The following is a 44,761-nucleotide window of genomic DNA, read 5'->3' as shown; positions in this document are numbered from 1 at the left end:
GGGGTCCTCCATTCGTGGGCCGACGCGAAGGGCGGCCAGACGATCGAGAACACCGGCCCGCTCACCCGTAAGCGGATGGAGACCTTCGATTCCGAGGAACCCTTATTCCTGTGGTGGAACACCACGGGAATGCTTTTCCGCACGCATTGCGCGCCCGAGCATAAAGGAAAGAGCAATGGGCAGGGTGAGCACGCCGACGTGATGGTGGCCCATGACGAGTACGTCGGCACGATGCTCGACAAACTCGACGAGCTCGGGATCGCCGACAACACAATCGTCATGTACTCGACCGACAATGCGGTGCACTTCAACAGTTGGATGGATGCGGGTGTCACGCCGTTCCGCTCGGAAAGAACACCAACTGGGAGGGTAGCTGGCGCGTTCCGTGCTTCGTGCGTTGGCCAAGCCAAATCCCGGCAGGGGCTGTGCTCAACGGAATCGTTTCGCACCAGGATCTCCTGCCCACGCTGCTGGCAGCGGCCGGGGAGCCCGAGATCACCGAGAAACGCTCGAGGGCCAAGCGGCGGCAGGGAAGGAATTAACGGTCCACATCGACGGTGAGAACATGCTGCCCTACTTCACTGGGGAGGTGGCTGATTCTCCGCGCGACTACTTCTTCTACCTCAGTGATGACGGCGACATACTCGCCATCCGGATGGGTGATTACAAGACCGTCCTGATGGGGCAGCGAGCGACTCGTCTGATGGAGCAGCGAGCGACTCGTCTGATGGCATGGGCCAAGCCCTTCGTGAAGCTGCGTGTGCCGAGGATCTTCAGCCTGCGTCAGGATCCCTTTGAGCGGGCAGACGAGAACTCGAACACCTACTGGGACCGGGTACTCGACCACGCCTGAGTGGTCTACCAGATGCAGGCCGCGGTGGCCGCACAAATCCCGGCGTTCGCACAGTTCCCGCCGCGCCAGAAGCCGGCCGGGTTCAATTTGGATGCAGTTATGCGCCAGCTGGAAGACACTACCAACGGGGCGCTGCACTAGTCGTGGCGCAGGGGAAGTCGCCGCTGCCGGATGACATGGTGCTCGTGTCCGGTGGACCTTTCCGCATGGGCTCGGACGATCATTATGCAGAGGAGATGCCCGCGCACCGGGTGACGGTCAGCGATGCGTGGGTCGACCGTCACCAGGTCACGAACGCCGATTTCGTGGCGTTCGTGGCGGCCACCGGATACACGACTGTGGCCGAACGGGAACTGGACCCGGCTGACGACCCGGAGGCACCGATCGAGAATCTCGCGCCGGGCTCATTGGTGTTCACCGGCACGCGCGGTCCCGTCGACCTACGCGACCTCATGCAGTGGTGGACCTGGACTCCCGGGGCGAGTTGGCGCACGCCTCGTGGCCCCGGTTCAAGGATCGAGGGCCTGCTCGATCATCCGGTCGTGCACGTCGCTTACGAGGATGCCGCATCCTTCGCCACCCGGGTGGGCAAAGATCTGGCGACGGAGGCGGAGTGGGAGCACGCCGCCCGCGGCGCTCTGGACGGCTCGACGTTCACGTGGGGGAACGACCCTGAGGGTGCCGGTGAAAAGCGCGCGAACTACTGGCACGGGCAGTTCCCGTGGCGAGCGGAGCCGGGATACGGCTCAGCCATGCCCGTCGGCTCGTTCCCCGCGAACGGTTACGGACACATCGGCTTCCGCTGCGTCCGCCGCCCCTGATCCGTGCTGGAGCCGGGTGCCCTCTCTCGAACCGGTCGACAACCGGACTACCGTTCGACGTCGACCCACTCGTGGCCGAGGGACTCCAGCTCTCCGCTTCCCGCCGTTACGCGGGCGACGATTGCGGAGAGCCGCGCGGCATCGTCATCGGCGATGTGCAGCACCGCGTCGTGCCCATACTCCGTTCTCAGGATGAGCACTCCGCGATCGCGCAACTCGGCCTCGATGCGACCGGCATCCGCGTGGGACAGGGCGAGCGTGAACAGTTCTCGGCGTTCGCGTTCCACGACCAGCCCGAGGGACTGGGCCTCATCGATCGTGGTCAGCACGGCCTCCGAGTAGGCGCGTACGAGGCCGCCGGCACCGAGAAGTGTGCCGCCGAAATACCGGGTGACGACGGCCACGCAGTCGACGAAACCGCGTCCGGACAGCGCTTCGAGCATGGGCCGACCCGCTGTTCCTGAGGGTTCTCCGTCGTCATTCGAACGCCGTACCTGACCCGGAGCGCCGGTCGGCCCGAGAACGAAGGCCGAGCAATGGTGGCGAGCACTCCAATGCTCCTTGCGGGCATCGTCGATCGCGGCACGCGCGGCATCCTCGGTCTCGGTTCTGACCAGGCGGCAGAGGAATCTGGATCGCTTCACGTCGATTTCGGCGTCGACGCGGCTGCCGACGCCGCCGTGCAGAGTGAGATCGGGCATACTCCCAGTCTCTCGCGCCTCCGCCGGGGGCTGGAGCACGCGGACACCCGGCCGACCGGCCGACCGGCCGACCGGCCGCGCCAGGGTTCAGTCTTCCAGAGCCTCGCCCTGTTTTTCGGGGAGCCCCAGAGCGCCGAGCGCCGCGACCACGAAGAACGCTGCGAAGACCGTGAAAAGAAGTGCGGTCCCGCCCAGCTCGCGCAGCACTGGTACGGACAGCGGAGCCACGATTGCGGCGATCCGGCCGATGCCGGCCGCCCAGCCGGCCCCGGTGGCACGGATGCGGGTGGGGTACAACTCGGGGGTCACCGCGTAGAGCGCCCCCCACGCACCGAGGTTGAAGAAAGAGAGCAGCATGCCGGCGCCGATCACCTGGGTGGCATCACCGGCGACGCCGAACAACGCCGCCGAGAGTGCCGAGCCGGAGAGGAAAACGGCCAGGGTCCGACGCCGTCCCCACCGCTCGATCAGGTACGCCGAGGCGGCATAGCCCGGCAGTTGCGCCACGGTGATGATCAGCGTGTACGCGAAGGAGCGAACGAGCGAGTACCCGGACGCGACCAGGATCGTCGGAAGCCAGATGAAGGCGCCGTAATAGGAGAAGTTCACGCAGAACCAGACCAGCCACAGTGCGCCGGTTCGGCGACGCAGGCTGCGCGACCACAGTGCGGTGACGCGGCTCCGGGAACCGGGAAGGGCCGACCTCTGATCCGTCCCCGCGGGCAGCGCAGAATACTCGGGTCCAACGGTGATTCCGGCGGACTTTTCGAAACGTCTGACGGTCGCTTCCGCCTCGAGGAGGCGGCCACGCGACTCGAGAAAACGTACCGACTCCGGCAGGCGAACGCGGACGATCACCGCGTAGACGGCTGGAGCCGCCCCGACAGCCAGGGCCCAGCGCCATCCGTCGTCCGAGGACGGTACGACAAGGTACCCGATGACCGCGGAAATGGTCCAGCCGATGGCCCAGAACGATTCGAGGATGACGATGATGCGGCCACGTATTCGTGGCGGCGCGAACTCACTCACGAGTGTCGAGGCGACCGGAAGCTCACCACCGAGACCGAGCCCCACGACCAATCGCCACGCGATGAGGACGGCCACGGTCTCGGACAGTGCCGATGCCCCTGTCGCGAGTCCGTAGACGAGGAGGGTGAGGGCGAAGACCTGGCGCCGGCCGATGCGGTCGGCCAGCAATCCACCCAGAACCGCCCCAATGGCCATGCCGACGAATCCGGCGGACGCGATCCAGGACAGTTCCATGTCGGTGACGGACCATTGCACCGCCAATTGTGCGAGGACGAAAGAAATGAGTCCGACGTCCATCGCATCCAGCGCCCAGCCCACCCCGGAACCCACGAGCACACTGCGGTGCTCCCGGGTGAAAGGGAGCGCATCCAGTCGCTCGGATCGACTGGAACTTGCAGGTACGACAGCCATCAGGGTCCCAATTCAGCGATGCGGCGATGCGGCGAACCGAGGGTGAAGTATCCGCCGGACAATTGAACCCTATTGCACGACGGGGCCTGCTCGGCGTGTGTTCGTCATCGAGCGGCGGTGCCGGATGAGAGACTGGCCACACACATACACAGTCGGCCAAGCGGCAGCACCCGCACTAGCCCAAGGAGTTCAACGATGAACACACCCGTCACAGCATCCGTCTCAGCACCGATCACCGGCCTGTCCGCCCGCGCCGAGCGAGCAGATCTCGATGTCGCCGCCTCGTTCGCCGCGTTCGTCGAGAACGAAGCACTCCAGGGCACCGGCATCGCCGCGGACGCCTTCTGGCAGGGGCTGAGCACGCTGATTCGCGACCTCACGCCCCGGAACATTGAGCTGCTCGCCATCAGGGATGACCTGCAGGCCCAGGTCGATGCCTTTCACCAGGCTCACCCCGGCCAGCCGGACCCGGGCGAGTACCGCGCTTTCCTGACCGGGATCGGGTACCTCGCGCCGGAGCCGGGAGACTTCACCATCACCACCTCGAACGTCGATTCGGAGATCGCGTCGCAGGCGGGCCCGCAGCTTGTCGTACCGCTGCTGAACGCGCGGTTCGCCGTCAACGCGGCGAACGCCCGCTGGGGTTCGCTCTACGACGCGCTCTACGGCACCGACGCGATAGCGGATGATGGCGGCGCGGCCCGCGGAAGCTCCTACAACTCTGTCCGGGGCGCACGGGTAATCGCGCGCGGACGGGCTCTCCTCGACCAGGCAATTCCCCTCGAGCGGGGCTCGCACGCTGATGCCGTCGCGTACCGCGTCGAGAACGGTGCGCTGGTCGTGGTTCTGGGGGACGGGTCATCCGCCGCCTTGGCCGACCCGTCTGCGCTGGTCGGCTATCTCGGCGAGCCGTCGGAACCGTCGTCGGTGCTCGTCCGTCACCACGGACTGCATCTCGACGTGATCATCGACCGGGCCGCACTCATCGGGGCCACGGACAGTGCGGGCATCCAGGACATCGTGCTCGAGTCCGCGGTCACCACGATCATGGACCTCGAAGACTCGGTTGCCGCGGTCGACGCCGAGGACAAGGTGCTCGGCTACCGCAACTGGCGTGAGCTCATGCGCGGCACGCTGAGTGAGACCGTCAGGAAGGGCACCGGCGTCTTCACGCGCACCATGAACGCCGACCGCGTCTACGCGGCTCCCGACGGCGGCGAGGTGACGCTGCCCGGCCGGAGCCTGCTGCTGGTGCGCAACGTCGGGCACCTGATGCAGACCGAAACCGTGCGGGATGCGTCCGGCGTCGAGGTCTTCGAAGGTATTCTCGACGCGGTGCTGACCGTGCTCGGTTCCTTCCCCGACCTCGTCGGCGAGACCCGCGGCGGCAACTCCCGCACCGGCTCGGTGTACATCGTCAAGCCGAAGATGCACGGCCCCGAGGAGGTGGCGTTCACCGTCGACCTGTTCGCGCGGGTGGAGCAGCTCCTCGGTCTGCCCCCGCTCACCGTGAAGATGGGGATCATGGACGAAGAACGGCGAACGACGCTGAATCTGCGGGCCTGTATCGCCGTTGCCGCGGAGCGCATCGTGTTCATCAACACGGGATTCCTCGATCGCACGGGGGATGAGATCCACACCTCCATGCACGCCGGGCCAATCGCCACCAAGAGCGAGATCCGTTCCATGCCGTTCATGGCTGCCTACGAGAACGCGAACGTCGACGCCGGTCTCGCGGCTGGTTTTCCCGGGCGGGCTCAGATCGGCAAGGGCATGTGGGCGATGCCCGATCTCATGCACGACATGCTCGAGCAGAAGATCGCGCATCCCCGCGCCGGCGCAACCACCGCCTGGGTCCCGTCTCCCACGGCGGCGACGCTGCACGCGACCCACTATCACGAGGTCGACGTGGCCGCCCGTCAACGAGAACTGGCCGGGCGGACCCGCCAGGCGCTGGACCCGATTCTTGTCCTCCCACTCGCCGAGCGGGACCTCAGCGACGAGGAGCGCCGGATCGAGCTGGACGACAACGTTCAGTCGATCCTCGGCTATGTCGTTCGATGGGTCGACCAGGGGGTCGGCTGTTCCAAGGTTCCGGACATTCACGGCGTCGGCCTGATGGAGGACCGTGCGACCCTGCGGATTTCCAGTCAGCTCCTCGCGAACTGGCTCACCCACGGCGTCATCAGCAAGACGGATGTCGACGACAGCCTCGGGCGACTGGCGGCGGTCGTCGATGCGCAGAATTCCGGTGACCCGACGTACGAAGCGCTGATCGGATCGACCGGACCCGGGCTGGCTTTCCTGGCCGCGCGTCGACTCATCCTCGACGGAGCATCCTCGCCCAACGGATACACCGAGCCGATCCTCCACCAGGTCCGAAGGGCGAAGAAGCTTCAGTCTTCGGTGAATCGCTGAGGAGCTGACCAGCGCTGGGAACTCATATCACCGATACCTCATCTCCTTCCCGAGCGAAGCTATGGTCCTCACCGAGGGAGAGTTCCCGATCGTTGTCGCTGAATCCCACGGTGGCCTGCCGTTGCTCGCAGGAACTCCGCGAGTTCGGGGACGACCCGGACAATTAACGTGCGATCGTCCAACACACATGCGCCACCGCCGCCGAGCTGAACTCGATTGAGAGCCGCCGCATAACCGGACCTCAACCGACGCAGATTCGGCGCCAATTCGCCGAGGCCGCCGTGTGGCCACCGAATGGCCGGGTGCTTGGCGAACGGGTGATCGATGTTAGCTGAGAGCCCAGAGCGGAAGGGTTCCGACGAAGAGGCCAAGCGTCATGAGCGCGATCGCCGATGGAGGTGACGCTGGGACGTCTCCGGTTCCGACTTTGTTGGTGATGCGGGCCAGGAGCGCACGGGTTCGTTGGCGAGAGAGCAGGCCGATGACAAGGAGCACCAGACAGGGTAGGCAGTAGATGACCGTGTACCCGGCCAGCACCAGGAGTGCTTCACGTGTGCTGGCTTGCGAGTCGAGGAGCCTTTCGATGGCGATGAAGTAAGGGAACGCGTTGGGCAGATCGGCGGCGGTGAGCAGTGCACCGAAAGGGAATGCGGTCCACGGGGTGAACCAGGCGGGCAGTTCGATGGGTTTGCGGGGTCGGGTTCGGAAGCGTCGAACGCCAGTGACAACCAGCGCAGCTCCCGCTGCCCCGAAGGCGACGTAGCGCAGCGCGAGCACAATGCCGCCGACGGCGCCTGCGGCTGCGTTAGCACCGAGAAACAGTGCTGCACCTGCCAGGAATACGGTTGTGGCCGCGCCGAAGATGGTCACCAGCGCCGTTGATCCGGGCCGACTGGGTGCAGCGAGCAGGATCAGTGTGACGGCGACGATGGTCGCTGGATTGAAGGCGTCGAGGGCCGCAAGGCCGGCAATGGCGCCCAGTAGCGCTCCACTCATTGTCTTGACGCACCACCGGGTTTAGGGATCAGGGCGTCGATGAGTGCGTCGAGTTGTGCGGGGGTGGGAGCAGGCTCGATGCCGGTGATCACGTTGGCTGCGAGTCCGTCACCGACGAGGCGGATCACCCGCGCGCGTGCGATGTCGCCCGTTTCCTTCTGAATCATGGCCTCCCACCGAGAGCCGGCTTCCTGCGCGGCGGCAGCGACGTCATCACCCGGCGACTCGACCGCCCGGTGCGCGACCGCTAAGGCTCGGAACAGAGCTACGTCATCACCCGTCGGCACGGAAAGCCTGAGCCAGGCTTCCGCCGCCCGGCCCTCCATCGAGGCTGCAAGCATCGCCACGTCGAGCTCCTCCAACGCGCCGATGGCCAAGCCCTGAACAAGAGCCGCGCGCGAAGGAAAATGGTGGATCAGTCCGCCCTTAGACACCCCCGCAGCGCTCGCGGTGCTGTTCAAGGACGGCACGACACCGCGCTCGAGAGTGAGGTTTCGGGCTGCGTTGAGAATAAGTGACCGACGATCCATGGGACCATCCTACATAAAAACCGACCGGTCGGTCTGACGAAATGGCGGCCGCGGATGGGGTTGATGGGAGCACGGGTTGCGCGGCGGGGCGGTCTGCTGTCGCTGGCGATAGCGAGGCGGATCACGCGGTAGCGGTGGGGACGGTATGGCTCCAGGAGCTGAATCATCCGGTCGTCGTCGCCGCGCACCATCCCCAGGGCAGTGAGAGCGGTTTCGTGGTCCGGCAACGGTGCGTGGTGTGCGCGGTGGGTGAAACGCGCCGCCGCGATGAGGTTCTCGGCTCGCTGGCGTTCGATGCCGAACTGATGCAGCCGGTCATCGGTCAGCCGGGCGATGACGGCGGGTGGGGGTGGAACCGGCGGGTCGGTCGTGGGGGCGAATCCGGGGGAGACCCGAACAGTGGGGTCGCGGGCCAGCATGAGGAAGGGTCCGAGGCATGTTGCGAGGTTGACGTCTCCCGTGGGCAAGGTTAGCTCGGTCATCGCCGTGTCTCGGGCAGGTTTTGAAAGACAACGGCGAAGACCAGCGATGTCTTCCGGACTTCCTCGTGCGGGTGACTCCCACGCAGTCGAGCCTTGGGAAATGCGCTGTGTCCGCCGAGACGGTCCTGGGCGGAGGCCACGGGGTCCTGCGGCAGGATGGTGCCGTCGGAGCGGTACGGAGCGGTACGGAGCGGTACGGGGCGGTGAGGAACTTCAGGATACGGGCACGTATCAGCTCGTACTGGTCCAGTTCCATGGTCCAGCCGTCCAGGCAGCCGGGGCGGGCGCGGAGTAGGGGTCGGAGTTCATGGGACTCACCGCGTCCAGGAACGCTGCCGGTCGACCAGCCAGAGTCGCTCTGATTCGTCGACTGCAACTCCGATCGAGGCCACCCGCGCTGCCGGGTATACCGCCGGGAGCGCGCCGGCGTCGATACCGACGCCTTCGAGTTGGTGGACCGCGGGGAGTGATGAAGTGGAAGGGGGCCACACCGTTGGCGTCCCCCTCTTCGTTGTCGGTCTCGTTAGTGTCCTCCGCCGAGGTTTCCGGCGAGACGGGCGTGGATATTGGTGCTGGCTTCGTTCATGCCCACGATGACGGCGCGCTTGCCCTGGCGCTCGTACTTGTTCGTGATCGCGTCGAGCGCGGCGACGGTAGAGGCGTCCCAGATGTGGGAAGCGGACATATCGATGATGACGCGGTCGGGGTCTTCTGCGTACTCGAATTGGGTGGTGAGGTCGTTGCTCGAGGCGAAGAAGAGTGCCCCGGTGACGGTGTAGTACGCGGTCGGCACGGTTTCATCGATGGAGACGGTTCGTTCCACGTCGACGAGGTGGGCGACCCGGCGGGCGAAGGCGACCATGGCCACGAGGACACCCACGACCACGCCGATGGCCAGGTTGTGGGTGAGCACGACGACGGCGACTGTGGCGAGCATGACCGTGGTTTCGCTCTTGGGCATCCGTTTGAGCGTGGTCGGGCGGATGCTGTGCCAGTCAAAGGTCAGGACCGAGACGATGATCATCACGGCCACCAGAGCGGCCATGGGGATGATGGCGACGACATCGCCGAGAACGACGACCAGGATCAGGAGGAAAACGCCGGCGAGGAACGTGGAGATGCGAGTGCGGGCACCCGACGCCTTCACGTTGATCATGGTCTGGCCGATCATGGCGCAACCGCCCATGCCACCGAAGAAGCCGGAGAGCATGTTGGACACGCCTTGCCCCCACGTTTCGCGGGTCTTGTGGGAGTGGGTGTCGGTGACCTCGTCGACGAGTTTGGCCGTCATCAGGGACTCGAGGATGCCGACCATGGCCATGGCCAGCGCGTAGGGGGCGATGATCGTGAGCGTCTCCCAGTTGAGGGGGACGTTCGGGATGAAGAGTTCGGGCAGGCTCTTGGGCAGTTCGCCCTGGTCACCGACGGTGGGTACGTTGATGGCGATGGTGACGGTTGCGATGGTCAGCACCACGATGGCGACCAACGGGGCGGGGATGATCTTGGTGAACCGGGGCATGACGACCATGATTATGATTCCGATGGCCACCAGCGGGTACACCATGAACGGAACGCCGAGCAGTTGCGGCATCTGTGCGATGAAGATGAGGATGGCCAGGGCGTTCACGAAGCCGACCATGACGCTGCGGGGGATGAAACGCATGAGCTTGGCCACACCCAGCACGCCCAGGATCACCTGCAGGAGCCCGGCCAGGATGACCGTGGCGATGAAATAATCCATGCCGTACTCGCGTGCCACCGGGGCGATCACCAGGGCGATGGCTCCCGTCGCGGCGGTGATCATCGCGGGGCGGCCGCCGAGGAACGCAATGGATACGGCCATCACGAAGGACGAGAACAGCCCGACCCGTGGGTCGACTCCAGCGATTATGGAGAAGGAGATCGCCTCCGGAATCAGCGCCATCGCGACGACGAGGCCGGCGAGGACTTCCCGGGTGAGGAGCCGCGGGGTGCGCAGCGCTGTCATGACCGATGGTTCCGCTTTGTAGCGGTCGGGTGCGGGGGATTTCTGAACGAGAGCCATGGGGCCTCCAGGGACGGGGCTCGCGGTGGCGGGCCAGAATAAGGCGAAGGGAGAGGGGTGCGCCCGGTGCGCACAGTCATCCGCCGAAACGGCGAGGATGGATGGTGGGCTGGCATTCATTGTCAGCCACCGACATCAACTCTACCCTAACGTTAGGGTTATGTTTGAGTTCATGCGTGAGAGGTACCGCCATGTCACCGACTGAGTCAACGGCAACGATGCATATCGGCGAGCTAGCCGAACGCACCGGACTGTCTCTACGAACCATCCGTCATTACGACGAAATCGGTTTGCTCAAGGCATCGGGCCGGACCGACGGCGGCTTCCGCCTCTACACGGACGAAGACCAGGCCCGGTTGATCCTGATCCGGCGAATGAAGCCGCTGGGATTCTCGCTCGAAGAGATGATGTCGCTCCTTAAGACCATCGACACACTGGACGGCGCCATCGAGGGTGTCGACATTGCCGCCGTGAGATCAGCCCTGGAGTCCTTCATCACGCAAGCCGAGGAGCGGCGCCAGAAGTTGCAGGAACAGCTAGCTATGGCCGACGAGTTCCTCGCTCTCCTACGCGGGCATTCAGTCGCGGCCGCTCCTGCGGAGTTTGAGAACCGTTAGACGGACCTTCAGGGGGCACAGAATTCGCCGCAAGGACTTCGAGCCGGCGTTGGGCAGCCGGGTACCATTTGGGAACCGCGAAGCTCCCCTATTCTGCGGGACCAGACTGTTGATGAGGTGCTCGATGTGACGGGCGCGTACCCAGGAGGGGACGCGCCGGCGGTGCCGGGACCTCGGGGAGTCCCTGCTTGCAGATGGGTTCGAGGAGGCGCAGTGCTTGGTCTGGGAGTCCGTCTCCCGGGAAAAAGTCATTCAGCAATTTCTCGGCCGCACTGAGTTCACTAACATCGCAGATCGCGAGCAGATTGGCGATGTCCTGCACGTCGCGCCCGGGCGCGATGCGTTGAGCTTCATGGCTAGCAGTGCCCGGGCGAGGCCACTTCCACCGTGATGTCCTCGTTCGCGTAGAGGACCTCCCGGCCCGGGTCAGCGAGACGGTTGCCCGGTGGAACGCGCAGGTCATTGATGGTTTCAGCGGCGTCGAGTATCAGTAGCTTTCGGTTCGCGATTCGCTGCAAGTCGGGGCCAAACTTGCGCACATGGACCCGCTGCCAGACGCGCTGTCTTTTTCTGCGAACGTCTGGATCACACCATTAGCATGACGCTCAGCGTTATTACCGTCAATCGTTATCAATTCCATGCAGGGCACGTGGACGCCCACGACGCCAATGGCAGGCAGAGACAACCGCGCCGCCCCGCTCAACGGATACCGCAAGCCGAACCCTGAACGACGCACCGAACGACTCGAGTTGGAAACCTGACTGCTGAGTGGTGTTTGCGGGTGCCTGGGACGACCTGAGGTGGGGACGCAGCAGTACGTCTACACGTCCTATCCGACATACTCTTGGTCCCTGACGAACGACAGGCTGATCACTGGCTACCTGCGGAGGTCCCTCTTGAAACGCTCTGACCGCACGACCGTTCGCCTTCTCAACGATGGACCGATGAAGTGGCCAATCTGGTTTGGCAACGCGATTGCTGATGATCGAAGCCGGCAGTCGATCTCGGGTGCTCTTGAGTTGGAACTTCTGGAGTGGACAAGGTTCTACCACGAGCACTATAACGACGAGTGGGACAGCATCGAGAACTCCATGCGCTACAACGAGGCGGGACGTGCTGTCGCACAGCGAGTATCGGCGGAGCTCGGCTCGGACTACCGCGTTCTTGTGCAGCTCCAGCGAACGGCATCAGAACCGCAGAGGTGGATCGAAGTGGGCGTCTAGGCTCTGACGCAACCCTTGACGGGCGGACCTCATTTCGTGATCAGTGAGTACATGAACATGTCACGGTGCACCCCGCCAACTTGCCGCCATGAACGCAGGAGGCCCTCGCGTTGAAAACGAGCGCGCTCAGCGGCACTCCAGAAACCCTCGTTCCAGGGCTCAACGTATAGCTCGAGCCGATGTAGCTGCTGGAGAGTCCCTCCGTGGGAATCTCCGCAGGCACCACCTCGGCACCGGAAATCTTGTTGGACGTCGATGCGAGTGGAAAACTTAGCGCGTACGGCACAACTGCTATCTCCGGTAAAGTTAGTGCCGGGTGCTTCGCCGGGTCTGGTAACGCTACGGTGGGCCGATGACCGACCAAGACGAGCGACGGCGCGATTCGGCGCGGCGGCAGCTCCACCTGGTCTGGGCTGTGCCCGTCGTCCTCCTGATTTGGCTCGTCACCTGAGTCCTCGCCTTCATCACATGGTGCGGTGACTTCGGCGGTGAATGCCTCTTTTCTGACCAGGAGGCCAACCAGGCGGGAGAAGCGATCTTGACGCTCGCCGTCGGCGGCTTGATCGCCGGAGCGGTGATGGCCGCCGCCCCTTGGTCCCGACGGTGGCTGCCCCGGGTGATTGCAGGAATTGTGACGCTCGGAATCGCCCTCGGCACCGGGGTCCTCTGCATCGACCACATCAGCAGATAGACCGCTGATGCAGAGTCTCGGCCGAGAGTTGTGGGAATCCGGCACAGGCTTTCGTTTGAGCCCCAACGTGCTTGCGTCGTCGCCCCAGGCGACTACGGCGCCGTCCTGCCGAAGCGTGAGGCTGTGCGTAAACCCAGGGTTCAATCGACGCTGGATCGATGCGGCCCAGCCTCGCTGTTCATCATCCAACGATATCGGCCGCGATGCGTGATGCCGTGATCACCGAAGCCGAGCCGTTGGCGCAATTCACACGGCGGTGAAGGCTTCCCCGTTCCTCGGGAGCCAGGCGCCACCGTTGACCTGAGGGCTTTCAAAGACGATCGGCTTGCCGCGCGCCGTGGGCCAGGTCGTTGAGTCCGTGACTTGCAGGTGCACGTGAGGCTGTGTGCTGTTGCCCGAGTTCCCGCATGATCCGATGTTCTCGCCGACCATGACCACTGATCCAACTGAGGCGCTCACCGATCCGCGCTGGAGATGGGCGATCAGCACAAAAGGTCCGGCCGGCGCCAGCGCGATGACCACGTGATTGCCCGCGATCGCGCGCACGCCCTCTCGAACTCGGCGAGCTTGGGAGAGCGCGTAAGGAATCAACGCCAATTGTGAGCGCCGGGCCTCGTGATCCAGCTCACCGTCGACCGCGGCAACGATAGTGCCCGTGGCCGGCGCCAGGATCGGGGCGCCGTATCCGACAAAGACCTCGGGGGGCTCCGTCGCTAGCACGGAGCGCCAACCGTGCTTCGCCGAACGGCCTTGTTCGTCGATGGAGACGAAGTCGATTGCGAATGTCGTGCCGAACAGATGGGTGCCATGGCTGGGAACACGGTTCGCCGGACTGTTCTCTGCGATCCACCGGCCCTGGAACGGAAATCGCAGCACAACGGGGGGAGTGCGCAACATGCCAGCACCTCCGGCCGCAGATAGTGGTGTGGCCCGTTCGAGCGACACGCTCAGTGTAACGAAAGGCATCAGTCCACCGAGCCCGACTAGATCGGCCCAGGTTGACGCGGGCCGCCCGTAAGCCGGACCTCGAACGCGCACAAGCCTGAAGTACACGGCCGGGAACAAACGCATAAATGCGGAACGCTCGAATCACCCGTTCGGCGTGCATTCGCACGTGGGTCCGTCAACTGCAACAAGCCCGTAGGGTCATGAGACCCCTCGCGTCAGGACGTGGTCGGGGCCTGTTGGAGACCGTCCGTCGATTGCGTGAGCGACCTGACTGGAGCCGTCACCGGGGTCAGAGGTCGGCGAGCATACTTACCGGGGACTCGATGCAGCGCGCGACGTAGGTGAGGAACCCGGCGGCGGTGCCTCCGTCGCAGACCCGGTGGTCGAAGACCAGGGACAATTCGACGACCGTGCGCACGGCGAGGGCGTGGTTGACCACCCAAGGGCGCTCGATCATCCGTCCGATGCCCAGAATGGCGGCCTCCGGGTGGTTGATGATCGCGGCCGACCCGTCGACACCCAGCGCACCGAAGTTGTTCAGGGTGAAGGTGCCGCCGGTGAGTCGGGACGGTGGGAACGAGCCATCCGCGGCCTGAGTCACGATTCCGGCGATCGCATCCCGCAATTCGCGGGTAGTCATCGCGTGGGCGTCGTGTACCACCGGCACCATCAGGCCCCGCGGGGTCTGGGCGGCAAGGCCGAGATTGATGGCGCCGCGCTGCAGGATCTCCTGGCTGGCCGTGTCGACCGAGGAGTTCAGCAGCGGAAACCTGCGAAGCCCGGCGACCGTGAACCGGGCGATCAGCGCGGTCACGCTGAAGCGCTCGCCCGTGGTCTCGAAGAGACGGTCCCGTGCGGCGAAGAGCTCGGTGGCGTCCACATCGAGCCAGACGGTTGCCTCGGGGATCTCCCGGCGCGAGGTGGTCATCCGCTCTGACACCACCTTCCGTAGGCCGGTGATGGGGATCCGGATGTCGTCTATAGGCGCGACCCGGGGCTCGACAGGTTCGACCACGGGTGCGGGTTCGACCACCGATGCGGGTTCGAGTGCCGGCGGGGGTTCGAGTGCCGGCGTGGGTTCGACCGCCGCAGCTCGTTCCCGGATGGCCGACTCGACGTCTCGGCGCAGCACGAGGGCATTGCTCCCGCTGCCGATCAGCCGGGTCGCATCGAGGCCGTTCTCGCGGGCGAGACGCCGCACGAGCGGCGAGACGACGGGGGAGCGGCCGGCCGGGCTGGCCGACGAGATCGGAGCCGTTACCGGTGTCGGGGCGGGCGGGGCCACGACGGCGACCGGTGGGACGATGGGCGTGGCGACCGGAGTCGCTGAGCCGGGACGCAGACCGAAGCGCGCGGTGGCCGGGCGCCGCACGGGACGCGTGTTCTCGCTTGTGCCGTATCCGATGAGCACGGCACCGGATGCCGACCCGTCGACCTCCGCGGGCGGAACCGTGCCCGGCATCGATGCGGGCGTCGTGGCCGGCTGCGGGGCAGGCTGTGCGGTGTCCGCGGTGTCCGCGGTATCCGCGGCATCCGTCACCGTCAGCAGTACCTGGCCGGCGTGCACGACCTGGCCGGCGACCCCGTTCAGGGCCTCCACCACGCCGCCGTAGGGCGACGGCAGTTCCACGATGGACTTGGCCGATTCGACCTCCACCACGGGCTGGTCGATGGCGATGGTGTCGCCGACGGCAACCAGCCAGGACACGATTTCGGCCTCGGTGAGTCCTTCGCCGAGGTCAGGAAGGATGAAATTCTGACCCATCAGTTCCACTCCCACGTTCCGAGGGCGGCCAGGATGCGGTCGGGGGTGGGCAGGAAGTACTCCTCGAGTTTGGGGGAGGGGTAGGGAATGTCGAAGCCCGTGATCCGCAGGATCGGCGCGGCCAGGTGGAAGAAGTTGCGCTCGGTCAGCCGGGCGGCTACCTCGGCGCCGTAGCCGCCGAACTGCGCCGCCTCGTGCAGGACCGCGGCGCGGGAGGTCTTCCGCACAGATGCGCCCACGGTCTCGTCGTCGAAGGGGGACAGGCTGCGCAGGTCGATCACCTCGATCGAGAGTCCCTCCGCCACGGCCAGCTCCGCGGTGGCGAGCGCGGTCTTCACGGTCGGACCATAGGCGATCAGCGTGACGTCGGTGCCCTCCCGCAGCACGGCCGCGGTGTTCATCGGTGCGGTGCGCACGGGCAGGCTGAGCTCGGCTTTGGCCCAGTACCGGCTCTTGGGTTCGAGGAAGATGACCGGGTCGTCACTCGTGATGGCCTCGCGGAGCATCGAGTAGGCATCCGCCGGGTTCGACGGCGAGACCACGGTGAGGCCGGGCGTGGCCGTCCAGTAGGCCTCGGAGGAGTCCGAGTGGTGTTCCACCCCGCCGATGTCGCCTGCGTAGGGGATCCGGATCACGAGCGGCAGCTGGACGCGCCCGCGGGTGCGATTGCGCATCTTGGCCACGTGCGACACGATCTGCTCGAACGCCGGGTAGCTGAAGGCGTCGAACTGCATCTCCACGACCGGGCGCAGGCCGTACATGGCCATCCCGATCGCCGTGCCCACGATCCCGGACTCGGCCAGCGGCGAGTCGCTCACCCGGCTCTCCCCGAATTCGGCGTACAGCCCGTCGGTCACCCGGAAGACACCGCCGAGCGGGCCGACATCCTCGCCGAACAGGACGACCGTCGGGTCGTCGCGCATCGCATCCTGGATTGCGGCGTTGAGCGCCGCCGCCATGGTCAGCGTGACCGGCGCGCGCAACGGCGTCGGGGCGGTGTCGTGGAGCGTCATCGGGTTCCCCCTGTTTGGGCGGTGATCGGGCCTGCGGTGGTGGAGGCGTCGGATGGGGCGGCGTGCTCGGCGAGTTCGGCCGCCAGAAAGGCGCGCTGCTCCGCCAGAGCGGCGCGCGGGGTCGCGTAGACGTGGTCGAATAGCTCGAGCGGATCCACCGGGGCGGACCGGGTCATGCATTCCCGGGTGTCCGCGGCCAGATCCTCGGCCTCGGCACGGATGTCCGCGCGCTCCGCGTCGCTCAGCACTCCGATCTCGCCGAGGTAGGTGTCCAGCCGGGTGATCGGGTCGCGCCGACGCCAGATCTCCAGATCCCCGGCGTCGCGGTAGCGGCTCGGGTCGTCGGAGTTGGTGTGTGCCTCCATCCGGTAAGTCAGACCCTCGATCAGGGTCGGGCCGAGGCCGGCGCGGGCATTCTCCACCGCCGCCGAGGTGACCGCGTACATCGCGGCGACGTCGTTGCCGTCCACGAAGTAACCGGGCATCCCGTAACCGATGGCCTTGTCTGCGATGGTGCGGCACCGCATCTGCTTGTCCAGCGGCACGCTGATCGCGAACTGGTTGTTCTGCACCAGGAAGACGACCGGGGCCTGCCAGACGGCCGCGAAGTTGAAGGCCTCGTGCGCGTCGCCCTCGCTGGTGGCGCCGTCGCCGAGCAGGGTCAGCGCGACGGTGCTGTCCCGTTTGAGCTTGGACGCGGTCGCGAGCCCCACGGCGTGCAGCGCCTGCGTGGCCAGCGGGGTGGCCTGCGCCGCGATCCGGTGGGCGTTCTGGTCGTAGCCGCTGTGCCAGTCCCCGCGGAACGAGGCCAGGATCTGTTCGGGCGGGACGCCGCGGGTGAGCAGGGCGATGCTGTCCCGGTAGGTGGGGAAGAGCCAGTCGTCGGCGCCGAGGGCCGCGACCGCGGCGATCTCGCAGGCCTCCTGGCCGAGGGCTGACGGGTACGTGGCCAGGCGTCCCTGCCGCGTCAGCGCGGTGACCTGCACGTCGAATCGGCGGGCCACGACCATGCGCCGGTAGAGGCTTCGCAGTGTGTCCGGGTCCGGCAGGGTCAACCCGCCGGCTTCGTCCGGCGGCGCGGCGCGGCCGGTGTCATCGATCAGGCGGAGGGGGCGCGGCGCGGCGAGGGGGCTCTCGACCAGGCTCTCGACATTGAGGCTCATGACGCAATGCTGCGGCAATTCCGGGCCGTCGACGACGCCCGGGCGACGGATGCGAACGATTGGCCCGAAGCTGCGTCGCGCCGAGCCATTCGTTCGTCAGAAGTAGCGGTTCAGGTCCAGCTGTCCGCCGCTCGAGCCGGCGGTAGCCCGGTGATTTCCTCGAGGATGAGGTGGGAGCGGGTGGAGATCACGCCCGGCATGCTGTGGATGTCGCGCAGGATGGCCTGGCTCAGCTGCTCGTGGTCCGGGGCGCTGACGGTGAGGATGATGTCGATGTCGCCGCTCACGGCCTGCGCCTTCTCGACGAAGGGCAGTTCGCTCAGCCGACGGGCCATCTCGGCCCAGGACACGTCCCCGATCTTCACGATCACGAGGGCGGAGACCCGAAGCCCGAGCGCACGGCGATCGATCTGCGCACCGAACCCGGTGACCACGCCCTGACGCACGAGATTCTGAACGCGACTGTGCGCGGTGGTGCGGGAAATGTGCACCAGCGCGGCCAGCTGCCGCATCGAGAGGCGGCCGTCGCGGCTGAGTTCAGCCACGATCTTCCGGTCGATCGCGTCGAGACCGTCGGGAGCGTCGGGAGCGCCCGGAGCGGTGGGTGCCGAGCGTTGCGTCATTGGAATCCTCAGGCTGGGGAAAGCCCCAGACTACTGCCAGCTCACCATTGCCAGCTCACGCGACTGCCGCATCAGGCGCAGGTAGTGGTTTTTGGGCCAGTGGCGCAGCCGGCGCGGAAGCCGGGGATAGACGCGTGCGGTCAGCCGGATCACCCGGTCGAAGCGGCGCTGCGACCCCGCGGACCAGGGCAGGTCGAACAGCGCGCGCACCGGGCCGGGGAGCAGGCCGACGGTCACGAACCGGCCGAGCGGCATCATCAGCCGCAGCCAGACCGGCCCGGTGCGCGGATGGAGCAGCTGGCGGGCCACGGCGCGTGTGGCGGTATCCGTCGCCAGTTCGCCGAGGCGTCGGTCCCAGTACCGGGCGAAGGCGGTGCGGTCCGGCGGCCACAGCTCCGACGGCATCTGCAGTGCCGTGCCCAGCACGGCGTAGTCCCGGTAGAGCGCGTCGGCCGTATCGTCGTCGAGCGGGCCGTACACCAGCTCCCGCATCGTGATCGCGGAGTCGTACAGGGTTGCCGCCACCCACAGCTGCAGCTCCGGGGTGAAGGCGCTGTAGGCCGGGCTCTGAGCGGTAGCCGGCCCCGACACCGGGGCGTGGGCATGATTGACCCGGTGTCGGGCCTGCGCGGCCTCCTCGGCTGTACCGAATACGACGGAATACACGTAGGTCAGGGTGCCGCGCAGCCGATCGAGCGGCCGGGCCGCGAATTCGCTGTGGTGGGCCACCCCGTGGCCGATCGACGGGTCGGCGATCTGCAGAAGGATCGATCGCCCGCCGGCGGCGATCAGCACGGCCTCGCCCGCCATCTCTCTCATCTGCATCTTTGCCTCCCCGGGCGATGCCCCGAGTGTAACGCCGCCACCGGGGAAGCGGATGGGCCTGGCGCCCGTGCCGGCAGGTTAGCCTGGATTGATGATCTCCGGCCGACGACACCCGGTCCCGGCTCGCCGGATGACCGCGCTCGCTGCCGTGGCCCTGCTGGCCCTCACCCTCTCCGCCTGCACAGCGGCCCGCGGAACGGACGAAAGGGGCGGCACCGCCGGCACGGCCCCTCTCGGTCCCGGCTGGTCCGCTGATCCCGTTGCCGAAGACGCCGCCCGACGCCTGGCGGCCATGTCCCTGACCGAGAAGGTCGCCAGCCTGCTGATGCTGCACCAGCCGGGAACGGACGCCGCCGCGCTGCGCTCCTTCGCCGGGGCGCACGGCCTCGGCGGACTCATCCTGATGGGCGACAACGTGCCGCCCTCCCCGGAGGAATTGCGGGCGATGACGGATGCCCTCAGCCCGGACCCGGCCCTCCCTCTGCTGGTGGGCATCGACCAGGAGGGCGGCGAGGTCTCCCGGCTGCCTGCCGATCTGGCCCCCGGGGCGGCGCAGCTCCAGGCGCTCCCTGCTCAGGCCACGGAGGAGGCGTTCCGCAGCCGATCCACCCTGCTGCAGTCCGTCGGTGTGAGCGTCAACTTCGGCATCGTCGCGGACGTCACGGCCGACCCGGCTTCGTTCCTGGCCGGGCGGGTGCTCGGCACCGACCCGGCCTCGGCATCCGCCCGCGTGGCCGCGGCGGTCACCGGTGAGCACGGCCGGGTCCTGAGCACGCTCAAGCACTTCCCGGGTCACGGGGCGGCAGCGGGGGACTCGCACCGGAGCATCCCGTCGACCCCGCTCGGCTACCAGGACTGGTTGACCGGGGAGGCGCCGCCGTTCCGGGCCGGGATCGCAGCCGGGGCAGAGGTGGTCATGTTCGGCCACCTGGCCTACCCGAGCATCGACTCGAAACCGGCGAGCCTGTCGCCGGCCTGGCACGAGATCCTTCGCGCGGACCTCGGCTTCGACGGTGTCACGATCACTGACGACCTGCTGATGCTCCAGGATTCCGGTCTGCCGGAGTACGCCGACCCGGCCGAGAACGGGATCGCCGCCCTGGCCGCGGGCAACACCATGCTGCTCTACGTTCTACCGGCGGATCCCGCGCGGTCCGGCACCGACGTCACCACCCTGATCGGCAGAATCGTCGGAGCGGTCGACGCCGGGCGCCTCACGCCGGGGCAGATCGATGAGGCCGCGTACAAGCTTCTCGTGCTGCGCGGCCGGGCCGCCCCCTGAGCCGCCCGAAGGCGATCCGCGGGTCTACGTTGTGCAGCGAACCGCACCGAGGAGGAATCCATGGATGCCCGCACACTCGCGGGCGGCATCGGCGGCACCACCGGGAACTCCCTGTGGTGGGGGCTGCTCATCCTGCCGTACCCGGTGGGCTGGTTCATGGCGGCGGCGGGGGCGGTGTACCTGTTCATCCGCTACCTGAAGACGCGGAAGCTCGCGCCGCGGCCGTGACGTCAGGTCAGCTCCCGCCGGTCAGCTTCCCGCCGTGCCGACGAAGTACGCGGTGACGACGTCACGGGTGCGGAGTGGGTCCTCCCCAGAGACGGGCGCGACCTGCACCGTCCACCGGGGTGCGGACCGATCGATGCCGTCGGTGCTCTCCGCCCAGACCGCGCCGCCCTCCGCGCATGAGTAGGTGCCGTACCAGCCCGGGTGATCGGCGAGATCATTCCAGACGCCGCCGCTGCGGACCAGACAGCGGTCCCCGTTGCTGAGGAGCAGACCGAGGGGTTGCGCCTGGTCGGGCGCCGTGGTTCCCGTCACGCTCCCGGAGCTCGGCAGGCGCACCACCTCCGTGTTCCACGGGTCGCGGTAGCAGGCCACGAAACCGGGGACCGGGTCCTGCCAACAAGCCACGGCGAACGCGCTCGACGGAGAGCAGGCAAGGATGTTGTCGTCGACGGCGACAGCGGACGGCCGTGGATCGAATGTCGTGCTGCCACAGTCGAGTGTGACGGTCGTGTCATCGGTGATGGTGAAGCCCGCGGCAGGCAGACCGCTCTCGGTGACCGGGCGCATCACCACGCTCTCGGTGGACGGTGCCGACGAGGTGGAGGCGGGCGACGAAGGGGACGCGCATCCGGTGAATAGCACAAGCAGCAGTCCCAGGGGGAGCAGGAGACGTGAGCGCATTTCAGCCCTCCGTTCCACCCGTCCGGCATCCCTCTGAGCGACTGACGGTACCCTCGGCGTCGGAGGCAGTCAAGGGAATCCGGCGTCAGCAGGTGGACGACTGCCGGAAAGTTCTTTCCACGTCCCGGAATAATTCCTTTTCCTATGCGCTTGCATGAAACTACGGACGAGAATCCACCGTCCTGTGAATTGAGGAGAACCCATGACTGAGACCACCGAAGTGAGCATCCCCGGCTACAAGGCCGGAACCTGGACCATCGACCCGACCCACAGCGAGGTCGGTTTCAGCATCCGTCACATCATGATCAGTAAGGTCAAGGGCTCGTTCGAGAAGTTCGACGCGACCTTCGTCACCGGCGAAAACCCCCTCGACTCCTCTGTCACGGCCACGGCTCAGGTCGCGTCGATCAACACGAACCAGGCGGACCGCGACGGTCACCTGCGCACCGGCGACTTCTTCGACGCCGAGACGTACCCGACCATCGGCTTCGTCTCCACCGGCGTGCGCCAGGTCAAGGACGACTTCCTTGTCGACGGCAACCTCACCATCAAGGGCGTCACCAAGCCGGTCACCTTCGACTTCGAGTTCGGCGGCTTCGGCACCGACCCGTACGGCAACTACAAGGCCGGCGCCACGGCGAAGACCGAGGTCACCCGCTCCGACTTCGGCCTCACCTACAATGCGGCCCTCGAGACCGGCGGAGTGCTGCTCGGCGAGAAGGTCACCATCACGATCGAACTGCAGGCCGCGCTCAACCAGGGATAGCGCGATCCCGCGCAGCGGTCTGCGCGGGCACTGGAAAGACGACGAAAGGGACCCCACCGGCGTGGGGTCCCTTTCGTCGTCAACGTGGTGCCGACTCGGCGATCTCCCGGCCGTGCACCGTCGGAACCCAGATCACCGAGACGCCGGCGACGATGAATAGTGCGCTCTCATTGTGGATCCGTCTTGGCCAATTCTGAAGTTCGAGACAGATCCGCTATTCGCCTTTGATCTCCTCGCGCACCCGGCGCAGGTCCTCCATCAAAGACCCGATCAGGATCCAGTGCTGGGGATGCGGCGTCGCAATGATCAGGGGAGCGGTCAGGGTGGGCGGCTCGAGCGGCACGCTGACCTGCTGGGCGCTTGGGTGGTCCACCTGTTCGGCGAGCAACCTCAGGTCATGGGCGGCTCGGCTCAGCTCGACCGTGATCGCCAGCACGGTGGGCTCGAGGTGCAGGGAATGGTCGTAGTGGTCCCGCAGCGAGCGGGTCATACCGATCGTCCGTGCGACGAGCGAGGTCAGTCGAGCGAAGAGTTCTTCGTCGACGTCGAGCAGGCGCCGGTTCACCGCGTGTCGGGGGTTGAGCGTGAGGCTCTCCTCGGCCTGTTTGAGCGCCTGGTCCGCCTTGGCGAGCATGGGCCGCAGCAGCCGCACCTTGATCATCATCTCTTCGATCTGGCTGGCCTTCTGCGGAAACCGCAGGGCGTCGACGATCCGGTCCAGGGTGTCCGCGATCTCGTAGGCCAGTCGGACGACGGCCGCGTGCGCCGGAGCAAGCAGTACGGGCGGAACGATCAGCGCGTTGACGAGGAGGGCGGCCGCCGCCCCGATGATGGTTTCGACGATCCGATCCCGCGCGTATTCGGCCGTTGCCGTGCCGATCGTGAGGAGGAGCATGGCACTGATCGGGATCTGGCTCGCCGAACTGGGCGCCAGCCGCAGCGCCCAGGCCAGCATGATGCAGAATACGATGGCGAGCAGCACGACCCAGCTCGATTGGCCGAACGCGACGCCGACGCCGTAGGCGATGATGACGCCGCCGATGACGCCCAGGCTGCGCTCGACCGCGCGGCCGAGGGTCTGATTGATGTTCGGTTGCACCACGAGCAGGGCGGCGATCGCTGCGAAGACGGGCAGCTGCTCGGTGTCCAGGAGCAGCTGCGACAGGATCCAGCCGAGCGCGACCGCCGCGGAGGTCTTCAGCGCCTGAAGCAATGGAATCCGACTCGTGGATCGCAGCCGGGTGTTGAGTCTCACGTGTTTAGGGTAATCGAAAGCGCCCGGTAGTCGGACCGCTGCCGGTGCCGGTGATGGCTTGCGGGTTAGGGCAGGTCGTCGTCCGTGCGCGCACCGAAGACGATTTCGTCCCAGCTGGGCATCGAGGCGCGACCGCGCTTGCCGGTGCCCGAGGCGCGCGGCGTCGCGGCCGGTGACTGAGCGGCGGCGGCCTGGGCGGACCAGGCGTTGCGGGGAGTGTCGATCGGCGCGGGGGCGGGAGTCAGGGGAGCGGGGGCTTCCGCGGCGGCCTCGACCGGCGGGTTGACCAGACGGATGCCCGGAACCGGGTTTCCGGGGATGGCACTGCCGGGGATGCCACTGCCGGAGATGGTGCTGGTGTTGAGGCCGGAATGGTGGCTCTCGGACTGGTTGCTTTCGAAGGCCGCGGCTTCGCGCTCCCCGCGGCGGCGGCGGAGGGAGGCCAGTAGATCGGCCGTCTCGCTCAGGCTCTGCGGCGGTTCGTCGGCGCGTTTGATCGCTGCCCGGGACACGGCATCCGTGGTGCCCGCCGAACGGGAATACGGCACCGGGTCCAGAATCGGCGCGGTGTCGTTCAACATTTCCTCGACCAGGGACTCCCTGAAGGTGAAGGCGCCGCTGTCGAACCGGGACACATCGGCGAGGCTGGTTTCGGCACCGACGGCCCGCAGCCGCGGGATCAGCGCGCCCTTCAGTTCGCCCTGCTGCGATAGTGCGACGGCTTCGTTGCCGACCGGAGACAGGGAGTTCTTCTTCGGCTCGAAGTCCCAGCGGGCATCGTGGTCGATCTCATCGGCGGTGAAGGCCAGCTTGACGATCCAGCCCGCGCCGGGCTCCTTCCAGCTGGCCCAGCGCTCGTTCGTGGCGCCGAGGGAGGCCAGGCGCTCACGGATGACGGTGCCGAAGTTGGCTCCGCCCTCGATGGGGTCAGGGTCGATGGCGGTGTGCACGGGAACGCTCAGCGCGCAGGAGACCATGTAGTCGCGTTCGGCGACGACGGGACCCTCGAAGCGGCGCACGAAATCGAGGGACGCGCCTGTCACCGCGGCGACGTCTTCCGCAGACATGCCGGCCCGGATATGCGCCTGTACTTCCCGGGGGCTGAGCTTCGGTCCCGCCGTCGGCTCCGCCTGGGTTTGGCGAAGCCGGGACTGGAGAACTTCATCGATGGGGATCCTGAATCGGTCACCCTCGTCTGACGCTGCGAGCAGCGCACCGTTCTCGACTCCAATAACTTTCAATTCCTGCATGTTGAAAGCCCTCTCGCCATCACTAGTGCGATCAAGACTGCCATGTAAATGGCGAATCTTCGGGGAATACGCCGGGCGTGCCGCAAGTTGACGTCTGTGCCGAGTAAATGACGCGGCGCGTAGTTTGCTATTCCGCCCGGATTGTTGGAAACTATGCCCGCCGAAATCCTTTCTCGGCGTAACTGAATGGATGGGTATGGCAACCGATTACGACGCACCACGGAAGACCGAAGACGACTCCGAGTCGATTGAGGCCCTCAAGGAGCGCGTACCCGACAAGATGTCCGGTGTCGTAGATGTGGACGACTCGGACAACCCCGGTGGGTTCGACCTTCCCGGCGCCGATCTGTCCGATCTCGACCTCGATGTCGTCGTTCTGCCTCCGCAGGCCGACGAGTTCACCTGTGTGGAGTGCTTCTTGGTGAAGCACCGCTCGCAGATGTCGCACGAGACCAAGCTCGGCCCGGTTTGCCTGGAGTGCGACTCCTAAACGCGCTTAATCATGTGATGCTGGCCGTCGCGATCCATTGATCGCGGCGGCCAATTTCTGTGGGTGCCGCGTCGACACCAGCCAGTACGGCGCCGGGTCGGTCGCATCCTCGATCGGGATCCGAACGACGGGCCGAATCCAACCGCGGATGAGCAGCCATGCCCTGGCATCGAGCCGTTGGCCGCGTTCCAGGGCGGCCTCGTCCCCATCGAAGGGTTGGACTTCGCCGACCAGGTCGGTTGAAATGCTCGCGCGCCCGGCGATGAGTTCACCGTCACGCAACTGCACCACCGGCGCAGACAACAGCAGCGCCAGAACGCAGGCGGAATACAGACCGGCCGCAAGCAGCACCCCGGCCAGCATCGAAATCGGTGCGAACACGAGGATGCTGGCGGGGATGATGAGGGCAGTGGCGACGTAGGGTGCGGGAGAGGCCCAGAGTTTTTCGCGATATTCAGGCATGGGTCTATTCGATCAGACTTCTGCACTAGCCTCGACACGTGGCAGAAAGCGTCGAAGTCCTGATTACCGCGTCCATCCTTCCGAGCTACGCGCACCCGGGTGACGCGGGAGCGGACCTTCATTCCGCCCAGGCTCTGGTTCTGGCCCCGGGCGAGCGCGCATTGGTCGGAACCGGCGTGTCGATCGCCCTCCCCGATGGTTTCGCGGCGTTCGTGGTGCCCCGAAGCGGTCTGGCGTTCAAGCACGGCATCACGATCGTGAACGCGCCCGGCACCGTCGACGCCGGGTATCGCGGCGAGATCAAGGTCACTCTGCTCAACACCGACCAGACCTCGCCCTATGCGATCGCGGTCGGCGACCGCATCGCCCAGATCATCATCATGCCCGTCAGCCGGGCCACCTTCATCCCCGTGGACCGGCTGCCCGGCAGCCAGCGCGGGGAAGGCGGGTTCGGGTCCACCGGCCTGAACCGGCACATCAGCACGGGAACCTCAACGTCAGGAGACAACCAGTGAGCGACACCGCGAACCCGGAGGACATTCCGGACGAGACGGCCAAGTCCGCGCCCACCGATCGCGCGACCGAGGGTCCCCTCGACGAAGTCGAAGCCAACCCGGTGCGGCCCTACGTGGACCTGGGCGGGGTCAAGATCCTCCCTCGCGAGGGACTTCACCTGCGGCTGGAGATCGAAGAGGGCAGCAAGCGTGTCGTGGCCATCGGGCTCGACTACGCCGGCTCCACCCTGCAGGTGCAGCCGTTCGCCGCGCCCCGCTCGAGCGGCCTCTGGCACGAAATCCGTGCCCAGATCGCCGACCAGATCGGCAAGCAGGGCGGGACGACGACCCTGCGCGAAGGACCGTTCGGCCCCGAACTGGTGGCGGAGATACCCGTGGCCGCAGGGCAGGGTGCAGACGGAACGAGCCGGCTGGCCCGGTTCATCGGAGTCGACGGCCCGCGCTGGTTCCTGCGCGGTGTGATCGCGGGCGAGGGCGCCGTGAACGCCGACGCCGCGACCGAGATCGAGGAGCTCTTCCGCAGCATCGTCGTGGTGCGCGGATCCGCCCCGATGCCGCCGCGTGACCTGATTCCGCTTCGGATGCCGGCCACGCCCGCCAGTGCCACCGAGCCGGGCCAGTCCTGAAGAACACCCACATGACGCACACACCGCTGCCCGACGAGGCCCGCGAGCCCGGCATTTCACAGAACGCGTCCGACTCGCCTGTGCCCGCCGCGTTCGCCGACGGCATGGCGGCGGCAGCCCGGCGGGCGGGCTTCACCTCGGCCGAAGAGGGCGAGCCGATCAGCGGGCGTGCCCTGCTGGCCGCGATGGGCGGCATCCGTGGTCTGGTCGAGGCCGTGTTGCCGGGACTCGTCTTCCTGATCACCTATACCTTCACCCGGCAGCTCTTCCCCGAGCAGTCCCTGATGCTGTCGCTGGTCGTGCCGGTGCTGATCGGCGTCGTCTTCATCGTGCTGCGCCGGATCAGCCGACAAACGGTGACGCCCGCCGTGGGCGGTCTGGTGGCATTGATCGTCAGCGCGGTTCTCGCCCTGTTCACCGGGCGGGCCGAAGACTTCTTCCTGCCCGGATTCTGGACCAACGGCCTCTACGGTGGAGTCCTTCTGATCTCGGCGGTGATCGGCTGGCCACTGATCGGACTGGCCGTCGGATTTCTGATGGGTGAGGGAATCGCCTGGCGCGGGAATCCGTCCAGGCGCCGGGTACTGACCATCCTCACGCTCTGCTGGGCGGGCCTGTTCGCGCTGCGCCTGGCCGTCCAGCTTCCCCTGTACTACTCCGGAAACGTGGAGTGGCTCGGTGCCGCCAAGCTCCTGATGGGGATCCCGCTCTATGCTCCGCTTCTGGTGATCTCATGGCTGGTGGTTCGGGCGGTGTACCGCACCGACGGCAGCAAGATCGACGGTGGCGCGCCCGGGCGACCCGAATAAATTCCGGGGGGATTCCGCGACATCCGCCGGAATAGCGCGGGAACCGCGGCGACACCGCTAGAGTTATCTCTACGTCAAGATAGTTTGGCGTTGGACATCGTCCGCACGTGGCATCAGCCGGTTAGGTAACCCTTGCTGGCAGGGGCAGGCGTCCGGTCGTCAGAATTGAGGATTGCGGACGGTTTCGCCGTCGGTTTCCACGAAGGAGAGGGCATCGTGTCGGCGCTAAATAATGCGGTCGTAAACAGTTTTGGAGCCAAGGACACCCTGCGGGTCGGGTCGACGGACTATGAGGTCTTTCGTCTCGACGCGGTCAAGGGCTACGAGAAGCTCCCGTTCAGCCTGAAGGTGCTGCTGGAGAATCTTCTCCGCACCGAAGACGGGGCCAACATCACCGAGGCCCACATTCGTGCCCTGGGGGAATGGGTACCCACCGCGGAACCCGACACCGAGATCCAGTTCACGCCCGGGCGCGTGGTCATGCAGGACTTCACCGGCGTGCCGTGCATCGTCGACCTCGCCACCATGCGTGAGGCCGTCGCCGAGCTCGGCGGCGACCCGAAGAAGATCAACCCGCTGGCTCCGGCCGAGCTGGTCATCGACCACTCCGTCATCGCTGACCTGTTCGGCACCGCGGATGCCCTCGAGCGCAACGTGGAGATCGAGTACGAGCGCAACGGCGAGCGGTACCAGTTCCTGCGCTGGGGCCAGACCGCGTTCAACGACTTCAAGGTCGTGCCGCCCGGAACCGGCATCGTGCACCAGGTCAACCTGGAATACCTCGCCCGCGTGACGATGACCCGCACCGTGACGGACGCTGACGGCAACGACGTGCTGCAGGCCTACCCCGACACGTGTGTCGGAACCGACTCGCACACGACCATGGTCAACGGCCTGGGCGTGCTCGCCTGGGGCGTGGGCGGCATCGAAGCCGAGGCGGCCATGCTCGGCCAGTCCATCTCGATGCTCATCCCCAAGGTGGTCGGCTTCAAGCTCAACGGCTCCATCCCGACCGGCGTCACCGCGACGGATGTCGTGCTCACCATCACGCAGATCCTGCGCAAGCACGGCGTGGTCGGCAAGTTCGTCGAGTTCTACGGTGCGGGCGTCTCGCAGGTTCCGCTCGCGAACCGGGCCACGATCGGCAACATGAGCCCGGAGTTCGGCTCCACGGCAGCCATGTTCCCGATCGACGACGTCACCCTCGACTACCTGCGCCTGACCGGTCGCACCGACGAGCAGGTCGCGCTGGTCGAGGCGTACTCGAAGCTGCAGGGCCTGTGGCACGACGCCGACCAGGAGCCCGATTTCAGCGAGTACCTCGAGCTCGACCTCGGCACCGTCGTGCCGTCGATCGCCGGCCCGAAGCGCCCGCAGGACCGGGTCATCCTCACCGAGGCGAAGTCGCAGTTCGAGCTGGACCTCCAGAGCTACGCGACGCGGGACTGGACAGTGGTGGACGAGGCCGTCGAGGCCTCCTTCCCGGCGTCAGACCCGATCGGCTTCACCGCCGAGGACGAGAACGTCGACCGCGAGCTCGCGCACAACCACGTGAGCCACGCCCCGGTCAGCGTGTCCAGGCCCGTCGCGATCACCACGCAGGCCGGCGCGAATTACACGCTCGATCACGGAGCGGTCGCCGTCGCAGCCATCACCTCGTGCACGAACACGTCCAACCCGAGCGTCATGCTCGCCGCGGGCCTGCTCGCCCGCAACGCCGTCAAGAAGGGCCTCACGAGCAAGCCGTGGGTCAAGACCACCCTGGCTCCGGGTTCGAAGGTCGTCACCGACTACTACGAGAAGGCGGGCCTCACCGGTGACCTGGAGGCCCTCGGCTTCTACACCGTCGGCTACGGCTGCACGGTCTGCATCGGCAACACCGGTCCACTCATCGACGAGGTCACCGCCGCGGTCAACGACAACGACCTGGCCGTAACCGCGGTGCTCTCGGGCAACCGCAACTTCGAGGGCCGGATCAGCCCCGACGTCAAGATGAACTACCTGGCCAGCCCGCCGCTGGTCATCGCCTACGCCCTCGCCGGTTCGATGAACTTCGACTTCGAGACGGATGCGCTCGGCATCGGCAGCGACGGCAACGAGGTGTTCCTCAGAGACATCTGGCCCGACTCCGCCGAGGTGCAGGCCACGATCGACAGCTCGATCGACACCGGAATGTTCACGAAGCAGTACGGTCACGTCTTCGAGGGTGACGAGCGCTGGCGCGGCCTGCCGACGCCGGACAGCGAGGTCTTCGAATGGGACCCCGAGTCCACGTATGTGCGGAAGCCCCCGTACTTCGACGGCATGACCATGGAGACCACCCCGGTGGTCGACATCGTCGGTGCCCGCGTACTGGCCAAATTGGGCGACTCGGTCACGACCGACCACATCAGCCCTGCCGGTTCGATCAAGGCCGACAGCCCGGCCGGCGCCTACCTGCTGGAGCACGGCGTCGAACGCGGCGACTTCAACTCCTACGGTTCGCGCCGCGGCAACCACGAGATCATGATCCGCGGAACGTTCGCGAACATCCGTCTCCGCAACCAGCTGCTGGACGGCGTCGAGGGTGGTTACACGCGCGACTTCACCGTCGACGGGGCGCCGCAGGCGTTCATCTATGACGCGTCGCAGAACTACCAGGCCGCTGGAACGCCGCTGGTCATCTTCGGCGGCAAGGAATACGGCTCGGGCTCCTCCCGGGACTGGGCCGCCAAGGGCACCAGCCTCCTCGGTGTGAAGGCCGTCATCACGGAAAGCTTCGAGCGAATCCACCGCTCGAACCTGATCGGGATGGGCGTTGTTCCGCTGCAGTTCCCGGCCGGCGAGAGCTGGGCGTCGCTCGGACTGGACGGCACGGAGACCGTCACGATCGAGGGTCTCGTCGAGTTGAACAACGGGGTCACCCCGAAGACGGTGCGCGTCACGGCGGCGCCGAGTGCGGAGTCCGCGGCCGGCAAGGCCACGGTCGAGTTCGACGCGGTCGTTCGCATCGACACCCCCGGTGAGGCCGACTACTACCGTAACGGCGGCATCCTGCAGTACGTCCTGCGTTCGCTGGTCGCGTAGCCTCACCCGGCAGCCTCTCGGCTAGCTCCGAAACCGGCGCGTAGACTCGGTGTGACCGAATCTATGCGCCGGTTTTTGGTGGCGGATAGGGCAACGTGAAAGGTGTTATCGATGGCGCTACTGGACACGATCTCCGGGCCGAGAGATCTCGATCGCCTCTCGCCGGAACAGCTCGTCCAGCTCGCGGGCGAGGTGCGGGCATTCCTCGTGCGGGAGGTCTCCAAGACCGGCGGTCACCTCGGGCCCAACCTCGGTGTGGTCGAACTGACCATCGCGATGCACCGGGTCTTCGAGTCTCCGCGCGACGCCATCGTCTTCGACACCGGGCACCAGGCCTACGTGCACAAGCTGCTCACCGGACGCCAGGATTTCAGTCTCCTGCGTCAGACCGGCGGCTTGGCCGGCTACCCGCAGCGCCGGGAATCCGAGCATGACATCGTGGAGAGCTCCCACGCCTCCAGCTCGCTGTCCTGGGCCGACGGCATCTCCCGGGCGTTCGAGATCACCGGACAGAGCGACCGCCATGTGATCGCGGTCGTCGGTGACGGTTCCCTGACCGGTGGCATGACCTGGGAGGCTCTCAACAACATCAGTGACGACAACACCCGTCGCCTGATCATCATCGTGAACGACAACGGCCGCTCCTACGCGCCCACCATCGGCGGAATGGCCCGCTTCCTCAACACCGTACGCACCCGTCAGGCTTACCACAGCGCCTATTTGACCAGCCGTCAGGCATTCGAACGGATGGGCGCGCCCGCCCGTGCCTTCTTCCGCGGCGTTCGCGGCGGCATGCACGGCTTCCTCTCCCGGTTCTCCAACAACGAGGCGCTCTATTCCAACCTCGACATCAAGTACATCGGCCCAATCGACGGGCACGACCTGAAGGCGATGGTCGAGGCGCTCCAGCAGGCCAAGGGCTACGGCGCGCCGGTGATCGTGCACGCGATCACCCAGAAGGGCAAGGGATACGACCCGGCCGTTCAGGACACCGCCGACCAGTTCCACGCGGTCGGCCAGATCGACCCGGAAACGGGGGAGTCCCTCGAATCCGCGGGTGCGCTCTCCTGGACGTCGGTGTTCGCCGAGGAGTTGCTGCGGCTCGCCACAATCGAGCCGAAGATCGTCGGCATCACCGCGGCCATGCTCCGGCCTACGGGCCTGCACAAGATGGCCGAGCGGTTCCCCGATCGGGTGCACGACGTGGGCATTGCCGAACAGCACGCCGTCACCAGTGCCGCCGGGCTCGCCTTCGGCGGTCTGCACCCGGTCGTCGCGCTCTACGCCACCTTCATCAACCGGGCGTTCGACCAGGTACTGATGGATGTCGCCCTGCACCGGGCCGGCGTCACTTTCGTGCTCGACCGGGCCGGCGTCACCGGGCCCGACGGTCCCAGCCACCACGGCATCTGGGACCTGGCGATCCTGCAGGTCGTGCCGGGCATTCGGCTCGCGGCACCCCGGGACTCGGTGCGCCTGGCAGAGGAGCTCGAGGAGGCCGTGGCCGTCGACGACGCGCCCACCGTGCTGCGCTTCCCGAAGGGCAGCGTGAGCACCCCGATCGACGCCGTGCGGCGATTCGACGACGGGGTCGACGTGCTCCTGGAATCGACCCAGAAAGACGTGCTGATCGTCACCGTCGGGCCGATGGCCGCGATGGGTATCGATGTGGCCGGCCGGCTCGCCGCCCAGGGCATCGGAGCCACCGTCGTCGACCCGCGCTGGGTCGTGCCGGTGCCGCGGAGCATCGTGACCCTGGCTGCTGAGTACCGCATCGTCGTGACGATCGAGGACGGCATCCGGGTCGGCGGCATCGGCACCCGCATCCGTCAGGACCTGCGCGAGGCCGGCGTCGACACGGCCGTCACCGAGCTGGGGCTACCGGACGAGTTCCTTGACCACGGGACCCGCGCGGAGATCCTCGAGCGCGTCGGCTTGACCCCGCAGCGCATCGCACGCGATGTCGTCGCGATGGTGCTCGGCAGCAAGATCCCGCACGCGCGGCCGCTGCCGGCAGATCGCCCCGCCTCCGACACCGACTCCGGCACCATTCCGGCCAACCGCCAGCAGGACTGACAGCCGTCCAAGACAGCGCCGAGCCGTGACTTCGGCCCCTCCCTCGTGAAGAAGAAGGGGCCGAAGTCACGGCTCGGCGGAGTGGATGCGGCCTAGTCGCCTGAGGTCGTGGCGGTCGTGTGGCCGGCCGGCTCGAGCTCAGCACCCACGCCGCGGATCGGCGGGGTGTGGAACGTGCCCTGGAAGACCCGTTCGCTCGCCCCGACGCGGTCGAGGTAGGGCGTGATCCCGCCCATCTGGAACGGCCAGTTGGCCCCGAGGATCATGCACAGGTCGATGTCTTCGGCGGCGTGGACGACGCCGTCGTCCAACATCCGCTTGATTTCATCGGCCAGGCCGTCCTCGACGCGGCGCAGGATCTGTTCGCCGGTCATCGGCGTGGTGCCGCCGGCGACGATCTTGATCGCGCCCTTGTCGAAGCCCTTGATCTTGCCCTTGGCGTCGCGCTCCAGAATTGTGCCGTACTCGGCCAGCCGGTGCAGGTTCGTGCTGTCGAAGAAGCGGTCCGGGAACGCCGCGTGGTGGGTGTCCAGCACGTGTGCGCCGACCTTGAGGCCGACGAGTTCGAGCAGTTCGAACGGGGTCATCGGCATCCCGAACGGAGCCAGGGACCCGTCGACGACGTCGAACGGGGTGCCCGTGTCGACGGCGTGCATGGCCTCGCCGAGAAGCTTCGCCAGCAGGCGGTTCACCACGAACCCGGGGGTGTCGCGGGTGATGACCGCATTCTTGCGGAGCTTGGCCGCGACGACCATCGCCGTGGACAGGGTGGCGTCGTTGGTCTCGGGGGTGTTCACAACCTCGATCAGCGGCATGATGGCCACCGGGTTGAAGAAGTGGAAGCCGACCAGGCGTTCGGGGTGGGCCAGCTTCGCACCGATCTGCTCGACCGAGAGGGATGAGGTGTTGGTGGCGAGAATGGCGTCAGGCGCGATGTGCTTCTCCATCTCGGCGAAGACGTCCTGCTTCACTCCGAGTTCTTCGAAGACGGCCTCGATCACCCAGTCGGCGTCAGCGAACTGAGCCTTGTCGGTGGTGCCGGTGACCAGGGCGCGGAGCCGGTTGGCCTCGTCGGAGGAGATGCGGTTCTTGGTCTCCAGGGCGAGGATCTCGCTGTGGATGTACGCGACACCCTTGTCGACCCGGGCCTGGTCGAGGTCGGTGATGACCACGGGCACGCGCAGGCGTCGCACGAAGAGCAGGGCGAACTGGCTGGCCATCAGGCCGGCGCCGATGACGCCCACCTTCTTGATCGGGCGGGCGAGGGCCTTGTCCGGAGCGCCGGCCGGCCGCTTGGCGCGCTTCTGCACCAGGTTGAAGGCGTAGATGCTGGCCTGCAGCTGGTCGCCGGCGATGAGTTCGGCCAAAGAATCGTCTTCCCGCTCGAACCCTTCCTGGCGGGTGCCGCTCTTGGCTGCCTTGAGGAGGTCGAGGGCGATGTACGGCGACCGGGCGACGGTCCCGATGCGGCTTTCCAGCATCTTGCGTGCGATGCCGACGGCCACATCCCACTTCACGAGCCGCTCGACCTTGCCCGGCGCATTGGGCCTGGAGACCTTGGTTGTGCCGGAGATCACGCCGTCGGCCCACTTGATGGACTGTTCGAGGAACATGGCCGAGGCGAACTGCACGTCGGCGATGCCGAGCTCGATCGCGTCAGCGGCCTTGAGCACGCGGTGCTTGAGCGGGTTCTCGATGATCACCTTGAGCGCGTTCTCGATGCCGATCAGGTTGGGCAGCAGGTACGAGCCGCCCCAGCCCGGGATCAGTCCGAGGGAGACCTCGGGCAACGCGATCGCGGGAACGGTTGCATCGACGGTGCGGTAGTCGGCGTTCAGCGCGATCTCGAGCCCGCCACCCAGCGCGAGCCCGTTGATGAAGACGAAGGAGGGCACGCCCAGTTCGGCCTGCTTGCCGAGGGCATAGTGGCCCAGCTGGGCCAGCAGCTTGCCGGTGGCGAGCGACGGAATCTCGCTGACCTTGCTCAGGTCGGCTCCGGCGGCGAGGATGAACGGTTTGCCGGTGACGGCGACACCGTGGATGTCGCCGAGCGCGGCACGCTCTCGCAGCAGGTCCATCGTCATGCCGAACTCGAGCAGGGTGATCGGGCCGAGCGTGTTCGGACGGGTGTGGTCCCGGCCGTTGTCGAGCGTGACCAGCGCCAGCGTCTTTCCCCCGGACAGGGGCACATCGCGCACGTAGGAGTGGGTGACGACCTCGTCGGCCGACAGCTCGATCAGCGGGGTGAAGTCGAGTTCTGAATAGTTGCTCATCGTTTGCTTGCCTTCCGGTTGAAGTTCGGGTTCTCCCAAATCACGGTGCCGCCCTGGCCGAGGCCGATGCACATGGCGGTGAGGCCGTAGCGGACCTCCGGGTGCTCGCTGAACTGTCGTGCGAGCTGGTTCATCAGCCGCACGCCGGAGGAGGCGAGAGGATGGCCGATGGCGATCGCGCCGCCGTACTCGTTCACCCGCGGGTCCTCGTCGTCGATGCCGAAGTGGTCGAGGAACGAGATGACCTGCACGGCGAAGGCCTCGTTGAGTTCGAACAGGCCGATGTCGGTGATGCTGAGGCCTGCCTTGCGCAGAGCCTTCTCGGTGGAGGGGACCGGGCCGAGGCCCATGACCTCCGGTTCGACGCCGGCGAAGGCGAAGCTGACCATTTTCATCTTGACGTTCAGGCCGAGGTCCTTGGCGGCCTTACCGCTGGCGAGCAGGCAGGCGCTGGCACCGTCGTTCAGACCGGATGCGTTGCCGGCCGTGATCCGTCCGTGCGGGCGGAATGGGGTTTTGAGGGACGCGAGGCCCTCCATCGTGGTTTCGGGGCGGGGAGCCTCGTCGGTGGTTGCCAGGCCCCAGCCGGTCTCGCTCCGGATCGCAACCGACACCAGGTCAGGCTGGATCTTGTCGGCGGCGTAGGCTGCGGCGACCTTCTGCTGGCTGCGCAGGGCGAACCGGTCGGACCGCTCCTTGGTGTAGGAGGGGAACCGGTCGTGGATCCGCTCGGCCGTGGCACCCATATTGAGGGCGTCCTCGCTGACGAGGCGCTCCGACAGGAAGCGCGGGTTCGGGTCGACGCCGGAACCCATCGGGTGGCGTCCCATGTGCTCGACGCCGCCGGCGATGGCCAGGTCGTAGGCTCCGAAGCCGATCCCGGCGCCGAGGGTGGTGACGGCGGTCATGGCGCCGGCGCACATCCGGTCGATCGCGAATCCGGGAACCGATTTCGGCAGCCCCGAGAGGAGTGCCGCCGTGCGACCGAGCGTGAGCCCCTGGTCGCCGGTTTGGGTGGTGGCGGCAATCGCCACCTCGTCGATCCGTTCCCCGGGGACCGACGGGTTGCGTTCCAGCAGCCCGATCATGGCCTTGACCACGAGATCATCCGCCCGGGTGTTCCAGTACATGCCCTTTTCACCGGCGCGTCCGAACGGGGTGCGAACCCCGTCCACAAACACGACTTCTGCTCTATCGGCCACTTTGCCTCCATCAATCGATCAGGTGTCGGTCGATCCTAAAGGGGCGTCCGGGGAGGGTCGAATCCTTGGACGGTTCCTACGAATCCGATTCCGAGGAGAGCTCGATCGCTTGGTGGACATCCACAAAGGCATCGGCGATCCGTTGTGCGGTCACTTCAATTTGCCAGGTGCGCGCACCCAGGTGCGCGAGTGCCTCGCCGACGGATGCGGGGTCGACGTTCTCGGGCGGCGTCCACGCCACCCGGCGGACATAGTCCGGGGTGACAAGGTTCTCCAGCGGGATCGCGAGCTCTTCGGAGACCTCGGTCAGCGCGGCGCGAGCGGCCTTGTAGCGCAGGTCAGCCTCGGGATTGCGGTCGGACCAGGCGCGCGGGGGCGGGAGCAGATCGCCGTTTCCCCGAAGCGACGGCAGGTCGGTCGACGCCAGGCCCTTCTGGATGGCGCCCCACCAGCGGTCGAGTTCGCTGCGGCTCGCACGGCCGCTGAACTCCCTCAGGTCCGCCAGGTCCTGCCGGGTCGACGGCATGGCCCGTGCCGCCGCCGTCAACGACGCGTCGGGCACAAGACGACCGGGGGACACATCCAGCTCCTGCGCCAGCCGATCGCGGGCCAGCCACAGCTCCCGGGCCACGGCCAGGCCACGCTGGCCACGGATGGAATGCACCCCGGAGAGGCGGCGCCAGGGCTCGGGGCCGACCGGTTTGGCTTCCCTGGCCAGCACTGCGGCGAATTCCTGGGCGGCGATGTCGGTCTTGGAATCGGTGGCCAGCATGTCGACCATGCGGTCACGCAGATCCGGCAGAAGTTCCACGTCGAGCGCACCGTAGACCAGCCAGGCCTCCGGCAGAGGGCGGGTCGACCAGTTGGCGGCGGAGTGTTCCTTGGCCAGGTGGATGCCGAGCAGCTCTTCCACCACCGTGCCGAGTCCGACCCGGGGGATTCCGAGCAGGCGGGCGGCCAGTTCGGTGTCGAAGATGTGCTGGGGGTCGAGGCCGACCTCGCGCAGGCAGGCCAGGTCCTGGCTCGCAGCGTGGAAGATCCATTCGTCGTCGCGCAGTGCTGCGTTGAGCTCGCTGAAGTCGCCGAGTGCGGGCGGGTCGAACAGGAAGGTTCCCGCGCCGCGCCGATAGATCTGGATCAGGTAGGCACGCTGGGAGTAGGTGAAGCCGGAGGCACGCTCCGCATCGATGCCGATCGGGCCCGTGCCCGCGCTGATGGACGCGGTCGCCGCGAGGTAGGCGTCCCTCGTATCGATGACCTGGTGATCAAGCACGACCGGTTCGGCGTGTGGACAACATGCTGACTCCTTCGCCCGTGGGTGGAAGGCCTGCGAGCATGCAGAGCAGCTCGCCCCATCCTTCGACGTGGGCGGCGAGATTGTGATCCAGCGGCGTCCACGAGGCGCGCAGTTCGATCTGCGCACCATCGCCCTGCCTGGCAAGTTCGCCGAAGCCTGACGAGATAATCTTAGTCGCGGTCCCTGAGGCCGCGGTATACCGTGCTCCGTGGGCGTCGAGCGCATCGACCAGCCAGGACCAGGCCACCCCCGCGACGAACGGGTCCAGGCCGATGTCGGTCTCCAAGGGAGCCTGGGCGAAGCAGACGACGCGGAAGGCCCCGCCCCACTCCTCGGGTTCGGTCGGGTCGTGCAGCAGGATGAAGCGTCCGGTCCCCAGTTCGGAGTCGCTCCCGTGACGCACCGGGGTCACGTCGGCCGAGAAGGCGATGGCCTGCGGCGCCAGGTTTCCGGGGGCGGAAATCTCGTTGACAACAAGCTCTCGACGGATGCGGGCACTCGCGAATGAGGCACGGGCGGCGGCGAACTCCGGCGGGAGTGGTTCTCGTGTTTCGGGCACGTGTGCAGACTAGAGTTTTTTTCGGGCGGTGTCGGTCAGGCACGCCGGGCAGGGGAGGTAGTCATGCGTGACGGAGCGGGCTCAGGGCGACACCCGGGGCGTTTTGTGGTGGTGACCGGGATCGCTGTTGCCGGTGCAACGGTGCTGTTCGGGGCTTTGGGGGGTGTCCTGGCGGGTGTGATGGCACGCCGGATCGTCACGCCGTCGTCCAAGCGCGCCGACGATGTGCGGATCGACGCTGTCGACCTCGCGGCGGGAACGATCACTCTGCAATCGACTGAGGATTCCGTCCTGCAGGGCGACTACAGTTTCTGGTTCTCGGGTGATCGAGGGCACGCTCACCTGGGCGAGGTCCTGCGTCTCACGCCCACGAAGGTGACGCGGCGCGTCCTGCGCGTCGACCATGGGGATCTGGTGCGGGCCGAGCGCGGCCGGTTGGGCGGCTACTCGTACCTCGGACCCTGGGACCTCGGTCTCGCCTTCGAGGACGTGCTCGTACCGACCGATGCCGGCGATGCTCCGGCCTGGCTGATTCCGGCCGCGGAGCCGGACGGCCGCTGGGTGATCCAGGTGCACGGGCGCGGGGTGCAGCGACAGGAGACACTGCGGGCGACGCCGGTTTTCCGGGACGCGGGTGTCACGTCCCTGCTCGTGTCGTACCGCAACGACGGTGAGGCACCGCGGAGCGTCGACGGCCGGTATGCCCTCGGAGACGCGGAATGGCAGGACGTCGACGCGGCGATCGCCTTCGCGGTGCATCGCGGCGCGAGGGAGATCGTGCTGATGGGCTGGTCCATGGGCGGCGCGATCGTGCTGCAGACGGCGACGCGGTCGATGTTGCGCGAGCGGATCGTCGGTATCGTGCTCGACTCGCCCGTGATCGACTGGGCCGATGTCGCGAGGTTCCATGGCGGCCTGCTCGGCCTGCCCGCGGTCGTGGCCAGGGGGGCCTTGGAGGTCCTCGGACGGCGCTGGGGCGGGATGGTCACCGGCCGGACCGAACCGATCGACTTCAGACGACTCGACTTCGTCGAGCGGGCCGCCGAACTCGATCTGCCGGTGCTGCTGATGCACAGCGACGACGATGGATTCGTCCCCGTGACCGGGTCACGAGCCCTGGCCGGGCGCCGCCCCGACATCGTGACCTTCCTGCCGTTTGCGGTGGCGCGGCATACGAAGCTGTGGAACTACGACCGTGAGGGCTGGAATCAGGCCATCACGAACTGGCTGGGCGAGCTCGCTCCCAGCGGGCGTACGTCGCTCCCTGATCGTCCAGGAGCAGCTGCCGCATCCTGAATTCGGTGGCGACGGTCCGCGCCGATTCGAGGAGGCCTCTGGCGCCGAGCACGACCTGGGGACTCGTGGACAGACACAGTTCGTCCACGAGGTCCTCGGCGAATAATTGCCCGGACAGCACCGGGCCGCCCTCGCAGACGATGCGGGGGAGGCCCAGGCTGTGCAAGGCCGCCACGATGGTGGCGGGAGTGAGCGAGCCGTTCTCGTCGTCGAGCGGCACGATCACCGCTCCGGAGCCGGACGTGGTCGCCTCCGCGCGGGCAACCGCGGACTGCGGGCAGAGCACGTAGACGCGCCGATTGCGGTCGGTCGCCGCGGCGGCCGGTGGCTCGAGCCGGTGCCCGGAGAGGTTGCCGCTGGCCGTGACGACCGCCAGGGCCGCGCGCGCCGGAATGACATAGCCCTCCGCCCGTACGCTGCCGGCGCCGATCAGAACCACATCGGCGAGTTGCCGGATCACGCCCAGGATGCGACGGTCCAACCGGCTCGACAGCGAATCGGAGGTGTTATCTGGGCCGGTGACGCTGCCGTTCAGGCTGGCGATCATATTGACCCGCAGGTACGGGCCCGGGTTCGGGGCATAGCGTTGCAGCAGCCAGTCCCGGCCGACCGGGTCGAGACCGTCGACGGTCCGGGGCAGGCCGGCAGCGCCGACCCCGGCCGCTTCCGCTTCCGGCTCAGGTTCCGGGAAGACCCGGGTCAGGGTCACGCAGCGCCCTCGCGCAGGCGGCGCTTGGTGCGCGCGAGCATGGCGGTCATGCCACGGATGCGCAGGGGAGACACGGCCTTCGTCAACCCGATCGTGTTCGGATAGTCGTCCGGCACGTCGAGGACCTCCTGGCGGCTGAGGCCGTCCAGACCCTGGGAGAGGATCGAGGCGAAGCCCCGGGTCGTCGGCGACTCCCGGGGAGCGGTCGCGTAGAGGTGCACGGCGGAATCGTCGTCGACCTCGACGAACATGAAGACGGGGGACTGGCATTCCACGACCCGTTCGAGCAGGTCCGGGTGATCCGCGTACCGGGGCGGGAGGGTCGGCAGCTCGTCGGCGAACTCGAGCAGCAGCAGCAGCCGGTCGGACTCCTCGAGTTCGAGGAAGTCGTCACGGATCTCGGCCAGTTTCGGGGGCAGTTCGGTGGCAGTCATCGAGGATCATTCTGCCATGCGCGGGCCGGAGCGCCCCTGAATCCGGGCTCGGCCGCCCGCATCAGCGGGGCTGGGGTGCGGTGCCCGGCTCCGTGCCCATCGTGATCGGCACGTGCACGGCGTTGCCCCACTCGGTCCAAGACCCGTCGTAGTTGCGCACGCCTTCGAAACCGAGCAGGTGCGTCAGGACGAACCAGGTGTGGCTGGACCGTTCGCCGATCCGGCAGTAGGCGATGACGCTGTCGCCGTCGGACAGGCCTGCTTCGTCGCGGTAGATGGCGTCCAGTTCGGGGCGGGTGCGGAACGTGGCGTCCGGCGCGGCGGCGCGGGCCCACGGTACCGATGCCGCCGACGGGATGTGGCCGCCGCGCAGCGCGCCCTCTTCCGGGTAGGCGGGCATGTGGGTGCGTTCGCCGGTGTACTCCTCGGTGGAGCGTACGTCGATCAGCGGGTTGCCGAAATGGGCGAGGACATCCTCGCGGAATGCACGGATGGGGGCGTCGTTGCGTTCGATGATCGGGTATTCGGCCGGGGTGATCACGGGCTTGTCCCTGGTGAGGCCGCGTTCCTCGGCCACCCATTTGTCACGACCGCCGTCGAGCAGTCGCACATCGTCGTGGCCGAACAGGGTGAACACCCACAGGGCGTAGGCCGCCCACCAGTTGCTCTTGTCGCCGTAGATGACCACGGTGGTGTCGCGGGAGATGCCCTTGGCGCCGAGCACGGCGGCGAAGGCGGCGCTGCCGACGAAATCGCGCTCGACCGGGTCGTTGAGGTCGGTGTGCCAGTCGATCTTGACTGCTCCCGGGATGTGCCCGGTTTCGTAGAGCAGAACGTCCTCGTCCGATTCCACGACCACGAGGCCGGGGGTGCCGAGGTGCTCCTGCAGCCACTCGGTGCTGACCAGGCGTCCGGGGTGCGCGTAGGCGGTGAACTTCGGTGTCGGATCGAGATCAACGGGCATGGGGAAACCTCCTGGTGGCGTCCGATGTACACCGGAATCAAATGGGCGCGGTTTAGGCTGGATGCCGGTCCGCGTTTTCGAATCTACGCGGTATGGGTCCTGATCGCATCCGCGGTCGGTCTTCAACGATGATGCTCCGACCGCGACTATCAGTCCGACACAGAAACCGGGTACTTCAGCATGGCTCCACAGGCTCTCAGCCAGGCGCAACGATTGGCCGACCGCTCGCCGAGTATCACCGGGCCAGAGATCGTGGCCGAGCTGGTTCCGCCGCCCCAGTTCGAGCACGCGTCCTTCGAGTCGTACCGACCCGACCTGAACTTCCCCTCGCAGCTCGAGGCCGTGGAGCGGCTAAACACCTTCGCCGGGGCCTGGCTGCCTCAGCGGCCGGGCGGTTTCTTCTCCCGTACCCGCAAGCCCAAGGCGGAGTTGCCGGGCATCTACCTGGACGGCGGCTTCGGCGTCGGCAAGACTCACCTTCTGGCCGCGCTCTGGCATGCCGCGCCGGGTCCGAAGTACTTCGGCACCTTCATCGAGTACACCGCCCTCGTGGGAGCCCTCGGCTATGCGGCCACCGTCAAACAGCTCTCCGGTGCCCGGTTGATCTGCATCGACGAGTTCGAACTCGACGATCCGGGCGACACCATGCTGATGACCCGGCTGCTGGGCGAGCTCGTGGCCTCGGGCACCCGCGTCGCGGCCACGTCGAACACGCCGCCGAACTCGCTGGGCGAGGGACGTTTCGCCGCGATCGACTTCCTCCGCGAGATCCAGGCGATGTCCGCGAACTTCGAGATCGTACGCATCGACGGCCTCGACTACCGCCGCCGCGACGTCGAGGGTCACGCCATCGCCGTGCCCCGGGACGAACTCGATCAGATGGTCCCCGCCCTGCTCGAGCGCGGCTCCGCGGTGACCCGGGACGATTTCGGCTCCCTGATCCGTCATCTGAGCACGGTGCATCCGTCGAAGTACATCAAAATGATCCACGGCATCGACGTCATCGCGCTGACCGACGTGTACCTGCTGACCGACCAGACGGATGCCCTGAGGCTGGTGGCCTTCATCGACCGGGTCTACGACGCGGAGATCCCGATCATCGCCAACGGGCAGCCTTTGAACGAGGTCTTCGACCAAGAGATGCTCTCCGGCGGCTACCGCAAGAAGTACCAGCGGTCGCAGTCCCGCCTGGTGGCGCTGACCACGGGGGAGCTGCCGCCGCACGACTGATCGGGGCAGACCACCGGTCCGCCGCAGGAAACGCGATGTTAACACGGTCGTGCGGCGTGTAACGACGTCGAAACATCCGCGCGCACTTCCCGAAACCTGACGACTCCAAACTGACTCTGTACCTGCCGAGACACGATCTTCTGCTCACCCTGTGCACGTTGATGGCAATCACTGTTAGTTAGCGAGAGGTAACCAGATCCATGGTTGAACTGTCAGTCCTGTTGGACGCCACAACTGATGAACTAGCTCTGAATCTCAATTCCCTGTGGCTTCTCGTCGCGGCAGCCCTCGTGCTCCTGATGACTCCCGGTGTCGCCTTCTTCTATGGCGGCATGGTGAAGGCGAAGAGTGTTATCAGCATGATGATGATGAGCTTCGGCGCGATGGGCGTCGTCGGAGTGCTCTGGGTGCTCTACGGCTACGGGCTGGTCTTCGGCCCACCCCTGATTCCCGGTTTCCTCGGGAACCCGACCGAGTTGCTCGGACTGAGCAAACTTCTCGGCGCCGGCGAGGACGGATCGCTCTCTCCCGACCTGAACGGGCTCGCGTTCGCCGGCTTCCAAGCCACGTTCGCCATCATCACCGTCGCCCTGATCTCCGGTGCGATCGCCGACCGCGCGAAGTTCGGCGCCTGGCTGATTTTCGCCGCCGTGTGGTCGACCCTGGTGTACTTCCCGGTCGCGTACTGGGTCTTCAACCTCGCCGACGGCTGGGCTCCGGCCGCTCTCGGGGTCAACGACTTCGCCGGCGGCACCGCCGTGCACATCAACGCGGGTGCGGCCGGTCTGGCTCTCGCCCTGGTGCTCGGGAAACGGGTCGGCTTCAAGAAGGGCATTTCCAAGCCACACAACGTTCCGCTCACCCTCCTCGGTGCGTCGCTGCTCTGGTTCGGCTGGTTCGGTTTCAACGCCGGCTCCGAAGCCGCCGTCGACGGTGTCGCCGCCCTCGCCTGGATCAACACGCTCGTCGCTCCCGCCGCCGGAATCCTCGGCTGGCTGATCGTCGAGAAGATCAAAGACGGCAAACCCACCTCCATCGGTGCCGCGTCGGGTGCCGTCGCCGGACTCGTCGCCGTCACCCCGGCCTGCAACATCCTGACCCCGTTCTGGGCGATCGTCCTCGGCGTTCTCGTCGGCGCGGTGTGCGCCGTTGCCATCGACCTGAAGTTCAAGTGGGGCTTCGATGACTCGCTCGACGTGGTGGGCATCCACCTCATCGGCGGCATGATCGGAACGCTCTACATCGGTATCTTCGGTTCGGGCATCGGACTCCTCGACACCGGCAGCCTGAACCAGCTCTGGGTTCAGTTCGTCGCGGCCTTCGGAATCGCCATTTTCTCCTTCGTGATGGCCTACGGCATCGGCTGGATCATCCAGAAGACGATCGGCTTCCGCATCAACAACGAAGACGAGGTGGCCGGCGTGGACACCATCGTGCACGGTGAAGAGGGCTACGCGCTCGACGCCGTCTGACCCCGCAGAAGAGGCGGTGGGCGCATCCGGTTCGACGGATGCACCCACCGCCTCTTCGCCTGCCGGATCGCGTCAGGCCTACTCGGTGTACTACGAGCCGGACAATGCCGTCGACTTCAGGGAGTCGAACTCGGCCGGGGTGATCGTGCCGGCAGCGAGCAGGGCCTTCGCCCGGCTGATCTCCTCGGTAGGACCGGCACTGGTTCCGGCGACGCTGGGGGTGTACTGGCCGATCTGCGCCTGGCACTCCCGAGACTCCTTGGAACTGCGCTCCGCCATGCCCTTGCCCCGGGCGATCACGTAGATCAGCACGGTGAGGAACGGAATGAAGAACAGCGCGACAAACCACACCGCCTTCTCCCAGCCGCTGAGCTGCCGGAGCGGAAGAGGTCGACGATGACGCCGAAGAGAGCGAAGAAATAGGAAATGATCGCGAAGGTCCAGAAGAAGAACCAGATCGTTCCCCACAGGTTTTCCCAGAAGTCCATGGCACTTGCTCCTCATTTTCGTGCACTGCCGCTTTCGAGCGCTGAGCGTCGACCACGCCACCGAGTTACGCGTGCCACTGTCCCACGTCCACGGGGCGGCGCCTTCTCACCCGAAACGGGTGAATTCGCCGCGGCCGCGCCCGCTGCACGGGTCGGCGGTGTGTACCCGGCCTCTAGC

At 66.7% G+C, this 44,761-nt stretch carries 42 protein-coding genes and 1 pseudogene; 19 read left to right on the top strand and 24 right to left on the bottom strand.

All coding sequences use genetic code 11. From position 1 onward, the window contains the following. The 3 genes and pseudogenes from E3T23_RS15720 to E3T23_RS12760 form a co-directional block, all read left to right on the top strand. Positions 1-561: pseudogene (locus E3T23_RS15720) on the top strand (hypothetical protein); the annotation flags it as partial. 28 nt (positions 562-589) lie between these two features. Continuing rightward, entirely contained in the window at positions 590-853 is a 264-nt protein-coding gene (locus E3T23_RS15465; protein ID WP_198416218.1) for a hypothetical protein, read from the top strand. Positions 854-996: 143 nt separating this feature from the next. Further along, a complete protein-coding gene (locus E3T23_RS12760; RefSeq protein ID WP_241977904.1) occupies positions 997-1,674 on the top strand; it encodes an SUMF1/EgtB/PvdO family nonheme iron enzyme in 678 nt (225 codons plus the stop codon). Positions 1,675-1,721: 47 nt separating this feature from the next. Here E3T23_RS12760 and E3T23_RS12755 read toward each other — a convergent pair whose 3' ends face one another. Both E3T23_RS12755 and E3T23_RS12750 read right to left on the bottom strand, forming a co-directional pair. Then, positions 1,722-2,375 carry an IMPACT family protein gene (locus E3T23_RS12755; RefSeq protein WP_134370798.1) on the bottom strand — a complete coding sequence of 218 codons (654 nt, stop codon included), beginning with the start codon at positions 2,373-2,375 and terminating at the stop codon, positions 1,722-1,724. An 87-nt stretch (positions 2,376-2,462) separates the two neighbouring features. Further along, positions 2,463-3,815, bottom strand: a complete 1,353-nt coding sequence (locus tag E3T23_RS12750) for an MFS transporter (protein WP_134370797.1) — start codon at positions 3,813-3,815, stop codon at positions 2,463-2,465. A 195-nt stretch (positions 3,816-4,010) separates the two neighbouring features. On the opposite strand from E3T23_RS12750, the gene E3T23_RS12745 reads away from it, so the two are divergent. Then, positions 4,011-6,233, top strand: coding sequence for a malate synthase G (locus E3T23_RS12745; protein ID WP_134370796.1), 2,223 nt, complete (start codon positions 4,011-4,013; stop codon positions 6,231-6,233). A gap of 327 nt (positions 6,234-6,560) precedes the next feature. Here the strand turns inward: E3T23_RS12745 and E3T23_RS12740 are convergent, their stop codons facing one another. The 3 genes from E3T23_RS12740 to E3T23_RS12730 all read right to left on the bottom strand — a co-directional run bounded on the left by E3T23_RS12740 (position 6,561) and on the right by E3T23_RS12730 (position 10,285). Further along, on the bottom strand, positions 6,561-7,229 hold the full coding sequence (locus tag E3T23_RS12740) for a GAP family protein (protein WP_134370795.1): 669 nt from the start codon (positions 7,227-7,229) through the stop codon (positions 6,561-6,563). Further along, positions 7,226-7,759, bottom strand: a complete 534-nt coding sequence (locus E3T23_RS12735; RefSeq protein WP_134370794.1) for a TetR/AcrR family transcriptional regulator — start codon at positions 7,757-7,759, stop codon at positions 7,226-7,228. Before E3T23_RS12735 ends, E3T23_RS12740 begins: the two co-directional genes overlap by 4 nt. A gap of 1,005 nt (positions 7,760-8,764) precedes the next feature. Then, the gene (locus tag E3T23_RS12730) at positions 8,765-10,285 is read right to left on the bottom strand and encodes a SulP family inorganic anion transporter (RefSeq protein WP_134370793.1); all 1,521 of its coding nucleotides are present in this window, start codon (positions 10,283-10,285) and stop codon (positions 8,765-8,767) included. Between the two features lie 191 nt (positions 10,286-10,476). On the opposite strand from E3T23_RS12730, the gene E3T23_RS12725 reads away from it, so the two are divergent. Further along, complete coding sequence (locus E3T23_RS12725) at positions 10,477-10,902, top strand: MerR family DNA-binding transcriptional regulator (protein WP_134370792.1); 426 nt, start codon at positions 10,477-10,479, stop codon at positions 10,900-10,902. A gap of 356 nt (positions 10,903-11,258) precedes the next feature. Here E3T23_RS12725 and E3T23_RS16045 read toward each other — a convergent pair whose 3' ends face one another. Continuing rightward, complete coding sequence (locus E3T23_RS16045; protein WP_420898326.1) at positions 11,259-11,441, bottom strand: type II toxin-antitoxin system RelE/ParE family toxin; 183 nt, start codon at positions 11,439-11,441, stop codon at positions 11,259-11,261. A 405-nt stretch (positions 11,442-11,846) separates the two neighbouring features. Between E3T23_RS16045 and E3T23_RS12720 the strand changes: the two genes are divergently transcribed. Together E3T23_RS12720 and E3T23_RS15290 are read left to right on the top strand one after the other, a co-directional pair. After that, positions 11,847-12,125, top strand: coding sequence for a hypothetical protein (locus E3T23_RS12720; protein ID WP_134370791.1), 279 nt, complete (start codon positions 11,847-11,849; stop codon positions 12,123-12,125). A gap of 538 nt (positions 12,126-12,663) precedes the next feature. Then, entirely contained in the window at positions 12,664-12,816 is a 153-nt protein-coding gene (locus E3T23_RS15290) for a hypothetical protein (RefSeq protein WP_166806286.1), read from the top strand. Positions 12,817-13,062: 246 nt separating this feature from the next. Here the strand turns inward: E3T23_RS15290 and E3T23_RS12715 are convergent, their stop codons facing one another. The 6 genes from E3T23_RS12715 to E3T23_RS12690 all read right to left on the bottom strand — a co-directional run bounded on the left by E3T23_RS12715 (position 13,063) and on the right by E3T23_RS12690 (position 19,147). After that, the gene (locus tag E3T23_RS12715; protein ID WP_241977902.1) at positions 13,063-13,761 is read right to left on the bottom strand and encodes a peptidoglycan DD-metalloendopeptidase family protein; all 699 of its coding nucleotides are present in this window, start codon (positions 13,759-13,761) and stop codon (positions 13,063-13,065) included. Positions 13,762-14,053: 292 nt separating this feature from the next. Continuing rightward, positions 14,054-15,529: a dihydrolipoamide acetyltransferase family protein gene (locus tag E3T23_RS12710; protein ID WP_134370790.1), complete on the bottom strand. Its 1,476-nt coding sequence runs from the start codon at positions 15,527-15,529 to the stop codon at positions 14,054-14,056. Further along, the gene (locus E3T23_RS12705) at positions 15,529-16,542 is read right to left on the bottom strand and encodes an alpha-ketoacid dehydrogenase subunit beta (RefSeq protein ID WP_134370789.1); all 1,014 of its coding nucleotides are present in this window, start codon (positions 16,540-16,542) and stop codon (positions 15,529-15,531) included. The genes E3T23_RS12710 and E3T23_RS12705 overlap by 1 nt, the downstream gene beginning before the upstream one ends. Next, positions 16,539-17,705, bottom strand: coding sequence for a pyruvate dehydrogenase (acetyl-transferring) E1 component subunit alpha (pdhA, locus tag E3T23_RS12700; protein WP_134370788.1), 1,167 nt, complete (start codon positions 17,703-17,705; stop codon positions 16,539-16,541). The genes E3T23_RS12705 and pdhA overlap by 4 nt, the downstream gene beginning before the upstream one ends. A 110-nt stretch (positions 17,706-17,815) precedes the next feature. Further along, positions 17,816-18,328, bottom strand: coding sequence for an Lrp/AsnC family transcriptional regulator (locus E3T23_RS12695; RefSeq protein WP_134370787.1), 513 nt, complete (start codon positions 18,326-18,328; stop codon positions 17,816-17,818). Positions 18,329-18,358: 30 nt separating this feature from the next. Next, the gene (locus tag E3T23_RS12690; protein WP_241977901.1) at positions 18,359-19,147 is read right to left on the bottom strand and encodes an oxygenase MpaB family protein; all 789 of its coding nucleotides are present in this window, start codon (positions 19,145-19,147) and stop codon (positions 18,359-18,361) included. 136 nt (positions 19,148-19,283) lie between these two features. Between E3T23_RS12690 and E3T23_RS12685 the strand changes: the two genes are divergently transcribed. Then, positions 19,284-20,435 carry a glycoside hydrolase family 3 N-terminal domain-containing protein gene (locus E3T23_RS12685; protein WP_241977900.1) on the top strand — a complete coding sequence of 384 codons (1,152 nt, stop codon included), beginning with the start codon at positions 19,284-19,286 and terminating at the stop codon, positions 20,433-20,435. 60 nt (positions 20,436-20,495) lie between these two features. Beyond that, positions 20,496-20,663: a hypothetical protein gene (locus E3T23_RS15285; RefSeq protein ID WP_166806285.1), complete on the top strand. Its 168-nt coding sequence runs from the start codon at positions 20,496-20,498 to the stop codon at positions 20,661-20,663. Positions 20,664-20,684: 21 nt separating this feature from the next. Here E3T23_RS15285 and E3T23_RS12680 read toward each other — a convergent pair whose 3' ends face one another. Next, positions 20,685-21,344 (bottom strand): hypothetical protein, encoded by a 660-nt coding sequence (locus tag E3T23_RS12680; protein ID WP_134370785.1) that lies wholly within the window; start codon positions 21,342-21,344, stop codon positions 20,685-20,687. A 202-nt stretch (positions 21,345-21,546) separates the two neighbouring features. Here E3T23_RS12680 and E3T23_RS12675 point away from each other — a divergent pair, with 202 nt between their 5' ends. Then, on the top strand, positions 21,547-22,110 hold the full coding sequence (locus E3T23_RS12675; protein ID WP_134370784.1) for a YceI family protein: 564 nt from the start codon (positions 21,547-21,549) through the stop codon (positions 22,108-22,110). A gap of 214 nt (positions 22,111-22,324) precedes the next feature. Here E3T23_RS12675 and E3T23_RS12670 read toward each other — a convergent pair whose 3' ends face one another. After that, positions 22,325-23,365: an FUSC family protein gene (locus E3T23_RS12670; protein ID WP_134370783.1), complete on the bottom strand. Its 1,041-nt coding sequence runs from the start codon at positions 23,363-23,365 to the stop codon at positions 22,325-22,327. 65 nt (positions 23,366-23,430) lie between these two features. Further along, the gene (gene sepH, locus E3T23_RS12665; RefSeq protein WP_134370782.1) at positions 23,431-24,615 is read right to left on the bottom strand and encodes a septation protein SepH; all 1,185 of its coding nucleotides are present in this window, start codon (positions 24,613-24,615) and stop codon (positions 23,431-23,433) included. Positions 24,616-24,811: 196 nt separating this feature from the next. On the opposite strand from sepH, the gene E3T23_RS12660 reads away from it, so the two are divergent. Then, positions 24,812-25,105 (top strand): DUF4193 domain-containing protein, encoded by a 294-nt coding sequence (locus tag E3T23_RS12660; protein WP_134363594.1) that lies wholly within the window; start codon positions 24,812-24,814, stop codon positions 25,103-25,105. 6 nt (positions 25,106-25,111) lie between these two features. On the opposite strand, the gene E3T23_RS12655 is transcribed toward E3T23_RS12660, so the two are convergent. Further along, the gene (locus E3T23_RS12655) at positions 25,112-25,567 is read right to left on the bottom strand and encodes a DUF3093 domain-containing protein (RefSeq protein ID WP_134370781.1); all 456 of its coding nucleotides are present in this window, start codon (positions 25,565-25,567) and stop codon (positions 25,112-25,114) included. 38 nt (positions 25,568-25,605) lie between these two features. Here E3T23_RS12655 and dut point away from each other — a divergent pair, with 38 nt between their 5' ends. The 5 genes from dut (at position 25,606) to dxs (ending at position 32,659) form a co-directional block, all read left to right on the top strand. Beyond that, on the top strand, positions 25,606-26,082 hold the full coding sequence (dut, locus tag E3T23_RS12650; protein WP_134370780.1) for a dUTP diphosphatase: 477 nt from the start codon (positions 25,606-25,608) through the stop codon (positions 26,080-26,082). Next, entirely contained in the window at positions 26,079-26,708 is a 630-nt protein-coding gene (locus E3T23_RS12645) for a DUF3710 domain-containing protein (protein ID WP_241977899.1), read from the top strand. The genes dut and E3T23_RS12645 overlap by 4 nt, the downstream gene beginning before the upstream one ends. Before the next feature lie 11 nt (positions 26,709-26,719). After that, the gene (locus E3T23_RS12640) at positions 26,720-27,517 is read left to right on the top strand and encodes a DUF3159 domain-containing protein (RefSeq protein ID WP_134370779.1); all 798 of its coding nucleotides are present in this window, start codon (positions 26,720-26,722) and stop codon (positions 27,515-27,517) included. Positions 27,518-27,733: 216 nt separating this feature from the next. Then, on the top strand, positions 27,734-30,583 hold the full coding sequence (gene acnA, locus E3T23_RS12635) for an aconitate hydratase AcnA (protein ID WP_134370778.1): 2,850 nt from the start codon (positions 27,734-27,736) through the stop codon (positions 30,581-30,583). Positions 30,584-30,694: 111 nt separating this feature from the next. Next, a complete protein-coding gene (dxs, locus tag E3T23_RS12630; protein ID WP_134370777.1) occupies positions 30,695-32,659 on the top strand; it encodes a 1-deoxy-D-xylulose-5-phosphate synthase in 1,965 nt (654 codons plus the stop codon). Between the two features lie 92 nt (positions 32,660-32,751). Here the strand turns inward: dxs and E3T23_RS12625 are convergent, their stop codons facing one another. The 4 genes from E3T23_RS12625 to E3T23_RS12610 form a co-directional block, all read right to left on the bottom strand. Beyond that, positions 32,752-34,932 carry a 3-hydroxyacyl-CoA dehydrogenase NAD-binding domain-containing protein gene (locus E3T23_RS12625; RefSeq protein ID WP_134370776.1) on the bottom strand — a complete coding sequence of 727 codons (2,181 nt, stop codon included), beginning with the start codon at positions 34,930-34,932 and terminating at the stop codon, positions 32,752-32,754. After that, the gene (locus tag E3T23_RS12620) at positions 34,929-36,134 is read right to left on the bottom strand and encodes a thiolase family protein (RefSeq protein ID WP_134370775.1); all 1,206 of its coding nucleotides are present in this window, start codon (positions 36,132-36,134) and stop codon (positions 34,929-34,931) included. The genes E3T23_RS12625 and E3T23_RS12620 overlap by 4 nt, the downstream gene beginning before the upstream one ends. Positions 36,135-36,210: 76 nt before the next feature. Next, positions 36,211-37,407: an HRDC domain-containing protein gene (locus tag E3T23_RS12615; RefSeq protein ID WP_134370774.1), complete on the bottom strand. Its 1,197-nt coding sequence runs from the start codon at positions 37,405-37,407 to the stop codon at positions 36,211-36,213. Further along, a complete protein-coding gene (locus E3T23_RS12610) occupies positions 37,400-37,990 on the bottom strand; it encodes a DUF3000 domain-containing protein (protein ID WP_134370773.1) in 591 nt (196 codons plus the stop codon). The genes E3T23_RS12615 and E3T23_RS12610 overlap by 8 nt, the downstream gene beginning before the upstream one ends. A 180-nt stretch (positions 37,991-38,170) precedes the next feature. Between E3T23_RS12610 and E3T23_RS12605 the strand changes: the two genes are divergently transcribed. Beyond that, on the top strand, positions 38,171-39,286 hold the full coding sequence (locus E3T23_RS12605) for an alpha/beta hydrolase (protein WP_241977898.1): 1,116 nt from the start codon (positions 38,171-38,173) through the stop codon (positions 39,284-39,286). On the opposite strand, the gene E3T23_RS12600 is transcribed toward E3T23_RS12605, so the two are convergent. The 3 genes from E3T23_RS12600 to E3T23_RS12590 form a co-directional block, all read right to left on the bottom strand. Beyond that, positions 39,207-39,995 carry a dihydrofolate reductase family protein gene (locus E3T23_RS12600; RefSeq protein ID WP_134370771.1) on the bottom strand — a complete coding sequence of 263 codons (789 nt, stop codon included), beginning with the start codon at positions 39,993-39,995 and terminating at the stop codon, positions 39,207-39,209. The genes E3T23_RS12605 and E3T23_RS12600 overlap by 80 nt on opposite strands. Beyond that, entirely contained in the window at positions 39,992-40,429 is a 438-nt protein-coding gene (locus tag E3T23_RS12595) for a SufE family protein (RefSeq protein ID WP_134370770.1), read from the bottom strand. The genes E3T23_RS12600 and E3T23_RS12595 overlap by 4 nt, the downstream gene beginning before the upstream one ends. Before the next feature lie 61 nt (positions 40,430-40,490). Next, entirely contained in the window at positions 40,491-41,393 is a 903-nt protein-coding gene (locus tag E3T23_RS12590; protein WP_134370769.1) for a sulfurtransferase, read from the bottom strand. A gap of 180 nt (positions 41,394-41,573) precedes the next feature. Between E3T23_RS12590 and zapE the strand changes: the two genes are divergently transcribed. Next, positions 41,574-42,623, top strand: a complete 1,050-nt coding sequence (zapE, locus tag E3T23_RS12585) for a cell division protein ZapE (protein ID WP_134370768.1) — start codon at positions 41,574-41,576, stop codon at positions 42,621-42,623. Between the two features lie 200 nt (positions 42,624-42,823). Next, on the top strand, positions 42,824-44,095 hold the full coding sequence (locus E3T23_RS12580; protein ID WP_134370767.1) for an ammonium transporter: 1,272 nt from the start codon (positions 42,824-42,826) through the stop codon (positions 44,093-44,095). Between the two features lie 90 nt (positions 44,096-44,185). Here the strand turns inward: E3T23_RS12580 and E3T23_RS12575 are convergent, their stop codons facing one another. Further along, on the bottom strand, positions 44,186-44,446 hold the full coding sequence (locus E3T23_RS12575) for a hypothetical protein (RefSeq protein WP_338145451.1): 261 nt from the start codon (positions 44,444-44,446) through the stop codon (positions 44,186-44,188). Positions 44,447-44,761: the final 315 nt, after the last annotated feature.

The sequence above is a fragment of the Cryobacterium cheniae genome, assembly GCF_004403395.1.
Taxonomy (GTDB): Bacteria; Actinomycetota; Actinomycetes; order Actinomycetales; family Microbacteriaceae; genus Cryobacterium; species Cryobacterium cheniae.
Note: the sequence above shows the minus strand (reverse complement) of the source record. Positions and strands in the feature narration are given on the sequence as shown.

Excerpts from the sequence above, each read along its gene's own strand:
- E3T23_RS12755 (WP_134370798.1), bottom strand. The coding sequence starts at position 2,375 with ATGCCCGATCTCACTCTGCACGGCGGCGTCGGCAGCCGCGTCGACGCC.
- E3T23_RS12750 (WP_134370797.1), bottom strand. The coding sequence starts at position 3,815 with ATGGCTGTCGTACCTGCAAGTTCCAGTCGATCCGAGCGACTGGATGCG.
- E3T23_RS12745 (WP_134370796.1), top strand. The coding sequence starts at position 4,011 with ATGAACACACCCGTCACAGCATCCGTCTCAGCACCGATCACCGGCCTG.
- E3T23_RS12740 (WP_134370795.1), bottom strand. The coding sequence starts at position 7,229 with ATGAGTGGAGCGCTACTGGGCGCCATTGCCGGCCTTGCGGCCCTCGAC.
- E3T23_RS12735 (WP_134370794.1), bottom strand. The coding sequence starts at position 7,759 with ATGGATCGTCGGTCACTTATTCTCAACGCAGCCCGAAACCTCACTCTC.
- E3T23_RS12730 (WP_134370793.1), bottom strand. The coding sequence starts at position 10,285 with ATGGCTCTCGTTCAGAAATCCCCCGCACCCGACCGCTACAAAGCGGAA.
- E3T23_RS12725 (WP_134370792.1), top strand. The coding sequence starts at position 10,477 with ATGTCACCGACTGAGTCAACGGCAACGATGCATATCGGCGAGCTAGCC.
- E3T23_RS12720 (WP_134370791.1), top strand. The coding sequence starts at position 11,847 with ATGAAGTGGCCAATCTGGTTTGGCAACGCGATTGCTGATGATCGAAGC.
- E3T23_RS12710 (WP_134370790.1), bottom strand. The coding sequence starts at position 15,529 with ATGGGTCAGAATTTCATCCTTCCTGACCTCGGCGAAGGACTCACCGAG.
- E3T23_RS12705 (WP_134370789.1), bottom strand. The coding sequence starts at position 16,542 with ATGACGCTCCACGACACCGCCCCGACGCCGTTGCGCGCGCCGGTCACG.
- pdhA (WP_134370788.1), bottom strand. The coding sequence starts at position 17,705 with ATGAGCCTCAATGTCGAGAGCCTGGTCGAGAGCCCCCTCGCCGCGCCG.
- E3T23_RS12695 (WP_134370787.1), bottom strand. The coding sequence starts at position 18,328 with ATGACGCAACGCTCGGCACCCACCGCTCCGGGCGCTCCCGACGCTCCC.
- E3T23_RS12690 (WP_241977901.1), bottom strand. The coding sequence starts at position 19,147 with ATGAGAGAGATGGCGGGCGAGGCCGTGCTGATCGCCGCCGGCGGGCGA.
- E3T23_RS12685 (WP_241977900.1), top strand. The coding sequence starts at position 19,284 with ATGACCGCGCTCGCTGCCGTGGCCCTGCTGGCCCTCACCCTCTCCGCC.
- E3T23_RS15285 (WP_166806285.1), top strand. The coding sequence starts at position 20,496 with ATGGATGCCCGCACACTCGCGGGCGGCATCGGCGGCACCACCGGGAAC.
- E3T23_RS12680 (WP_134370785.1), bottom strand. The coding sequence starts at position 21,344 with ATGCGCTCACGTCTCCTGCTCCCCCTGGGACTGCTGCTTGTGCTATTC.
- E3T23_RS12675 (WP_134370784.1), top strand. The coding sequence starts at position 21,547 with ATGACTGAGACCACCGAAGTGAGCATCCCCGGCTACAAGGCCGGAACC.
- sepH (WP_134370782.1), bottom strand. The coding sequence starts at position 24,615 with ATGCAGGAATTGAAAGTTATTGGAGTCGAGAACGGTGCGCTGCTCGCA.
- E3T23_RS12660 (WP_134363594.1), top strand. The coding sequence starts at position 24,812 with ATGGCAACCGATTACGACGCACCACGGAAGACCGAAGACGACTCCGAG.
- E3T23_RS12655 (WP_134370781.1), bottom strand. The coding sequence starts at position 25,567 with ATGCCTGAATATCGCGAAAAACTCTGGGCCTCTCCCGCACCCTACGTC.
- E3T23_RS12640 (WP_134370779.1), top strand. The coding sequence starts at position 26,720 with ATGACGCACACACCGCTGCCCGACGAGGCCCGCGAGCCCGGCATTTCA.
- dxs (WP_134370777.1), top strand. The coding sequence starts at position 30,695 with ATGGCGCTACTGGACACGATCTCCGGGCCGAGAGATCTCGATCGCCTC.
- E3T23_RS12625 (WP_134370776.1), bottom strand. The coding sequence starts at position 34,932 with ATGAGCAACTATTCAGAACTCGACTTCACCCCGCTGATCGAGCTGTCG.
- E3T23_RS12605 (WP_241977898.1), top strand. The coding sequence starts at position 38,171 with ATGGCACGCCGGATCGTCACGCCGTCGTCCAAGCGCGCCGACGATGTG.
- E3T23_RS12595 (WP_134370770.1), bottom strand. The coding sequence starts at position 40,429 with ATGACTGCCACCGAACTGCCCCCGAAACTGGCCGAGATCCGTGACGAC.
- E3T23_RS12590 (WP_134370769.1), bottom strand. The coding sequence starts at position 41,393 with ATGCCCGTTGATCTCGATCCGACACCGAAGTTCACCGCCTACGCGCAC.
- zapE (WP_134370768.1), top strand. The coding sequence starts at position 41,574 with ATGGCTCCACAGGCTCTCAGCCAGGCGCAACGATTGGCCGACCGCTCG.
- E3T23_RS12580 (WP_134370767.1), top strand. The coding sequence starts at position 42,824 with ATGGTTGAACTGTCAGTCCTGTTGGACGCCACAACTGATGAACTAGCT.